At 58.1% G+C, this 40493-nt stretch carries 42 protein-coding genes and 2 pseudogenes; 25 read left to right on the top strand and 19 right to left on the bottom strand.

Features of this window, described 5'->3' with window-relative positions; translation table 11 throughout:
* The first annotated feature begins 29 nt into the window (after positions 1-29).
* Complete coding sequence (locus ABWQ00_RS13320; protein ID WP_353239161.1) at positions 30-293, top strand: hypothetical protein; 264 nt, start codon at positions 30-32, stop codon at positions 291-293.
* Here the strand turns inward: ABWQ00_RS13320 and ABWQ00_RS13325 are convergent.
* The 5 genes from ABWQ00_RS13325 to ABWQ00_RS13345 all read right to left on the bottom strand — a co-directional run bounded on the left by ABWQ00_RS13325 (position 259) and on the right by ABWQ00_RS13345 (position 6307).
* Positions 259-3204 (bottom strand): TrlF family AAA-like ATPase, encoded by a 2946-nt coding sequence (locus ABWQ00_RS13325; protein WP_353239197.1) that lies wholly within the window; start codon positions 3202-3204, stop codon positions 259-261. The two genes, ABWQ00_RS13320 and ABWQ00_RS13325, sit on opposite strands and share 35 nt — an antisense overlap.
* 53 nt (positions 3205-3257) lie before the next feature.
* Positions 3258-4784, bottom strand: coding sequence for a YifB family Mg chelatase-like AAA ATPase (locus ABWQ00_RS13330; RefSeq protein ID WP_353239162.1), 1527 nt, complete (start codon positions 4782-4784; stop codon positions 3258-3260).
* A 10-nt stretch (positions 4785-4794) separates the two neighbouring features.
* Complete coding sequence (locus ABWQ00_RS13335; RefSeq protein ID WP_353239163.1) at positions 4795-5529, bottom strand: hypothetical protein; 735 nt, start codon at positions 5527-5529, stop codon at positions 4795-4797.
* 101 nt (positions 5530-5630) lie between these two features.
* On the bottom strand, positions 5631-5990 hold the full coding sequence (locus tag ABWQ00_RS13340) for a type II toxin-antitoxin system PemK/MazF family toxin (protein WP_353239164.1): 360 nt from the start codon (positions 5988-5990) through the stop codon (positions 5631-5633).
* Positions 5987-6307: a hypothetical protein gene (locus ABWQ00_RS13345; protein WP_353239165.1), complete on the bottom strand. Its 321-nt coding sequence runs from the start codon at positions 6305-6307 to the stop codon at positions 5987-5989. The genes ABWQ00_RS13340 and ABWQ00_RS13345 overlap by 4 nt, the downstream gene beginning before the upstream one ends.
* A 49-nt stretch (positions 6308-6356) precedes the next feature.
* Here ABWQ00_RS13345 and ABWQ00_RS13350 point away from each other — a divergent pair, with 49 nt between their 5' ends.
* On the top strand, positions 6357-7883 hold the full coding sequence (locus ABWQ00_RS13350) for a recombinase family protein (RefSeq protein WP_353239166.1): 1527 nt from the start codon (positions 6357-6359) through the stop codon (positions 7881-7883).
* Here ABWQ00_RS13350 and ABWQ00_RS13355 read toward each other — a convergent pair.
* Positions 7859-8929, bottom strand: a pseudogene (locus ABWQ00_RS13355) (YifB family Mg chelatase-like AAA ATPase); the annotation flags it as partial. The gene ABWQ00_RS13350 and the pseudogene ABWQ00_RS13355 overlap by 25 nt on opposite strands.
* Positions 8930-9125: 196 nt before the next feature.
* Here ABWQ00_RS13355 and ABWQ00_RS13360 point away from each other — a divergent pair.
* The 9 genes from ABWQ00_RS13360 to ABWQ00_RS13400 all read left to right on the top strand — a co-directional run bounded on the left by ABWQ00_RS13360 (position 9126) and on the right by ABWQ00_RS13400 (position 16751).
* The gene (locus ABWQ00_RS13360) at positions 9126-9887 is read left to right on the top strand and encodes a TorF family putative porin (RefSeq protein ID WP_353239167.1); all 762 of its coding nucleotides are present in this window, start codon (positions 9126-9128) and stop codon (positions 9885-9887) included.
* A 28-nt stretch (positions 9888-9915) separates the two neighbouring features.
* On the top strand, positions 9916-10254 hold the full coding sequence (gene glnK / locus ABWQ00_RS13365) for a P-II family nitrogen regulator (RefSeq protein WP_019426247.1): 339 nt from the start codon (positions 9916-9918) through the stop codon (positions 10252-10254).
* Between the two features lie 23 nt (positions 10255-10277).
* Positions 10278-11810: an ammonium transporter gene (locus ABWQ00_RS13370; protein WP_353239168.1), complete on the top strand. Its 1533-nt coding sequence runs from the start codon at positions 10278-10280 to the stop codon at positions 11808-11810.
* Positions 11788-12882, top strand: a complete 1095-nt coding sequence (locus tag ABWQ00_RS13375) for an SMP-30/gluconolactonase/LRE family protein (RefSeq protein ID WP_502908137.1) — start codon at positions 11788-11790, stop codon at positions 12880-12882. The genes ABWQ00_RS13370 and ABWQ00_RS13375 overlap by 23 nt, the downstream gene beginning before the upstream one ends.
* A 178-nt stretch (positions 12883-13060) precedes the next feature.
* A complete protein-coding gene (locus tag ABWQ00_RS13380) occupies positions 13061-13324 on the top strand; it encodes a CopG family transcriptional regulator (RefSeq protein WP_353239169.1) in 264 nt (87 codons plus the stop codon).
* Positions 13324-13752, top strand: a complete 429-nt coding sequence (locus tag ABWQ00_RS13385; protein ID WP_353239170.1) for a TA system VapC family ribonuclease toxin — start codon at positions 13324-13326, stop codon at positions 13750-13752. Before ABWQ00_RS13380 ends, ABWQ00_RS13385 begins: the two co-directional genes overlap by 1 nt.
* Before the next feature lie 77 nt (positions 13753-13829).
* Positions 13830-14975, top strand: a complete 1146-nt coding sequence (gene glcE, locus ABWQ00_RS13390; RefSeq protein ID WP_353239171.1) for a glycolate oxidase subunit GlcE — start codon at positions 13830-13832, stop codon at positions 14973-14975.
* Positions 14976-14991: 16 nt separating this feature from the next.
* Positions 14992-16236 carry a glycolate oxidase subunit GlcF gene (gene glcF / locus ABWQ00_RS13395; RefSeq protein ID WP_353239172.1) on the top strand — a complete coding sequence of 415 codons (1245 nt, stop codon included), beginning with the start codon at positions 14992-14994 and terminating at the stop codon, positions 16234-16236.
* A gap of 128 nt (positions 16237-16364) precedes the next feature.
* Positions 16365-16751, top strand: coding sequence for a hypothetical protein (locus ABWQ00_RS13400; RefSeq protein WP_353239173.1), 387 nt, complete (start codon positions 16365-16367; stop codon positions 16749-16751).
* A 46-nt stretch (positions 16752-16797) separates the two neighbouring features.
* Here the strand turns inward: ABWQ00_RS13400 and ABWQ00_RS13405 are convergent, their stop codons facing one another.
* The 3 genes from ABWQ00_RS13405 to ABWQ00_RS13415 form a co-directional block, all read right to left on the bottom strand.
* Entirely contained in the window at positions 16798-17280 is a 483-nt protein-coding gene (locus ABWQ00_RS13405; RefSeq protein WP_353239174.1) for a glutathione peroxidase, read from the bottom strand.
* A 79-nt stretch (positions 17281-17359) separates the two neighbouring features.
* Positions 17360-18256, bottom strand: coding sequence for an EamA family transporter (locus tag ABWQ00_RS13410; protein WP_353239175.1), 897 nt, complete (start codon positions 18254-18256; stop codon positions 17360-17362).
* 11 nt (positions 18257-18267) lie between these two features.
* Positions 18268-18984, bottom strand: coding sequence for a DedA family protein (locus ABWQ00_RS13415; protein WP_353239176.1), 717 nt, complete (start codon positions 18982-18984; stop codon positions 18268-18270).
* Between the two features lie 139 nt (positions 18985-19123).
* Here ABWQ00_RS13415 and alr point away from each other — a divergent pair, with 139 nt between their 5' ends.
* Together alr and ABWQ00_RS13425 are read left to right on the top strand one after the other, a co-directional pair.
* A complete protein-coding gene (gene alr, locus ABWQ00_RS13420; RefSeq protein WP_353239177.1) occupies positions 19124-20221 on the top strand; it encodes an alanine racemase in 1098 nt (365 codons plus the stop codon).
* A 13-nt stretch (positions 20222-20234) separates the two neighbouring features.
* A complete protein-coding gene (locus ABWQ00_RS13425; RefSeq protein ID WP_353239178.1) occupies positions 20235-21158 on the top strand; it encodes a DMT family transporter in 924 nt (307 codons plus the stop codon).
* Positions 21159-21173: 15 nt separating this feature from the next.
* Here the strand turns inward: ABWQ00_RS13425 and ABWQ00_RS13430 are convergent, their stop codons facing one another.
* From ABWQ00_RS13430 to ABWQ00_RS13440, 3 genes are all read right to left on the bottom strand, one after another.
* Positions 21174-21932, bottom strand: coding sequence for a sulfite exporter TauE/SafE family protein (locus tag ABWQ00_RS13430; protein WP_353239179.1), 759 nt, complete (start codon positions 21930-21932; stop codon positions 21174-21176).
* Between the two features lie 278 nt (positions 21933-22210).
* Positions 22211-23899 (bottom strand): GMC family oxidoreductase, encoded by a 1689-nt coding sequence (locus tag ABWQ00_RS13435; RefSeq protein ID WP_353239180.1) that lies wholly within the window; start codon positions 23897-23899, stop codon positions 22211-22213.
* Between the two features lie 60 nt (positions 23900-23959).
* Positions 23960-25471 carry a CoA-acylating methylmalonate-semialdehyde dehydrogenase gene (locus tag ABWQ00_RS13440; protein ID WP_353239181.1) on the bottom strand — a complete coding sequence of 504 codons (1512 nt, stop codon included), beginning with the start codon at positions 25469-25471 and terminating at the stop codon, positions 23960-23962.
* Positions 25472-25576: 105 nt separating this feature from the next.
* Here ABWQ00_RS13440 and ABWQ00_RS13445 point away from each other — a divergent pair, with 105 nt between their 5' ends.
* The gene (locus ABWQ00_RS13445) at positions 25577-26515 is read left to right on the top strand and encodes a LysR family transcriptional regulator (RefSeq protein WP_353239182.1); all 939 of its coding nucleotides are present in this window, start codon (positions 25577-25579) and stop codon (positions 26513-26515) included.
* 72 nt (positions 26516-26587) lie between these two features.
* Here ABWQ00_RS13445 and ABWQ00_RS13450 read toward each other — a convergent pair whose 3' ends face one another.
* The 5 genes from ABWQ00_RS13450 to ABWQ00_RS13470 form a co-directional block, all read right to left on the bottom strand.
* Positions 26588-26914 (bottom strand): type II toxin-antitoxin system RelE/ParE family toxin, encoded by a 327-nt coding sequence (locus ABWQ00_RS13450; protein ID WP_353239183.1) that lies wholly within the window; start codon positions 26912-26914, stop codon positions 26588-26590.
* Positions 26911-27162, bottom strand: coding sequence for a ribbon-helix-helix domain-containing protein (locus tag ABWQ00_RS13455; protein WP_353239184.1), 252 nt, complete (start codon positions 27160-27162; stop codon positions 26911-26913). Before ABWQ00_RS13455 ends, ABWQ00_RS13450 begins: the two co-directional genes overlap by 4 nt.
* 64 nt (positions 27163-27226) lie before the next feature.
* Positions 27227-27865 (bottom strand): MarC family protein, encoded by a 639-nt coding sequence (locus ABWQ00_RS13460; protein ID WP_353239185.1) that lies wholly within the window; start codon positions 27863-27865, stop codon positions 27227-27229.
* Positions 27866-27884: 19 nt separating this feature from the next.
* Complete coding sequence (locus ABWQ00_RS13465; RefSeq protein WP_353239186.1) at positions 27885-28358, bottom strand: MaoC family dehydratase; 474 nt, start codon at positions 28356-28358, stop codon at positions 27885-27887.
* Positions 28358-29104: an SDR family oxidoreductase gene (locus tag ABWQ00_RS13470; protein ID WP_353239187.1), complete on the bottom strand. Its 747-nt coding sequence runs from the start codon at positions 29102-29104 to the stop codon at positions 28358-28360. The genes ABWQ00_RS13465 and ABWQ00_RS13470 overlap by 1 nt, the downstream gene beginning before the upstream one ends.
* 76 nt (positions 29105-29180) lie before the next feature.
* Between ABWQ00_RS13470 and ABWQ00_RS13475 the strand changes: the two genes are divergently transcribed.
* Positions 29181-29783, top strand: a complete 603-nt coding sequence (locus tag ABWQ00_RS13475; RefSeq protein WP_353239188.1) for a 2-hydroxychromene-2-carboxylate isomerase — start codon at positions 29181-29183, stop codon at positions 29781-29783.
* A gap of 27 nt (positions 29784-29810) precedes the next feature.
* Positions 29811-30500 (top strand): dienelactone hydrolase family protein, encoded by a 690-nt coding sequence (locus ABWQ00_RS13480; RefSeq protein ID WP_353239189.1) that lies wholly within the window; start codon positions 29811-29813, stop codon positions 30498-30500.
* A 43-nt stretch (positions 30501-30543) separates the two neighbouring features.
* Here ABWQ00_RS13480 and ABWQ00_RS13485 read toward each other — a convergent pair whose 3' ends face one another.
* Both ABWQ00_RS13485 and hemB read right to left on the bottom strand, forming a co-directional pair.
* Entirely contained in the window at positions 30544-31725 is a 1182-nt protein-coding gene (locus ABWQ00_RS13485; protein ID WP_502908140.1) for a magnesium transporter CorA family protein, read from the bottom strand.
* Entirely contained in the window at positions 31722-32726 is a 1005-nt protein-coding gene (hemB, locus tag ABWQ00_RS13490) for a porphobilinogen synthase (RefSeq protein ID WP_353239190.1), read from the bottom strand. Before hemB ends, ABWQ00_RS13485 begins: the two co-directional genes overlap by 4 nt.
* Before the next feature lie 324 nt (positions 32727-33050).
* Here hemB and ABWQ00_RS13495 point away from each other — a divergent pair, with 324 nt between their 5' ends.
* From ABWQ00_RS13495 to ABWQ00_RS16335, 9 genes and pseudogenes are all read left to right on the top strand, one after another.
* Positions 33051-33479, top strand: a complete 429-nt coding sequence (locus ABWQ00_RS13495; protein ID WP_353239191.1) for a CopD family protein — start codon at positions 33051-33053, stop codon at positions 33477-33479.
* 23 nt (positions 33480-33502) lie between these two features.
* Positions 33503-34609, top strand: a complete 1107-nt coding sequence (locus ABWQ00_RS13500) for a VanZ family protein (RefSeq protein WP_353239192.1) — start codon at positions 33503-33505, stop codon at positions 34607-34609.
* A 36-nt stretch (positions 34610-34645) separates the two neighbouring features.
* Positions 34646-34990: a (2Fe-2S) ferredoxin domain-containing protein gene (locus ABWQ00_RS13505; protein ID WP_353239193.1), complete on the top strand. Its 345-nt coding sequence runs from the start codon at positions 34646-34648 to the stop codon at positions 34988-34990.
* Positions 34990-35625, top strand: a complete 636-nt coding sequence (locus ABWQ00_RS13510) for an alpha/beta hydrolase (RefSeq protein ID WP_353239194.1) — start codon at positions 34990-34992, stop codon at positions 35623-35625. The genes ABWQ00_RS13505 and ABWQ00_RS13510 overlap by 1 nt, the downstream gene beginning before the upstream one ends.
* Before the next feature lie 165 nt (positions 35626-35790).
* Complete coding sequence (locus ABWQ00_RS13515) at positions 35791-36879, top strand: D-alanyl-D-alanine carboxypeptidase family protein (protein WP_353239195.1); 1089 nt, start codon at positions 35791-35793, stop codon at positions 36877-36879.
* A 137-nt stretch (positions 36880-37016) separates the two neighbouring features.
* A complete protein-coding gene (gene rpsL, locus ABWQ00_RS13520) occupies positions 37017-37394 on the top strand; it encodes a 30S ribosomal protein S12 (RefSeq protein ID WP_011466063.1) in 378 nt (125 codons plus the stop codon).
* Between the two features lie 166 nt (positions 37395-37560).
* Positions 37561-38031 (top strand): 30S ribosomal protein S7, encoded by a 471-nt coding sequence (gene rpsG / locus ABWQ00_RS13525; RefSeq protein ID WP_019426275.1) that lies wholly within the window; start codon positions 37561-37563, stop codon positions 38029-38031.
* A gap of 98 nt (positions 38032-38129) precedes the next feature.
* On the top strand, positions 38130-40232 hold the full coding sequence (gene fusA, locus ABWQ00_RS13530) for an elongation factor G (protein WP_353239196.1): 2103 nt from the start codon (positions 38130-38132) through the stop codon (positions 40230-40232).
* Positions 40233-40426: 194 nt separating this feature from the next.
* Positions 40427-40493 (top strand): annotated as a pseudogene (locus tag ABWQ00_RS16335) (GTP-binding protein); the annotation flags it as partial.

A 40493-nucleotide genomic window follows, 5' to 3' on the forward strand; every position in this document is an offset into this window, starting at 1 on the left:
ATAGACCCCGACCCTCGAAAACAGCCTAAATGGGGGTCAAAGTGTCGAACTCGGGGGCGCAGCTTCCCGAATCACTGCGCAGTGCGGTGCTGGGGAATGTCGGCACGATCATTTCTTTTCGGGTGGGTGCCGAAGACGCGCCGCTTTTGGCTCGTGAGTTCGCCCCTGTTTTCACTGCCACTGACTTCATGCACCTCCCGAACTATGAGATGTTCGTGAAGCTGCTGATCAAGGGGGAAGTGAGCCGGGGGTTTTCCGTTAACTCAACGAATATCTGCCCTCTCGTTCCTTGAAGGCTTCATTTCCACCTTCTAGCAAAACACAAACAGCTTCCCGTGTGCCCAATTTATCTGATTCATCATTAATATGCTCAAGCGAGCCAGATGAATAGGTGATTCTTGGATATTGTTGGTTTGATAGTCTCTCGGCGGTGGCGATAATAATTTGTTCTGCATCGGTTGCAACAACTAAATTGGGATTATGAGTTACAAGAATGATCTGACGTTTTTCTTTGGCACTTCGAATGTATGGAACCAGTTGTTGGTATATGGAGGAATTATCCAAGTTTCCTTCTGGTTGATCTATAATTAATGGACGGCGGTCATCTTCATCCATCAACAGATATAAGACCAATAGGGCAATGCCACGAGTTCCGGGTGACAAGTGCTCTAAGGATGTTCCACCATATTGAATTTTATATGTGGTTGTAATATGATCTAATGAATACATCCAATCAAAAAGATCAATCATCTTCAAGCTTGGCGAAGCTGTTTGATTCATGAAGTCAACAGGATTAATAATGTCGGTGAAATCTTCGAAGGCGGATTTTACTAATTTCAAATCGCCACTTTTCCATGCTGGAGCTAAATTTTCGGCAACAAATTTCTCAATTTCATCGCGTTTTGTAGAGGCTTGGCCTTTCCTTCCATCGTAGAACCTGGCGGACTTATCTAGCCACATTTTCACATCAACGTGATATCCTGCAAGAAGCTCGAAATTCATTTCAGCACCTGATATATTTAACTGTTCCTTCATTGGTGCATAAAGTTCTTTTAAGCCCGTCTCATCCTTTGATAGAACTTCAAAATATTTCAGATAGAGATTATTGCGCTCTTTGAGTTTGGTTTTGAGTAGTTTGGAAGTCTTTTCGTCCAAATCTACTATTTCGTTCGCTATTCTCTGTAGGGTTGCTTCTTGTGAGGCGATTTGCTTTTGCAGATCAATTAAACGTTTTTTATTTAGCTCGTCTTTTGTCAATGCATCCTGGTGCTCTTTGATTGTTGCGGAAATCTGTGCAAGCGTGGGTGATGTTTCATCTGTATTCGAACCATCAATGCCTTGCCGCGTCCGGATGGTATTGGAAATGGTTGAAATAATATTATTTAATTCATTTTCGACGGTTGCATTCCAAGTGGGTTGGAATAGATTCAACAGGTATTCGCTAATTTGAGATGGCGAATCATCTATGAGTTTCTTGATATCGTCAGTCGTTCGGGTTTTTACTGTTTGGTAACTTGTCAGTATCTCCTCAATTGCTCTTTTGTCTCTCGATAATTTGGCAATATCCTTTTCGATGAGGACTTTCTGAGTTTGAGCGTCTTCAAGCTTTTTAAGTACAGCTTGATCGGCGGCATTCGTGGCTTCAGGAAGCAGTTTTTTCAAATCTTGGATGTTTCCCTCGGTCTGCTTTTTGGTTGCTTCCTTTTGAGGGCGCAAACTTAGCATTGCATATAGTCTGTCAATCTCTCGATTTATGGAGGCTAATTCCCCGCGGATAGTATCCTTTTCTGTCTGCGATGCGCTTTCGCGCGCTTTTCTTAACTCATCAAAAGTTGAAAATCCTTCTTTATGAACCTCATCGAGCCGTGCAAAAACAACCTCTTCGATTGCTTGCTGTAGTTCGTTGCCTTCATGATCATCAGAGCAGAGTCGCTCTACAAAATCTTGTGATAAATATCTAACAAGTGGTCTTTGCACACTATGTGGTTTATCCAGCAATGTGCCAGAGCTTATTGAGCTGCCACCCCACGAAAGAGATACATTCATTCCTCTGAGATGCAATCTTCCTTTGGTAATGAATGATGAAGTTGAATTTACTTCATTTTGAACCCCTGAGGCAAAACCTAGCAAATCAGCAATAGCAGTTTTTCCGGCACCTTTTTCGCCAATAATTGCGACAAGATTGCTATTGAGAGAAATCTTCGTTTGATTGAACCATCCATTCGAGTTTGAAATGTTGATGGATTCAATTACCTTGCTCATATCCAAGGGCTGTGGCTTTGTCGGCCCAATATGGACTCTCGCATCTGGCTCCCACAATATTTGGCGGAGTCCTTCAAAGGTCGGGTCTGATTTAATCCAGCAATACCTGCTTTCATCCGGATTGAATAATTTATCGAGGTCATGCGCATCGGAGCCGTGAACACATGGCTTTAACGAGCCATACATTTCAATTATTTTTGATGATGAAATTCCTTCTTTTTTGCCTAGATAATATTCTCTATCATTTGGGTTTCCTGAGAATATAAAATGTGCGAATTTTAGTAATTCATCCCGGGTTGCAGAAAAACCATCTGTAGGCAATCCGCTGATGCCATCTTTGCCATTGGCAATTCCTATTAAAGAATTTTCTCTCAGCCAGCGATCACTCGAATGCCATCTCTTGATAACTTCGTATGACGGCTTGAATTGTTCGATTCCCAATTTATACGCAGCGTCATCATTTAGTGTGCTGTCCAAGACTTTGCCGAATTTAATTAATTCGTGGCGAACACAGCCGTAGGTTTGTTCTTTGTATTCAAATCGAAGTTGCTGTAATGAAGACTTAATTTTTTCAATATGATCCGGGTCTGTAGGATTTACGATAATATGTATATTTAATGCCTTGCCATCTTTTGTGGGTGGCAAAGATCGAAGTTCAATATTGGGTAAAATTAAGTCAATACTTCTCAAGCGTGGCTTAACTCGATCCTTCCATGTACAATATACTTTTTCATATCCATCAATTGTTAAATAATCAGTCACTCCGATGACTGAAATATTTTGTTGCTCTGCAACTTTTTCCAGTTCAGATATGTATGCTTCCCAAGCAATTCCGGGAAATGAACTGCCTAGTTTGCTTTCTGGGGTATGAACATGCAAGTCCCAACGTCTCCATTCGGAACCGTTTGGATATTTTGAATTTGCGAGATCATGTAATTTCATCATATTTATAGCTTACCAAATGAAAACTCAAAATGCCAATTAGAGCAATTGGCTTATTGTGAAATTTGAATACCACGCCGATACTGAATCGCTTCCGCCACATGCGCGGTTTCAATCACTTCAGTACCTGCAAGGTCTGCAATGGTGCGGGCCACTTTGAGCACCCGGTGATAGCTGCGCCCTGACCAACCCAGTTTGTCCATGGCGTTTCGCAGCAGTTTGTGAGCCGCATCGCTGGGCATGGCCAACTGATCGAGGTCACCCACCGACAGGGCTTGATTGGGTTTGCCTTGCCTGGCCATCTGCAAGGCGCGGGCGGTGGCCACACGGGCACGGATGGTGTCGCTGTTTTCTCCTGTGGGGCTGCTGGACAGCTCTGTGCTGGTGAGAGCGGGCACGGTGATCTGCATGTCAATGCGATCCAAAAGCGGTCCGGAAATCTTGCCCTGGTAACGGGCGATCTGGTCCGGGGTGCAGCGGCACAGTTTGGTCGGATGCCCCAGGTGTCCACACATGCAGGGATTCATGGCAGCCACCAGCTGAAAGGCACTTTCATAGCGCACCTGACGCGCTGCGCGTGAGATGGTGATGTGCCCGGACTCCAACGGTTCGCGCAAAGTCTCCAGCACCTTGCGGTCAAACTCAGGCAGTTCGTCTAAAAACAAAACACCTTCATGGGCGAGGCTGATTTCTCCGGGGCGTGGATTGCCTCCACCCCCCACCAGTGCCACCGCGCTGGCACTGTGATGCGGTGCCCGAAAAGGTCGGCACTTCCAGTCTGACAGCGCAAAGCCATTGCTGGAGAGCGAAAGCAAGGCCGCACTCGCCAAAGCCTCGGAGGTGGTCATGGGCGGGAGCAAGCCTGGCAGTCGCTGCGCCAGCATGGACTTGCCTGCACCGGGAGGCCCGACCATCAGCAGCGAGTGTTTACCTGCCGCGCAGATTTCAAGTGCCCGACGTGCCTCGCCTTGCCCGCGCACATCGCGCATGTCGGGGAAAGTGACTTCTTGCGCAGTGGGCGCAGCTTGGATGCATGAGAGTTTTTCTTCGGCACTGTCCGGCAAAAGGTGTGCACAAACCCTCAGCAAGTGCGTGGCCTCATACACCGCAAGACCATCCACTAGGGCGGCTTCGGTGGCACTGCCAGCAGGGAGAATCAAAGGGCGCTGTTCGTGTGCGCCCTCTTTGCTGATGGCATAGGCCATGGCCAGGGCACCCCGGATGGGACGCAAGTCGCCCGACAAAGACAGCTCGCCTGCATACTCATATTTCTCGGCTTCGGCCAAAGGCACTTGCCCACTGGCGGCCAAGATGCCGATGGCAATGGGAAGATCAAAACGACCTGATTCTTTGGGGAGGTCAGCTGGAGCCAGGTTCACCGTGATCCGCTTGTTGTGCGGAAACTCCAAATTACTATTCTGGAGTGCGGCCCGAACTCGGTCTTTGCTTTCGCGCACTTCAGTGTCAGGTAGGCCCACGATGGTGAAGCTGGGCAGGCCATTGGCCAGATGCACCTCCACCAGAACGGCAGGCGCAGACATGCCAGCGAGGGCACGGCTGCGGATGGTGGCGAGTGTCATGCCGCGTGACTCAGAGCATGCTCATTTGAAATGACTTGATGAAGTCGAATGCTCGGCCAGTCATTACGGCCCATGCAACTACAGTCAAAATGATGAGAAAAAAGCTGGCCGCCCTAGGTCTGAACGCTCGAAGCCTGTAGAGCACAGCACTGTTGCGAACATCTCCATTTGTTGCGGCGCTCCAGGCCACAAAAAAGCCCATCAAAAAATTAAGAAGGCAACTGATTGCCAGCAGGAGAGCAGCCACAAAATTTTGAATGAGGAGCTGCTTTCCAAAGTCGGTGAGAGCGAGCCAAAAATCTTTCCACCCCAACTGATGGCTCAGTTGAACAATTCTTGGGTCAAGGTAGTTATTGCTTTGCACAGCCAGAACGAATATTGCACAACCGAGGGATGCTCCAACGATGGTGCTTAAAACCCCGGCTTTACGGTCTGCATCGCCAAACAAAAAAACGAAAAGGGCGGCTACGAAGGGCGCGGCAGAGAGAAGCGCGGCAAACTTGATGTACAGGTAAATCTCAAAAGAATGTTTTGCAAACAGCCAAACGGAAATGGCAACTGCACTTCCTAGGGCAATGAGAAATCCAAGACCCTCTTCACCATTTGAATTTTTATTCTTGTCACCACTTCCACCGCTGCCACTGTTTTGGTTGTGGTTGTGAATTTCATTGCGAGTGATGGTGTTCCCATGCCCGACGACATTGTTGTCGCCATAGACACGAGCATCTTGATTGTTGTAGCTCACATGACTCTCCGACTAGACATGTGATAAATATAGCTATATATCGCTGCCAATGTAGAGGGGAACGTAAATTTTTCAGACGCTGTTCCCGCTGGTGCAGATATTCACTGCTTGGAAGATGTGCCCCTTGTTTTGATTCCCAGCACCTTGCACAGCGCCCGCTCAATCTCGGCCAAGTCATCAGCGCCCATGTCCGTGATGTAACCGGACAGCCGTGACTTGTCGATGGCGCGGATGTGTTCGGTGCGCACTTTGGAGCTGGCGCTCACAGACGGTGTAGCAATCAGGAGGGGAAACACGGCGGGTGTCTCGGTGGTGGTGAGCGGCAAGACCACCACGGTGCGGCGATGGTCGTTGATTTCTCGCACAGAGAGCACCACACACGGGCGGCGCTTTGCCATCTCAGACCCACGGGCTGGATCAAGCTGTGCCCAGTGAACTTGGCCACGCAAGATGGAATTCATGCGGCCACCGCCCGCGAGGCTTTGGGGGCCTTATCTTTGCGGACGGTCAGCTCTTTCAAGAAGCGCTTTTCATCGAACTCGTCACCACTCACGGCCTCATCTTCAAAAGCCAGCCAGTCAGTGTCTTCACTCTCATGCGTAGCTTCGAGCGAGGACAGACGCAGCGCTGCTTCTTCGAGTTCACGGCTTTCACGATCAAGCTCCCGGCGCACCAAGTCCACAACAAACTGATTGCGCTTGCGTGAAGGTGTGCAGGCGGCAAGACGCTGTGCGAGGTCTTCCGGTAGGCGAAGGGTGATTTGCAGTATTGATTTCATAGTGCCGCAAAGATATCATGTTTACCTTAATGGGGTCAAGAACATGGCTATGGAACACAAACGAGTCGGAATCTGGTTGCGGGTCTCCACCGAAGATCAGGTGAAAGGGGAGTCTTTGGAGGTGCACGAGCGCCGTGCCCGCTCCTATGCAGAAGCCAAAGGCTGGGAGGTGATGGAGGTGTACCGTCTGGAGGCGGTCTCCGGCAAAAGTGTCAGCGGCCACGAAGAAGCGAAGCGGATGCTGGTCGATGTACGCCGGGGTCACATCACGGGCCTCATCTTTTCCAAGCTTGCCCGCCTGTCCCGCAACAACCGCGAACTGCTGGAGTTCGCGGACATCTTCAAGACGTGCGGCGCTGACCTCATCTCTCTCGCTGAAGCGATCGATACCTCCACCCCCGCAGGGCGGCTTTTCTTTGGACTGCTTGCCAGCATGGCAACCTGGGAGCGCGAAGAGATCGCCTCACGGGTGGCGGCATCGGTGCCCATTCGCGCCAAGATGGGCAAGCCCTTGGGCGGACAAGCCCCCTATGGTTACCTTTATGAAAACAAAGTCTTGGTGATTGACGAGACAGAAGGGCCGATTCGGGCGCTCCTGTACACGCTCTACCGTGAGCATGGCCGCAAGAAGAAGGTGGCAAGTGTGCTCAATGAGCGCGGCTATCGGACACGAAACGGCAGCCCGTGGAGTGACACCACGGTCGAGCGCTTGCTGCGCGACCCAACCGCCAAAGGAAAAAAGCGCACCAACTACACCAAACAAACCACAAGCGGCGGTGCGTGGCAGCTCAAGCCGGAAAGCGAATGGGTGTATCAGGATGTTCCGGCTTTGGTGGACGAAGCGCTGTTTGATGAAGTTGTGGCAAGCTTGGATGCCAAAAAGCTATCCGGGAAACGCCAGCCGAAAACCCCCAAGCATCTCTTTGGGGGCTATACCTTTTGCGCCTGTGGTGACGGACGGCAAAAAATGTATGTGCTTTCAGGCACTGCCAAATACTGCTGCACGGCCTGCAAAAATAAGATTGGTACGGACACACTGGAGGCCATCTTTGCCGCTGAACTGCAAGGCTTTGTGTTCAGCAGCGAAGAAATCCGCCAGCATGAAAAAGCAGGGGAAGCGGAACTCACAGCCCTCTCCCAGCAGATCGAAACCCATGCCGACCTGCACAAGAAGGTGGAAGGCAAGCTCTCCGCACTCCTTGAACTCTATGAAGCCAAAGCCATCGACACAAGGGGCTTCAAAACCCGCTATGAGCCATTAGGGGCACAGCTAGAGCTTCTCTCCAAAGAGATCCCCCGCCTTGAAGGACGGCGGGATGCCTTGGTGCAGTCACTGCGCTCCCATGCGGCAGTGATTGCCGAAGCCGAAGGACTCTCTGACCGTTGGAGTAGTCTCGCCCATGACGAAAAGCGGGCCATTGTCGAAACCATTCTCGAACGCATCACGGTGGGAAAGTCAGATGTGGAAATCATCTTCGCTTTGTCCCCAGGAGGGAGCCTCCCTCCTACAACCTCCCTCGGAACTGATAACAAAAAGGCAACGCCGCCTCAGGGGTTCATGGCCGCGATCAATTGAAAGCGCGCCGGGAATTCGGCCCGCCGTGCGGCCCGGGCGATGGTGATGCTCCCGGTTTCCAGCGGCTCGCGCAGGGCTTCGAGGGCGGCGCGTGGGAATTCTGGCAACTCATCCAAAAACAGAACGCCGTGGTGGGCCAGCGAGATTTCTCCGGGGCGCGGTGGCGAACCGCCGCCCACCAAAGCCACGGCGCTGGCCGAGTGGTGCGGCTGACCTGTGGGGCGCTGGGCCCAGCGCGTCAAATCAAAGCGCCCCGTCAGACTGGCAATGGCGGCCGATTCCAGCGCTTGTTCGGTGGACATGGGCGGCAGCAAGCCTGCAAAACGTTGCGCCAACATGGACTTGCCCGAACCCGGTGGCCCCAGCATGAGCAGCGAATGGCCGCCGGCGGCGGCGATTTCCAGCACGCGCTTGATACCCGCTTGGCCTTTGACATCCGCCAGGTCGGCATAGCGCGGTGGTGCTGTGGGCGTGGTCGCGGCCATGCGTGCCCAGCCGTCGCTGGGCTCGGGCGGCGCTTCGTTCGACGGCGGTAAAAACTGCTGCACCACATCGAGTAAGTGGCGCGCCCTGAAGACTTCGGCATCAGGCACCAGCGCGGCTTCTTCGGCGCTGCCCGGTGGCAGCACCAGCCGGGTGCGCACTTTTTGTTGGCGCAGCACCAGGCTCATGGCCAAAGCGCCGCGCACCGGGCGCAGTTCGCCCGACAGCGACAACTCACCTGCAAATTCATAGCCCACCAGCTTGCTGGCATCGATCTGCCCACTGGCCGCCAAGATGCCCAGCGCGATGGGCAAGTCCAGACGGCCCGAGTCTTTGGGCAAGTCGGCTGGGGCCAGGTTGACGGTGATGCGCTGGTTGTGCGGAAAGTCGAGACCGCTGTTTTGCAAGGCCGATCGCACCCGCTCGCGGGCTTCTTTGACTTCCACGTCGGCCAAGCCGACCAACGTGAAGCTGGGCAGACCGTTGGCCATGTGCACCTCGACGGTGACCGCGGGCGCTTGCAGGCCGACCAAGGCGCGGCTGTGCACCAAACTGAGACTCATATGCCCTCCCTGCCCCGTATTGGTGCGCTTTATGTGCCCTGTCGCGCAGTCCGAACGCGCAGAACTTATTGAAATGTCATTCAAGCATGCACAGGCGCAGCGCGCACGGGGATAAGCCCGAATAGAGTGCCCACCCCAAGTTGGCACGCTCCCTGCTTTAACGGTTTGTCCTTTTTTTCACTTTTTGGAGTTCCACATGAAAAACATCCTCGTTCCTTCTTTGTTGGCTTTGTCTTTGTTGGGCGTGACCGGTGTGGCCCAAGCCCAAGCGGCCGAGAGCACCTTGTCCTTCAATGCGGGTGTTGTGTCTGACTACCGCTACCGCGGTATTTCCCAGTCGCGTCTGGAGCCAGCGGTGCAAGGCGGTTTTGATTACGCCGACATGAGTGGTTTCTATGTGGGCGCTTGGGGTTCGAGCATCAAGTGGATTCAAGACACAGGTACACAAAACAGCACAGCGGGTGTCAAAGGCTCCATGGAGTTGGACGTCTATGGCGGTTACAAGTGGGCTGTTGGCAGCGTGGCCTATGACGTGGGTGTCCTGCGTTATGAATACCTGCGCAACAACTTGCAAACTGTGCCTACTTTTGTAAACGCCAACACCACAGAAGTTTATGGCGCAGCCACCTATGGTGTCTTCACTGCGAAGTACTCGCACTCGTTGACCAACGTGTTCGGCAACGCCAACAGCAAAAACAGCTATTACCTTGATTTGAGTGCAGCCTTCGACATGGGCAATGGCTTCACCCTGACACCCCACATCGGGCGCCAAGTCATCAACAACAGCCCAGCGTTCTCTTACCACGATTACTCACTGACTTTGGCGAAGGATCTGGGTAATGGTCTGACTGCGTCTTTGATGGCCGTGGGTACCAATGCAGGCAAAGACCAATACACCCTGGTCAACAAATACAACGGTAAAGACGCATTGGTCGTCGGCCTGAAGTACACCTTCTGATTTCACCCATTCAGATCAAGGAACCATCATGAAACTGGTGACCGCCATCATCAAACCCTTCAAGCTGGACGAAGTGCGTGAAGCACTTTCGGGCATCGGCGTGCAGGGCATCACCGTGACCGAAGTCAAAGGCTTTGGTCGTCAAAAGGGCCACACCGAGCTGTACCGTGGCGCGGAATACGTGGTCGACTTTTTGCCCAAAGTGAAGATCGAAGCCGCTGTGTCTGACGAACTCGTCGAGCGCGTCATCGAAGCCGTCGAAGCCGGTGCCCGCACCGGCAAGATCGGCGACGGCAAGATCTTTGTGTACGACCTCGAGCAAGTGGTTCGCATCCGCACCGGTGAAACCGGCGCAGAAGCCCTTTGATGCATCAGAAAGAGAGTCGACAAATGAAAAAACTACTCGCCACCCTGGCCTTGGGCCTGAGTTTGGGTCTCGGTGTGTTCGGCACGGCGTCTGTCGCCACCGCACAAACTGCCCCCGCAGCCGTCACGGCCCCTGCCGCTGAAGCCAAACCGGCCGATGCAGCACCCGCACCTGCAGCACCTGCTGCTGCAACGGCTGCGGCCGAAGCCGCGCCAGCACTCGTGCCCAACAAGGGCGATATCGCTTGGATGATGGTCGCAACCATCTTGGTCATCTTGATGGTCATTCCGGGCCTGGCCCTTTTCTATGGCGGCTTGGTGCGCAGCAAAAACATGCTGTCGGTGCTGATGCAGGTCGTGGTCACCTTCTCCATGATCACCGTGCTGTGGTTCATCTATGGCTACAGCCTGGCGTTCACCGAGGGCAATGCTTTCATCGGTGGCTTTGACCGCCTGTTCATGATGGGCATCTGGGACAACGCCGCGGGCACTTTTGCCAACGCCGCCACGTTCAGCAAGGGCGTTGTGATTCCTGAAATCACCTTCGCAGCCTTCCAGGCCACGTTCGCAGGCATCACTTGCGCACTGATCGTGGGTGCCTTCGCTGAGCGCATCAAGTTCTCTGCTGTGCTCGCCTTCATGGTGCTGTGGTTCACTTTCAGCTACCTGCCTGTCGCGCACATGGTTTGGTTCTGGATGGGCCCTGATGCCTACACCGCCAAAGAAGTGGCCGATGAAATGACCTCCAAAGCTGGCCTGATCTGGCAGTGGGGTGCCCTGGACTTCGCGGGCGGCACGGTGGTGCACATCAACGCCGCTGTGGCGGGTCTGGTCGGTGCCTTCATGGTCGGCAAGCGCGTGGGTTATGGCCGTGAAGCCATGGCCCCCCACAGCCTGACTTTGACCATGGTGGGCGCGTCCTTGCTGTGGGTGGGCTGGTTCGGTTTCAACGCCGGCTCGGCGCTGGAAGCCAACGGTTTCGCGGCTCTCGCCTTCATCAACACTTTGGTCGCAACAGCTGGTGCTGTGCTGGCCTGGTGCGTGGGTGAAGCGTTGATGCGCGGCAAAGCCTCTATGTTGGGTGCAGCTTCGGGTGCGGTGGCCGGTCTGGTCGCCATCACGCCAGCCGCAGGCAACGTGGGCATCGGCGGCGGTCTGGTGATCGGCATCGTGGCAGGCTTTGCTTGCCTGTGGGGTGTGAACGGCCTCAAGAAGATGCTGGGTGCTGACGACTCTTTGGATGTGTTCGGCGTGCACGGCGTGGGCGGTATCGTCGGCGCTTTGTTGACCGGCGTGTTCAACTCGCCCGCTTTGGGTGGTCCGAGCGCTGTGGGTGATTGGGTCACCGTGGCCATGATCGCCCCAGACGCTTACTCCATCGCTGGACAAGTGTGGACCCAGGCCAAGGCCGTGTTGCTGACCATCGTCTGGTCGGGTGTGGTCTCGGTGGTCGCCTTCAAGATCGTTGACCTGACCATCGGTCTGCGTGTCACCGAAGAGGAAGAGCGCGAAGGTCTGGACATTGCCTCGCACGGTGAGTCGGCCTACCACGGCTAAATTCCGGACACTGCAAGTTTCATTGCAAACGGTGGCGCAAGCCACCCCCTCATCAGCCCGCAAAGCCTCGGCCTTGCGGGCTGTTTCTTTGGGGGGTGGCTCGGGCACAATGGATTTCATGCACGCACCTGCCTTGTTGACACCCACCTGGACCGCCATCACCACCGAGCCCGATGGCCTGGGCGAATCGCCCTTTTGGCACCCGCAAGAGCAGCGCCTGTACTGGGTAGACATCCCCGGCAGGCGCATCGCACGCGTGGCGGTGCAGGGCTTGCGGGTGCAAGGCCCTGTCGAGTACTGGCCTTTGACGCAAGAGCCGGGTTGCATTTCGCCCGTGCATGGCGGTGGCTTGGTCATGGCCTTGCGCGATGGCATTTACCGGGCGCGGGAATGGGGCGGCCTCTTGCATTTGTTGGCGGCAGCGCCCTACGACACGAGCAAGCAACGCTTCAACGACGGCAAGTGCGATGCCCAAGGCCGCTTTTGGGCGGGCAGCCTGTACGAGCCCAAAGACCAGGCGCTGGGCGCGCTGTACATGCTGGACGGCCAAGGACTGCACGCCATGGTGGGTGGTGAGAAAAATGGTGTGGTGACCGCCAACGGCCTGGCCTGGTCACTCGATGGCTGCACCGCCTACTGGGCCGACACCGCCGCGCACCAAGTGCGCGCTTTTGACTTTGACGCCGCCAGCGGCCAACTCTCCAACCCCCGCGTGTTCTACCAAGCCAGCCCTAAACCCGCAGGCTGGGCCTGGGGCAGCGCTGCGCCCTATGGCGGCAGACCCGACGGCGCGGCGGTAGACGCCGAGGGCTGTTACTGGTCCGCCCAATACGAAGGCGGACGCCTGCTGCGCATCGCACCCAACGGTCAAGTGCTGGCCGAAGTGCCCACTCCAGCCCTGTGCCCGACCATGCCCTGCTTTGGCGGCGCGGACCTGAAAACCTTGTTCATCACCACCGCCCGCCAAGGCCGCAGTGAGCAAGAGCTGGCGCAGTACCCCGGTTCGGGCTGCGTGTGGGCGATGCGGGTGGAGGTGGCGGGGGTGGCGTTGAATCGGTTTGGGTGGGGGTGAGGTGGCACTTTCGATACCTACCTGCTGAGACAAACTTACTGCTTTTTAAGAAGTGCGGGATAAGGGACTTGTGGTCTGAGCCTGCAAGACAGAACTCAGAAGCAGGAGCGATGCCGGGGATCAGACCAGAGAGATGTTTGATGTGTTAGCATCAAGCATCAAAATATCTGGAGATGAGATGAGAACCACCCTCGACATTGCGGACGACGTGCTTTTTGCAGCCAAAGAAATTGCCCAAAGAGAGAAAAAATCAATTGGGCAAGTCATGAGCGAGTTGGCGCGTAAAGCATTTGCAGTGGGGGCCTATCCACCGCAAATGGCTCAAGCCGTGCCCCACGTTTCAGAGCGTTTGGCCCGATACGGCATTAAGCCCTTGCCTTCTCGGGGCGCGGTCATCAGCAATGAGCTGATTGAACGCTTGCGCGATGCAGAGGGTGTTTGATGCGCGCGCTGTTTGACGTCAACGTGCTGATCGCATTGCATGACCGTGATCATGTTCACCATGTGCGTGCGGCCCAATGGTTTGAAGCACACATTCAACAAGGTTGGGCCACCTGTGCATTGACCCAAAACGGATTCCTTCGCATCATGGGCCAATCCGGGTACAGCAGCCCTCAACCCCTGTCGATGCTGGTCGGCATGTTGCAAAACTCCACGCGGACAGCACACCATGCCTTCTGGTCCGATGAGGTCAGCCTCTTGGACCCCCAGCAGTTTGAACATGGGCACATTCACAGCGCGAGGCAACTGACGGATTTGTACCTGTTGGCTTTGGCCGTCAAAAACCAAGGACGACTGGTGACGCTGGACCAGCGGATTCCGATCAGTGCCGTGCGCGGTGCCACCCCTGCACACCTTGTGGTGCTTTGAGTCGAGCAATTTCCCACAACCTGCCCGTTCAAAAAATTCACGCACGCGCCAGAGCGTGGGCGTTACCATCCTTGCCCATGGAAGCCCAACTCAATTCTCTCATCGATGCCGTGCGCCAAGCGGGTGCGGATGGCCGCGTGCTGCGTTTGCGCGGCGGCGGCAGCAAAGACTTTTGGGGCCAGAGCCTCACGGGCGAGGTGCTGGACACCCGGGCTTACCGGGGCATCGTGAGCTACGAGCCCAGTGAGTTGGTGGTCACTGCCCGGTGCGGCACGCCGCTGGCTGAGCTGGAAGCCGCCGTGGCCGAAAAAGGCCAGTGCTTGGCGTTTGAGCCACCGCATTTTGGTGAGGATGCCACCGTGGGCGGCATGGTGGCCGCAGGCCTGAGCGGCCCGGCCCGCGCCACCGCTGGCGCTGTGCGCGACTTTGTTTTGGGTGCGCGTTTCATCAACGGTTTAGGCGAGCACCTGACCTTTGGCGGCCAGGTCATGAAAAACGTGGCCGGTTACGACGTGAGCCGCCTGATGGCCGGCAGCTGGGGCACGCTGGGCTTGATCACTGAGGTCAGCCTCAAGGTCTTGCCTGTGGCACCGGCAGAAGCCACGCTGATGATCGCGGGTTTGGCCCAAGGCACGTCGCTCGATTTGTTGCACCGCTGGGGCGGTCAGCCTTTGCCCCTGAACGCCAGCGCTTGGGTGCGCGATTCCACCGCCCAGCCGGTGGCTGATTATTTGTTTGTGCGCCTGCGCGGTGCGATGGCGGCGGTGCAGTCGGCCACCGGCAAGATGGCTGCCGATGCCGTGGCTTTGGGCGCCCAAGTGCAAGCCATGGACAATGCCGAAGCCGCGCAAGACTGGCGTGCCAGCGCCGAGCAGTCGCTGGCGTTCTTTGATGCCCCCAATCCTGACGACTGCCTGTGGCGTCTGTCCGTGCCGCAAACTGCACCGGTTTTGGACTTGCCCTATGCCACCTACATTGAATGGCAAGGTGCCCAGCGCTGGCTGTGGGCACCGGCCACGGCGGCTGTGCCGCTGCGCGAGTTGGCGCATTCGGTGGGTGGCCACGCCACCCTGTTTCGTGCCAGCGCCGCACATGCCGAGCTGGACAAAGTCGTCGGTGTGAACACCCCGCTGGAGCCGGTGCAAGAACGCATCCAGCAGCAATTGCAAAAGCAGTTCGACCCCCAAGGCGTGTTCGCCACCGGTCGACTGCACCCCCTCTGAGCTCGGGACGAAAAACATGCAAACCAATCTCGCCCCCGAATACCAAAACACCCCCGACGGCCTAGAAGCCGAAGCCATTCTGCGCAAGTGTGTGCACTGCGGCTTTTGCACGGCCACTTGCCCCACCTACCAACTGCTGGGTGACGAGTTGGACGGCCCGCGTGGTCGCATTTATTTGATGAAGCAGGTGTTGGAGGGCGAAACACCCACCCGCAAAACCCAGCTGCACCTGGACCGGTGCCTGACCTGCCGCAACTGCGAAAGCACTTGCCCGAGCGGCGTGCAATACGGCCACCTGGTCGACATTGGCCGCAAGCTGGTGGACGCCAAAGTCGAGCGCCCCGTAGGCGAAAAAATGCTGCGCTGGGCGCTCAAAGAAGGCCTGCCTTCGCCCTTGTTTGCCCCGGCCATGAAGATGGGCCAGATGGTGCGCGGCCTGCTGCCCGAAAGCCTGAAAGCCAAAGTGCCTGCACCGCAAAATGCCAGTGCCTGGCCCACCGCGCAACATGCCCGCAAAGTGTTGATGTTGGCCGGCTGCGTGCAACCGAGCATGAGCCCCAACATCAACAGCGCCACCGCCCGCGTGCTGGACGCCGCAGGCATTCAAGCGGTGACTGCGCCCAAGGCCGGTTGCTGTGGCGCGCTCAAGTTCCACCTGAACGACCACGACGGCGGCAAGGACCACATGCGCGCCAACATCGACGCTTGGTGGCCGCTCGTCGAATCGGGCGATGTCGAGGCGATTGTGATGAACGCTTCGGGCTGCGGTGTGATGGTCAAAGACTACGGCCATGTGCTGAAAGACGACCCGCAGTACGCCGACAAAGCCGCCCGCATCGGCGCGCTGACCCGCGACTTGAGCGAGCTGCTGCCCGAGTTGGTGCCGCTGCTCCAAGCCAAGATCAAGCCCCAAGCCCTGCAAGCCGCAGGCCTGCAGGCCTACCACCCACCTTGCACCCTGCAACATGGCCAGCAACTTAAAGGCGGCGTGGAAAAGCACTTGGGCGATCTGGGTTTCAAAATCAAGGTCACGGCCAACGAGTCGCACCTTTGCTGCGGCTCGGCGGGCACCTACAGCGTGCTCAACCCCGATCTGTCCAAGCAATTGCGCGACCGCAAGCTGGGCCACCTGAACGCCCTGCAACCCCATGGCGTCATCAGCGCCAACATCGGCTGCATCACCCACCTGCAAAGCGGTAGCGGCTTGCCTGTGCGGCATTGGGTGGAGTTGTTGGATGAGGCGTTGAGTAGCGCTTTCTGATCGCGTCGATAAAGTCCTTTTTTCCATCCACCAAGACCAGCGCCCGAGCACGCCAAAATGCCCTCCCGGGTAGTATTCAGCAATGGATGGCAGACTGCGCGTGCAAAGCGTAAACAAAGGACTAGACGATGGCGATACCTTGGTTGATGGCGCTCAAAGTGATTCCCTGGGGCGATGTGATCGAACACGCGCCTTCGGTCCTCAAAGCCGCGCGCAAGCTGATGGACCGCCAACCCGCTCAGCCCTCTGGCGCAGCGGGCAACCCCGCCACCACCACGCCCGTCAGTGCTGTGCCCAGCTTGGGAGAACTCAAAAACGCCTTGATCGCCGCGCAAGGCCAGATCGAGCGCCAAGCCCAGACCCAGCGCGAACTCACCGAAACCTTGGCCGAGTTGGCCGAACAAAATGCGCGCCTGGTCAGTACCGTGGAAGTGCTTCGCTTGCGCACGCGGGTGTTGGTGTGGGCTGGTGCAGCGGTGCTGCTGTGGTTGGCCGTGCTGACTTGGTGGGCCTGAACGGGCTCAGATCCGCCTAGAGGCAGGCGCCACTGGCCTGCGTCGGTCAAGCCGCCAGTGCCGCCTCAATGTCTTTGGCGATTTTTTCTGGTGCGTCCTGCGGCGCGTAGCGCTTGATCACTCGCCCATCGCGCCCCACCAGAAATTTGGTGAAATTCCATTTGATGGCCTTGCTGCCCAAAATGCCGGGGGCTTCGGCCGAGAGCCATTGGTACAGGGGGTGGGCCCCGTCGCCGTTGACCTTGATCTTGCTCATCATCTGAAAGCTCACGCCGTAGTTCTTTTGGCAGAAGTTGGCAATTTGCGTGTCGTCACCCGGGTCTTGGCTGGCGAACTGGTTGCAAGGAAAGCCGAGCACGGTCAAGCCTTGGTCGGCGTAGGTTTTGTGCAACTTTTCCAGCCCTGTGAACTGGGGCGTGAAGCCGCAGGCGCTGGCGGTGTTGACAATCAGCATCACCTGACCCTTGTAGCGCGACAGGTGCACGGTTTGGTGGTCGATGCTTTGGGCTTCGAGGTCGTACAGGCTCATGGGGTGCTCTCCGGTGAGTGTGGGCAAAGATGACAAATAAACATCATGCCAGCGACAGCCCCTGACTGTGCAAGCTTGTTCAGTTGGCCTTGTGGCCCGGCCCGACGATGGACAGCAAAGCCGCCAGCAAGATCAAGGCCCCGCCGACAAGGGTGCGGCTGTCCCAGCTGGAGGCACTCAGCAGCACCGACGACACGCTGGCAAACAGCACCTCGGACAACATGACCAGCGCGGTGGTGTGGGCGGCCAGACCGGCGGCGCCGTATTGCAGCGCCAGGTTGCCCAGCAAAAACGAGAGGCTCAGCAGGGCCACCAAGGGCAACCAGCTCCAGCTGGGGGCCGTACCGGTTGCCACTACCCCTGTGGCCAATCCGACAATCGCCGCCAGCGTGGCCATGACCGCGCCACCGCCAAACATGGCCAGCGTGCGCGAGGAGCTGGGGCTGTCTTTGAGCTTGAGCAGCAAGGCGTTGGTGATGGCAAATGTCAGGCCGCCCATCAGGGCCAGCCCATCGGCCAGGCTTTCGGGCACGGGCCAAGGCGTTTCGGGGGTTTTGAGCACGATGAACAATCCGGCCAGCGCCAGCACCAGGCGCAGCAAGGCCATGGGGGTGGGTTTTTCACCCAGCAACCACCAGGCCACCAGTACCGACCATGCGGGCATCAAATAAAAAAGCAGCACCACGCGCACCACGTCGCCCACAGTCACGGCCCAGTTGAACCCCACATTGGTCAAGCCCGAGGCCAGCAGCAAGAGCCACAACCCGGGGTGGTTGCGCCAACTCAGAAGTTGCCCGCTGCGCCACAGCCACAAGGCGATGGACAAAAACACAAAGGCATAGACCAGCGCTGTGGCCCAAAGCGGGTGCAGGCCAAGGGCTTCGAGTTGTTTGAAGGGCCACCAGCACACGCCCCAAACAAAAGCGTTGAAGAGGAGCCCGGCAACTGCCAGACTTTTGGGGGAGATGTTGCCCATGGAAGGGCAGATCAGGAGGCGTCGCCTGAGGCTTTGGTGGCCGCCAGCGTGGCTTGGCGCTTGCGCCACCAGCGCAAGACCAGCCAGACGAGGCCGATGCCCAGCAGGGCAAAAATGCCATGCTGGAATTGGCGCAGCACGCCAAACATCCAGTCCCAGTTTTGCGCGCCAAAGTAACCCAGGTACACCCAGATCGGCACACTGATCAGTGCAGCAAAGCCGTCCATGAAGAACCAGGTAGAAAAGCTCACGCGTCGGCTCATGCCGGCCGAGAAAAACACAGGGGTGCGCAAACCGGGCAGAAAGCGGGCCACGAACATGACCCATTTGCCGTATTTTTCAAAAGCCTCTTGTGCGCTGGCAAAACGCGCGGGAGTGAGAACTTTGCGAAAACCAGGCAGTTTGGCAATGCGCTCGCCATACAGGCGGCCCAAAGTGAACATCAGGCCGTCACCGACCATCACGCCCGCCATGCCCACGGCAAACATGGTGTGCACATCGGCATGCCCCAGCCCTGCGATCACGCCGCCTGTGACCAAGGTCACATCCTCAGGAATGGGGACGCCAAAACCGCAAATGAGCAACATCACAAATACAGCCAAATAGCCGTATTGGGTGAAGATGGGCATCAAAAACTCAAAAACTTCCATGGATTTCAAGGTTTGGCCGCTTGAAAAACCCCTGGCGAAATGCAGGGGCACAGCAGCTTGCGCGCCAGTGTAAAGCATTTGTAAGCCCCTTCCAGACACGGGTCAGGCCGTTGTGGCCTCACGCCTTTCAGCCGAAATGACAGTGCGGATCGGGCCGCATATGGGGCCTGACTTTGCTGGCACACTTGCGTGTGTTCGTCAGTTTTGTTGCACAACCATGCCCCGTCCGATTCAAGCCACCATTCACCCTCAAGCCTTGCGCCACAACCTGAACCGGGTGCGCCTTGCGGCCTCCGATGCGCAAGTCTGGGCCGTGACCAAGGCCAATGCCTATGGGCATGGCATCGAGCGGGTGTTTGATGGCTTGCGTGGCGCCGACGGGTTTGCCCTGCTGGACTTGTCCGAGGCCCAGCGTGTACGTGCTTTGGGTTGGCGTGGCCCGATCTTGCTTTTGGAGGGGGTCTTTGAGGCGCGCGATCTTGAGTTGTGCTCGCGTCTGGACTTGTGGCATACAGTGCATTGCGACGAGCAAATCGACATGCTGGCGCTGCACAAGACGCATGAGCCGCACCGTGTTTTCTTGAAAATGAACTCCGGCATGAACCGACTGGGCTTTGCACCCCAGCGTTTTCGGTCGGCTTGGACGCGCTTGAATGCTTTGCCCCAGGTGGATGAGATCTCCCTCATGACCCATTTCAGCGATGCCGATGGCCCCAAGGGCATTGCCGAGCAAATGGCCCGATTTGCAGAGGCCACTCGCGACCTGCCCGGGGAGCGCAGTTTGAGCAACAGCGCAGCGACCTTGCGTCATGCGCAAGACGCCGCAGTGAAAGCCGATTGGATTCGCCCAGGCATTGCGGTGTACGGCAGTTCCCCCGACTTTCCCGCGCACAGCGCCGCCGATTGGGATTTGCAACCGGCCATGAGTTTGAATGCCCAAGTCATCGCGGTGCAGTCGCTCCAAGCGGGCGACACGGTGGGCTACGGCTCCAGTTTTGTGGCCGATCGGGCCATGCGCATCGGCGTGGTGGCCTGTGGTTATGCCGATGGTTACCCGCGCATCTGCCCCACGGGGACACCGGTGCTGGTCAATGGTCAGCGCGGGCGCACCGTGGGTCGGGTCAGCATGGACATGCTGACCGTGGATTTGAGTCCCTTTCCAGACGCAGGCATGGGCAGCGCTGTGACGCTGTGGGGCCAGTCAGCCCAAGGTGCGGTGCTGGCCATCGACGAGGTGGCTCAGGCCGCAGGCACGGTGGGTTATGAGTTGATGTGCGCCTTGGCGCTGCGTGTGCCAGTGGTGCTGGCCGACTGAAGGCTTGCTGTTCATGCCCCACCGCACACCGCTGCACCCCCATGACCAGCGTGCCTTGGTGGTGGCGCTGGTCTTGATCGTGATTTGGGGCGGCAACTTCACCCTCCAAAAGTACCTGTTTGACCTGATCACACCCGGCGGTTTCTTGTGGGCGCGTTACCTCATCATGCCCGTGTGTGCCTTGCTGCTGATGCGTTGGCGCATGGGCGCTTGGTTGCCCCCCTTGCCGCGCAAGGACTGGATGCACATGGCTTGGCTGGGGTTCATTGGTCACTCCCTGCATGTGGGCTTGGTGACTTATGGCATCCATTGGTCCACGGCGTTTTCCAGCTCGGTCATTTTGGCTTGCGGCCCGATTTTTACCTTGTTGATCTTGCGCATTCAGGGTTTGGAGCGTTTGACCGGCGCACAAATAGCGGGCGTGACGCTGGCTTTTGGCGGGGTCTTGATGTTTTTGTCTGACAAATTGCTGGGCGGCAACTGGCGGGCTGGCGGTGGGGACTTGGTGTTGCTCGTGGCGGCCTCTCTTTTTTCTTATTACACGGTGGCCGTGAAGCCTGTGATGCAAAGGCACGGCCCGGTCTTGACCATGGGCTATGCGACCTTGTTGGGCGGTTTGCCGGTCATGCTGTTGTCGCTGCCTGCGGGACTGGAGGCCAATTGGGCATTGCTCGATGTTTGGGCATGGGTGGGTTTGTTTTGGTCGGTGCTGGTTTCCGCCTTTTTGGGCTGGCTGGCTTGGGGCTGGATCAACACCGTGAGGGGGGTGGCCCGGTCTGCGCCCCTCATGTACCTGATGCCGCCCATGGCGGGCCTTTTCGCCTGGGCGCTGTCGGGCGAGGACTACACCTGGATCAAGATTGCCGGGGCGGGTGTGACCTTGCTGGGCGTGGCCTTGGCGCAATATGCCGGGCAAATCAAATGGCGGCTGCGCTGAGCGGGGCTGTTGCCATCACTTGAGCCAGGTGTCATAAGCGGTTTTGCAGATCAAGGCCAAGACCACGAAGATGAAGACTTGGCGCACAAAACCCGAGCCGTGCTTGAGCGCCAAACGCGTACCGATCAAGCTGCCAACGATGTTGGCCACTGCCATGGCCAATGCCAAGTGCCACCACACATGGCCTTGGTAAGCGAACAGCATGAGGGCTGAAAAATTGGTCGCTACGTTGATGAACTTTGCCGAGGCAGAGGCGTTCAAAAAGTCATAACCCAGCCAGCGCACATAGGCGAACACCAAAAAGCTGCCTGTGCCCGGGCCAAAAAACCCATCGTAAAACCCGATCGTCAAGCCGATGCTGGCGGCGATCCAGATCTCTTTTCGGCCGGTAAACCGTGGCGCGTGTTCGCGGCCCATGTCTTTTTTAGCCAGCGTGTAGACCAGCAAGATCACCAACATCACGGGCAGTGCTTTGCGAAACAAGGTGGGGTCCACCTGCGTGACCGCCCATGCCCCGAGCACCGAGCCCACCAGGCCCGCACCTGCTGCAGGGAGCAAGGAGCGCCAAGGCATCACCACCTTGCGGCTGTATTGGAGGGTGGCAAAAGCCGTGCCCCAAATGGATGCACTTTTGTTGGTGCCAAACAAAGTGGCGGGCGGTGCGCCTGGAAAGGTTGCAAACAATGCTGGAATCAAAATCAACCCGCCGCCGCCCACAATAGAGTCCACCAGCCCGGCCAAGAGCGAGGCCAAGGAAACAATCAATAATTCCATGTGGGGATTGTGTCATCGCAAGGGTGCAAAGCCTGTCGCACAGAGGCTGGGAAGCAGGCAAAAAAAAGCGCCGCTTGCGCGACGCTTAGAAAGTACACCTCGTTCGGATGTTGGTTGATGTTCGAGTTCTTCGGGGTTCGAGTTGTCTCCTCGGCCCTCAGGATGCAGATACTGCTGTGCACCGAGTTGTTGCAATGTAAGGGATGACGGGGGAGGTTTTTCTCAGGGATTTCCCGATACGGGGGTAAATCCCTGTTTTGACCGCTGGGCGCTTGGCGTCAGGCCGTCAGGGCGGTATCGGCCACGATCCATCTGGCCGCTTTTTCTGCCACCATCAGGGTGGGGCTGTTGGTGTTGCCGCTGGTGATGGTGGGCATGACACCGGCGTCGACCACGCGAAGACCCGCCACGCCCCGCACCTGCAGCCGCGCATTGACCACCGCCATTGGGTCGTCATCGCGCCCCATGCGGGTGGTGCCCACCGGGTGAAAGATGGTGCTGGCAATGTCGCCTGCCAGCTTGGCCAGATCTTCGTCGGTTTGGTACTGCACGCCGGGCTTGAACTCTTCGGGTGAGAAAGGCGCCATGGCCGTTTGCGCCATGATGCGGCGCGTGACGCGCAGGCTGTCGGCCGCCACTTGGCGGTCCTCTGGGGTGGCCAAGTAGTTGGGCGCGATGGCAGGGGCGTCTTCAAAATGGGGGGTTTTGATCTGGACGGTGCCCCGGCTGGTGGGGTTCAAATTGCACACACTGGCCGTGATGGCCGGAAAGCTGTGCAGGGGCTCGCCAAAGGCGTCTAGGCTCAGGGGCTGAACGTGGTACTGGATGTTGGGCCAGGTGCGGCCCGGATCGCTGCGGGTGAAGGCCCCCAACTGACTGGGCGCCATGCTCATGGGGCCTGTGCGCTGGAGGGCGTATTCGACCCCGATCTTTGCCTTTCCCCACAGGCTGTTGGCCAGGGTGTTGAGGGTGGTGGTGTTGCGCACTTTGTACACGGTTCGGATTTGCAAATGGTCTTGCAAGTTGGCGCCCACGCCCGGCAGATCGACCAACACGGGCACCCCTTTAGCCCGCAACAGTTCTGCTGGGCCAATGCCTGAGAGCTGCAAAATCTGCACCGAACCGATGCTGCCCGCGCTCAGGATCACCTCGGCTTCGGCGGTGACGTTGACGGTCTGAGCTTGGCGCAGCAATTTGGCGCCCACGCAGCGCATCCGGCCATCGGCTTGGGGTGCCAGTTGCAGGGCTTGCACCCGGGTTTCGGTCCACACGGTCAGGTTGGGGCGCTGCTGAGCGGGGCGCAGAAACGCCTTGGACGCATTCCAACGCCAACCGTCTTTTTGGTTTACCTCGAAATAACCCACGCCTTCGTTGTTGCCGCTGTTGAAGTCGGCCGTGGCCGGAATACCGGCCTGCACCGCCGCTTGGGCAAAGGCGTCCAACACATCCCAGCGCAAGCGCTGCTTTTCGATGCGCCACTCGCCACCATGGCCGTGCAATTGCGCATAGTCATCGCGCGAGCCGCCATGCTGGCGGGCAAATTCATGCGGCATCATGGCGTCAAGCTTGTGGTGGTTTTCGTGCGCTTTGAAATCTGACAAGCACTGTTGCCAGCGCCAAGCGTCGTCGCCTGTGACCTCGGCCCAATGTTCGTAGTCACGCGACTGGCCGCGCATGTAAATCATGCCGTTGATGCTGCTGCACCCGCCCAAAGCTTTGCCACGCGGGTAGCGCAGACTGCGACCGTTCAAGCCCTCGGCCGGTTCGGTCTGATACAGCCAGTCGGTGCGCGGGTTGCCAATGCAATACAAGTAACCCACCGGGATATGGATCCAGTGGTAATTGTCCTTTTTGCCCGCCTCCACCAGCAAGACCCGCTTGCTGGGGTCGGCACTCAGGCGATTGGCCAACAAGCATCCCGCCGTGCCCGCGCCGATGATGATGTAGTCGAAGCTGTTGTCGTTCATGGTTCTGACCTTGACTCCTCTGTTCACGATTGTGCACGCCAAGCAGCGCTCACAAGTTCATCACTTGGCGGTGGGCATCACAAATTCCGCACCTTTGCCGATGCTCTCGGGCCAGCGCTGCATGATGGACTTTTGCTTGGTGTAGAAACGCACACCTTCTTCGCCATACGCATGCATGTCACCAAACAGCGAGCGCTTCCAGCCGCCAAAGCCGTGCCATGCCATGGGCACCGGGATCGGCACGTTGATGCCAACCATGCCCACTTGGATGCGGCGCGAGAACTCGCGCGCCACGTTGCCGTCGCGGGTGAAGCAGCTCACGCCGTTGCCGAACTCGTGGTCGTTGATGATCTGCACCGCGGTGGCGAAGTCGGGCACGCGCACGCAACTCAAGACCGGGCCAAAGATTTCTTCTTTGTAGATCTTCATGTCGGTGGTGACGTGGTCGAACAGCGTGCCGCCGAGCCAAAAACCTTGTTCGCAACCGGCACCGGCTCGTGAGCCGTCAAACTCGCGGCCGTCGACCAAGAGCTTGGCGCCCTCGGCCACGCCTGCGTCGATGTAACCCTTGATCCGCTGACGCGCCGCGTCGGTCACGATGGGGCCCATCTCGGCGGCCAGGTTTTCACCGTTCAGCACTTGCAACGCTTTGGTGCGCTCGATCAGCTTGGGCAAGGTCTTGTCGGCCACATCGCCCACCAGCACGGCCACCGAGATCGCCATGCAGCGCTCACCGGCCGAGCCGTAGCCTGCGCCAATCAGCGCGTCCACGGTCTGGTCGATGTCGGCGTCGGGCATGACGACCAGGTGGTTTTTCGCGCCGCCCAAGGCCTGCACCCGCTTGCCGTGGTGCGCACCGGTCTCATAGATGTAGTTGGCAATCGGGGTGGAGCCGACGAAGCTGATGGCTTTCACGTCGGGGTGCTCCAGCAGCGCGTCCACGGCTTCTTTGTCGCCTTGCACCACGTTGAACACGCCGTCGGGCAAGCCGGCTTTTTTCATCAAGTCGGCGATGAACAGCGAAGGCGTTGGGTCGGTGGGGCTGGGCTTCAAGATGAAGGTGTTGCCGGCCGCGATGGCCACCGGGAACATCCACATGGGCACCATGACGGGGAAGTTAAACGGCGTGATGCCGGCCACCACGCCCAAAGGCTGGCGCAGCGTCCAGTTGTCGATGCCGGTGGAGACTTGGTCGGTGAAGTCGCCTTTGAGCAGCTGCGGAATGCCGGTGGCGAATTCGACGATGTCGATGCCGCGCGAGACCTCGCCCTGCGCGTCGGTGAACACCTTGCCGTGCTCGGCGGTGATCATGTGGGCCAGCTCGTCTTTGTGGGTGTTCAGCAGCTCGAGGAACTTGAACATCACGCGGGCGCGGCGCAGCGGCGGTGTGTCGTACCAAGCGGGGAAAGCGGCTTGCGCAGCGGCCACGGCTTGGGCCACTTCGGCGCGGTTGGCCAGCGCCACGTTGCCAGTCACAGCGCCCGTGGCGGGGTTGGTGACGCTCTGGCTGCGGCCCGAGGTGCCGGCGGCGACTTGGCCATTGATGTAGTGGCCGATGGGGGAAATGCTCATGAGGGACTCCGTATGTGAAAGTTTGCGTGCAGTGTAGGCACCGTCGCTCACCCTCGCAATGCCTCAAATCTGAATTGATTGTTCAAAATAGTGAACAATGCCTGCATGGAAGAGCAAAAAATCAACACACTCTGGACGCACCTGCACTGGTTGAGCGTGCTGGCGCAGCAAGGCAGTTACACAGCCGCTGCTGCACGCCTGGGCGTGAGCAAGGCCGCCATGAGCCAGCGCATTGCCGAGCTGGAGCGGGCGGCCAAGGTGACCCTGGTGCAGCGCACCACCCGCAGCTTGCGTTTGACCGAGGCGGGACAAAGGCTGGTCGACGAAACCCGCGCATCCTTTGAACAGATCGAGCAGAGCTTTGCCCAGGTGCGCGATCTGGCCGAGCAGCCCAGCGGCTTGTTGCGCGTCACGGCCCCGGTGGCGCTGGCCCGCCAACAACTGGTGCCGCTGTTCGCCGCTTTTTTGAAAGATTTTCCAGATGTTCGCATCGAGCTGGACCTGTCCGACCGCTTGAGTGCCTTGGCCACAGAAGGTTACGACCTGGCCATTCGCCACACCGCCCGCCCACCTGACACCCATGTGGCCTGGGCGCTGTGCGCCACCGAGTCGGTGTTGGTGGCCACCCGCGCTTACATCGGTCAATTTGGCGAACCGCAAAACCCGACCGAGCTGCAAGCCCACAACTGTCTGCATTACCCCCGCTCGCAAGACACCCCGGCCTGGACCTTCGAGCCGCGCCAGCCCTCAGGCGGGGGCGATCGCATCACGGTGCCCGTGAGTGGCCGCTTTGCCGCCAACAACAGCGAAGCCCTGCGCGAAGCGGCCTTGACCGGTGCAGGTATCGCCCTCCTGCCCGACTTCAGCGCCCAAGCCGAGTTGCGCAAGGGTCGGTTGGTACGCGTGTTGCCCGACTGGAAACCGGTGGGTGCCTTTGCCGAAACCATTTACGCCATCCGCCCCTACGCGCCCCATGTGCCCCGGGCCGTCGCAGCGCTGGTGGGTCATTTGAGGTCTGGGTTGGCACAGGGGTTTGGGGCCTAATGCCTATTTGGCGAGTGGCTTTAAGCAAACTTTGAAACTCTAAGCCGCTGTTCCTGAGCCGCCTAGAGAAACTCAATCGGATTCAGTCTGTAGCCAAGCAGGGATATCGCGTTGGCCGTGCAGCACGCGCCAAACATCGATGTGGTCCTCTTTTTCCATGTAAAAAACACCATGTGGGTAGCGGGTCAGCGGCCAAAACCGAAGACCTGGCAGGTGCAATTCGTGGGCGTACCGCGGAGATCCCGTGGCGGGGTGACGGCTGATGTGGGAATAAGCTTTTTCCAGGGCATCAATCAAACCGAGAGCAGCAGATGGTGCACCTTCGTCTAAATAGTAGGCAACAGCTTGGTCAACATCCCGAAGGGCCAATTCGCGTGGGATGACTGGCTTGGTTTTCACCGTGGTGAATGGGTCCGGATGGCTTGGTGAACCCGGTCACGCAAGCCGTCAAAGTAGGTCGCACTGACCGGTGCCGTGGGTGAGGAACTCGCACCGCTCAGGAGCAATTCACGCAATTGCAGTCGATCTTGGTCCTTGCGGATCAATTCACGGACGTACTCGCTGCTGGTGCCGTAGCCGCGTTGGCTGACTTGCAGATCCACGAAGGTCTTCAAGGCTTCAGGAAGGGAAATGTTCATGGTGCTCATGTGGAAAGCTTAGTGAGTTTGGCAAAAATTGGCAAGAGATACCATGCAGCTTTATCTCGGGCGCTCATATTGACCGCGTCAGCACCGGAAAGAGCTTGTGCAGGCCGTCGGCCATCACTTCGACCGCCAAGGCCGCCAAGATCAAACCCATGAGCCGGGTCATGACATTGATACCGGTTTTGCCCAGAATGCGGGCAATCGGGGTGGCCAACGAAAAGCACAGGGCCGTGGCCAGCGCAATGACCACGCCGTAGCCCACCAGGGTGGCCAGTTGGGCAAAGTCTTTGGCTTTTTCGGCGTAAATCACCACCGTGGACATGGTGGCGGGTCCTGTGAGCAGGGGAATGGTCAGCGGCACCACGGCAATGCTGGCCCCCATGGCGGCTTTGGCTTCGGCGTCGTGCACTTCATCGGCGTTGGCACGGGCTTCGGCAGGCTGGGCGTTGAGCATCGACAAAGCAGCGGTCAGCAGCAGCATGCCCCCGCCAACTTGGAAACTGGCCAAAGAGATACCGAAAAATTCCAGAATTTGCAGGCCCAGCAAGGCGCTGGCGGCGATGACCACGAAGGCGGAAAAGGACGACACCCAAATCGTTCTCTTGCGCTGTGCCGGGCTGAAGCCTTGGGTGTAATGGATGAAAAACGGGACGATGGCCAAGGGGTTGACGATGGCCAGCAGGGTGATGAGCGGTTTGAAGTCCATAGCCCGATTGTGCGCCGCATCATGCTGCCGGCGTACGCCTTCTGAACATCCCCCAGCCTTCCATGTGCAGCACTTTGTCGCCGTGTTGGTTGAACATTTCCCACAGGTTGCGCGTCATGCCCACATCGGCGCGTTTGCCCATGGGTTTGGTTTCCAGAACGGTGCTTTGCAGGCGCAGGGTGTCGCCCGGAAAAACGGGTTTCATCCATTTGATGTTCTCCAGACCTGGCGAGCCCAGGCTGGAGGTTTCGTGCAAAAAGTTGGTCACCATCAGCCGCATGGCCATGGCGCAGGTGTGCCAGCCGCTGGCCGACAAGGCACCAAACACCGAGGCTTTGGCCGCTGCGTCGTCCAGGTGAAAGGGCTGCGGGTCAAACTGGGTGGCAAAAGCGATGATCTCTTCGCGGGTTGGCGTGATGCTGCCCAGGTCGCGCACTTGGCCTGTGGCCATGTCTTCCCAAAAGTATTTGATGTGTGCGGGTGACTGGGCCATCAACGGCCTCCCGAGATGTCCAAAAAGCTCATGGTGGTGTAGCTGGCCTTGTCCGACAACAGCCACACAATACCCTCTGCCACTTCTTCGGCCGTGCCGCCGCGTTGGGCAGGCACCAAGTGCTGCAGCTCTTTGACCCGGTTGGGCAAGCCGCCCGAGGCGTGGATCTCGGTTTCGATCAGGCCCGGGCGCACGGCGTTCACGCGGACGCCCTCCGCAGCGACTTCTTTGGCGAGGCCGATGGTGAAAGCGTCAATTGCCCCTTTCGCGGCGGCGTAGTCCACGTATTGACCGGGGGCGCCTAAACGGGACGCAGCGCTGGACACGTTGACGATGCTGCCGCCTTCACCACCATGCAGTGTGCTCATGCGGCGCACGGCTTCGCGGGCGCAGATCAGGCTGCCAATCACGTTGATGTCGAACATGCGCTTCCAGCGGGTCACGCTCATCTCGTCCACACGGGCCTTGACATCGACCACACCCGCGTTGTTCACCAAACCCGACAGGCGGCCCAGCTTGGCGTCAATGTGCTCAAACATGCGCAGCACCTGGTCTTCTTCGGCCACATCGGCTTGCACCGACATGGCTTGACCGCCCGAGGCGCGGATTTGGCGCACCACCTCGTCAGCGGCCAGAGAGTTGGCGGTGTAGTTCACCGCCACCGACCAACCGTTTTGGGCCGCCAAAAGTGCGGTGGCCGCGCCAATGCCTCGGCTGCCACCCGTCACCAACAAGACCTTGTTCATCGCGTGTCTCCTGCAAAAATGTTTTGTTGCGGTTACAACCGCCAAGTACAGATTACACAACGCACAAGGAAACATCATGGGTCGCACAGTGGACTATTACCTCGCCCCGCAAAGCCCCTGGGCTTATTTGGGCCACCAGCGCTTGGCCGACATCGTGCAGCGCACCGGGGCCACAGTGCGCGTGAGGCCCATCGACTTGGGTGGCAAGGTATTTCCGATATCGGGTGGTTTGCCCTTGGGCCAGCGTGCGCCACAGCGCCAGGCCTACCGTTTGGTGGAGTTGCAGCGGTTTAGCCAGCATCTGAATGTGCCTTTGAACCTCAAGCCCAAGTATTTTCCTGTGGGGGGAGACGATTCGGCCCGCCTCATCATTGCGGCCGATCTGGCCCAAGGCCCGCTGGCGGCCATGAAAATTGCGGGCGCGATTTTGACCGCCTGTTGGGCCCAAGAGCGCAACATGGCCGATGACAAAGTGCTGGCCGAGTTGTTGCAAGAGCAAGATTTACCAGCCAGCTTGATGACCCAGTCGCAAAGCCAGGCTGTGCAAGAGCGCTATGAAAGCTACACCCAGGCGGCCATCGATGCGGGCGTTTTTGGCGCCCCCAGCTATGTGGTCGAGGGTGAGATTTTTTGGGGCCAAGACCGACTCGAATTTGTCGAACGCGCATTGGCCCGTTGAAGAGTTTTGACCAACCAGGAGATGTGCATGGGAAAGATGATCGAACTCCAAGCCGCAGATGGCACCGTGGTACCTGCTTACGAGGCCCGTCCTGTCGGTGTACCCAAGGGGGCAGTGGTGGTGATTCAGGAAATTTTTGGGGTGAACAGACACATCCGCGCTGTGGCCGACGGCTATGCCGCCGAGGGTTATCTGGCTGTGGCCCCAGCAGCCTTTCACCGCGTCAAGCCCGGGGTGGAGCTGGGTTATACCGACGCCGACATGGGCGAGGGCTTTGGCTACAAAACCGCGGCGGAGGCTTTGCCCGCGTCGGGTGTGATGCAGGACATTCAGGCGGCCATTGACCATGCGGCCCAAGTGTCTGGTGGCAAGGTGGGCATCGTGGGGTATTGCTGGGGCGGTTTGCTGACTTGGCGTGCGGCTTGCACTTTGTCGGGCTTGAGTGCCGCAGTGCCTTATTACGGTGGGGGCGTGACCACCGAGGCTGAAACGGCCCGCGAGCCTCGTGTGCCGGTGCTGGCGCATTTTGCCGAGGAGGACAGCTGGATACCGATGGATACGGTGCAGGCCTTTCAGAAAGCGCACCCTGAAGTGATGGTTCACACATATGCCGCCCACCATGGTTTCAACTGTGATCAGCGTGGTTCTTGGCATGCGCCTTCGGCCCAACTGGCGCGCCAGCGTACCTTGGCTTTTTTCAAAGAACATCTGGCTTGAGCTGCCTGGCCATAGGGCGCCCGTTCAAGGGGCTTGATGGCGATCAGTTCCCCGTTCGGGCCAGGTAGCGTTTGCGCCAAAACACCAGGCCCATGACCAGGGCAATCGCGCCCATGCTGCCCAGCGTCCACCAGAATGCGCTGGCGGTGTGCAACCAGGGCATGAATTCGAAGTTCATGCCAAAGATGCCGGCAATCAGGTTCAGAGGCAAAAAGATGGCCGTCAGCGCGGTCAGGGTGCGCATGATGTCGTTGGTGCGGTTGCCTTGTGCATTGAAGTGCATTTGCACGGCAGTTTCGGTGTTGTGCTCTAAGCGGCGTACATGGTTCACCATGCGGTCAATGTGTTCCAGCACATCTCGGCAGCGCACTTTCAGCAACTCGTGTTCGCGCAGCGCGTTCGGGTCATTGCTCACCACCCAGTCTTCCAGGGTGGCGTTCCAGTTGAGCATGGCGGTGCGCTGGTCATCGCACAGGTCTTCGAGTTGGTGCAAGGCTAAGCGGGCTTGCAACAAGGCGTCCCAGCGCTGAAACCGAGTTTTGGGCTGAATCAACTCGGTTTGCCAATGGTCCAATTGGCGGCTCAGTTCCCGTCGCAAGTCGAGGTAGGCGTCCACCATTTGGCTCACGATGCGCAGCATCATGTCGGCTGGACTCAAGGGAATGCCCCGTGCCCCGGCAGATCGCGGGTCGTTGCTTGGGGTTTTGTCGCCCGTCGCGTTCAAAAGGCGGCTGGCGTAGGCTTCGCGCACGGCGCAGTCGTCGGGGTGCACGCTCAGCAGTACCCGATCAAACACCGCAAAACCCACTGGGCTGGTGTCGATGCGCTGCAAGATGGGTGGACCGGGGCGTTTGCCCATGGCGTGTGGAGGCTTGGTTTCGCTGTGTCGGGGTGCGGTGCCCGTTTGCTGGGCCAATCGGCGAAACACCAGCAGGTCATAGTGCGAGGTGAAGTCGTAGCGCGAGGGCAATTGGCCGTTGAGCAAGTCCGAGACGTGCAGGTCCACCAGGCTTTGGCCTGTCAGTTGCTGCAGGCAGGTCTGGATGGCGGGCAAATGGCCCTCAAAATGCGAGCGGGAAAAAGCCAGCCAGAGGAAGCCTTGATCGGGCAAGGCCTCTGGCAAGGCGGTGTCTGAGCCGTGTGAAGGCCAAGCCTGGACCTGGTTGCCCTGGATGGCAAATACCCGCAAACCGGGGACGCCCGCAGGGCTTTGAGTGTCTTTCAATGGGCGGCGATCCAGCGTGCGGCGTCGCGGGCAAAGTAAGTCAGCACGCCATCTGCACCTGCCCGCTTGAAGGCCAGCAGGCTTTCCATCATGACGAGGTCATGGTCCAGCCAGCCGTTCTGTGCGGCAGCCTTGAGCATGGCGTATTCACCCGATACTTGGTAAGCGAAGGTCGGCACCTTGAACTCGTTTTTGACGCGGCGCACGATGTCCAGGTACGGCATACCGGGTTTGACCATGACCATGTCCGCGCCCTCAGCCAGATCCATGGCGACTTCGCGCAGTGCTTCGTCGGTGTTGCCGGGGTCCATCTGGTAGACCTTTTTGTTGCTCTTGCCCAGGTTGCCCGCCGAGCCGACCGCGTCGCGGAAGGGGCCATAAAAGGCGCTGGCGTACTTGGCACTGTAGGCCATGATTCGGGTGTGGATCAGGCCACGGGCTTCGAGCGCCTGACGGATCGCACCAATGCGCCCGTCCATCATGTCGCTGGGCGCGACCATGTCCACGCCAGCTTCGGCCTGGGTCAAGGCTTGTTGCACCAGCACGGCGGTGGTTTCGTCGTTCAGGATGTAGCCGGTCTCGTCGAGCAGGCCGTCTTGACCGTGGCTGGTGAAGGGGTCGAGCGCCACATCGGTCATCACACCCAGTTCGGGAAAGCGTTTTTTCAGCTCCCGCACCACACGCGGCACCAGGCCGTTCGGGTTCATGGCTTCGCTGCCTGTCGGGTCCTTCAGGTTGGCGTCGATCACCGGGAACAGCGCCATGACGGGGATGCCCAGCTTGACGCAGTCTTCGGCCACCGGCAGCAGCAGGTCGAGCGACAGGCGCTCCACGCCGGGCATCGAGCTTACTTGCTGGCGCTGGTTTTGGCCGTCCAGCACAAACACCGGATAGATCAGGTCATGTGGCGTGACCCGGTGTTCGCGCACCAAGTTGCGGGTGAATTCATCACGGCGCAAGCGGCGTGGGCGGTTGGCAGGGAAAGGGGCAACGGGGTTCATGTTGAAAATTGTGCCTGAACTCCCCGCCAATGCCAAAGTTCAGCGGGCATGTTCAGTCGCTCAGGCTACAAGTTGGCCGCCAGCCAGGCGGGGGTGTGTCATAAACATCAAAAATTTCATTAAAGACAAAATCAACCTTGTTATCGGTTTTGATATTTGATAAATTGCGCTTGGGCAGCTTGCTGCCCCCCGCTTTACCTCCCTGAGCGGGGCCTGGACGCGGTAACGCCGACGGGTTTCCCACCCTCGGCCCCTGGCCGGGGGTTTTTTTTGCCTGCTCGCCCTGAGTCCCCGGCGCCGGCGATCTCTGACTACACTTGAGCCATGCTCTGGATCAAAGCCCTTCACATCGTGTTCATCGCCAGCTGGTTTGCGGGCTTGTTTTACCTGCCCCGAATTTTTGTGAATTTGGCTATGGTGGAGCCGGGTTCGGTCGCAGAGCGGGCGCGTTTGCTTTTGATGTCTCGCAAGCTCTACCGCTTTATGACCATTTTGGCCATACCGGCCTTGGCACTGGGCTTGTGGCTGTGGCTTTATTACGGCATTGGGCTGGGCGGTGGGCAGGGCTGGATGCATGCCAAATTGCTGATCGTGGTGGCGCTCGTGGCCTACCACCACAGTTGCGGCGTTTTGCTGCGCCAGTTTGAAGGCGGCCATAACCAGCGCAGCCATGTTTGGTACCGCTGGTACAACGAAGCCCCTGTGCTTCTGATGGTGGCGGCGGTCATTTTGGTGGTGGTCAAACCCTTTTGAGGGGGCTGTCCGATGGGGGCAACATGACACGGCGCACATCAGCCGCTTGGCCCTTGTTCTGCATTTACGCAGTCCTGATCGTCTACGCCAGCCTTTACCCATTTGATAACTGGCGTTTTCAGGGCGTCATGTCGTGGTCATTCCTGACCGCTTCATGGCCGCGCTATTGGACGGGTTTTGATGTGCTGTCCAATGTGCTCGGTTATGCCCCATTGGGGTTTTTGTTGGCGCTGAGTTTGCGCCGCATGCGTCCCCAGTGGCCAGCGGTGGTGGTGACCACTTTGTTGGCCGCATCCTTGTCCCTGGCACTCGAATCGCTGCAGATGTTTTTGCCCGTGCGAGTACCTTCCAACGTGGACATGGCTTTGAACACGGTCGGGGCTTGGGTGGGTGCTGTCGTGGCGCGTGGCTTGGTTTGGGTCGGCCTGATGGAGCACTGGAACCGTTTTCGTGATCGCTGGTTTGAAACCGAAGCCAGTGGTGCTTTGGCGCTCTTGGCGGTTTGGCCCTTGGCCTTGCTGTTTCCGGCGGCGGTACCTTTTGGCTTGGGTCAAGTGCTGGAGCGTCTGGAGGCCACTTGGATCCAGGTCCTTCAGGACACGCCTTGGCTGGAGTCCTGGCCTGTGCGCGAGGTGGAGTTCCAGCCCATGCTGCCCATCACCGAATCTTTGTGCGTGGCGCTGGGTTTGCTGCTGCCGTGTTTGTTGGCGTATGGCGTGGTGCAACGCAGGCCGCAACGCTGGGTGTTGGCGGGGCTTTGCTTGACGGTGGGCTTGCTGGCCAGCGCTTTGTCGGCAGCGTTGACTTATGGGCCTGTGCACGCCTGGGGCTGGGTCAGTCCTGAGGTCATCCAAGGCGTTGTTGCTGCCTTGGTATTGGCTGTGGTTTTGTCTTGGGCCTCGCCGCGCTTGTGTTGGGTGTTGGCCTTGGCCGCATTGGTGCTGCAGTTGAGCTGGCTCAACACGGCTTCGGCGGATGCTTACTTTCCATTGACTTTGCAGACCTGGGAGCAGGGGAGGTTCATCCGCTTTCATGGCCTGATCCAGTGGTTGGGCTGGTCATGGCCTTTTGCCCTGCTGATTTACTTGGTGCGCAGACTGTCCATGTCACCTTCTGCTGGGCGGGCTTGAATGAGAGGCCCACTCCAGCAAGCCTAAAATTGCCGGATGAGCACTCCCCAGACCCCACCCTATTTCAAGCGGCACATCTTTTTTTGCCTCAATGAACGTAAAAACAACGAGGCATGTTGTGCCCAGCACAACGCCCAGGCCGCTTTTGACCACTGCAAATCTCAAGTCAAAGCCCATGGCTTGGCCGGACCCGGTGCGGTACGGGTGAACAAGGCCGGGTGCCTTGACCGCTGCGCGGGTGGTCCTGTGGCGGTGGTCTATCCGGAGGGCGTCTGGTATTCGTATGTGGATCAGGCAGACATTGACGAGATCGTCGAATCGCACCTGAAAAATGGCCAGGTGGTCGAGCGGCTTGTGACCCCCGAGCACTTGGGGCGCTGATGAACCAGGCCACCCAAAACCTGAACTTGCAAGGTGAAGCGGGCGTCTTGGAGGCGCTTTTGGATGTGCCTGCAGATGGCGTTGTGCAGGGTACGGCGTTCATCGCCCACCCCCACCCCTTGTTTGGCGGCACCATGCACAACAAAGTCGTGCAAACCTTGGCGCGCGCTTTTGTGCAGTGCGGTTGGCGTGCAGTGCGTTTTAACTTCAGGGGTGTGGGCGCGAGTGCGGGCGCCTACGACGAAGGCCGGGGTGAGGCCCAAGACATGCTTCGGGTCATGGAGCAGATGGACCCTGATGGGCCGGTGGCTTTGGCTGGGTTTTCTTTCGGCGCCTTTGTCACCAGCCATGTGGTGCAAGCGCTGGGCGAGGCGCGTTTGCCGCAGGCCTTGGTGCTGGTGGGCACAGCGGCTTCGCGTTTTGAGGTGGCACCAGTGCCCCAAGTGCTGCACGAGCGCTGCCTGGTGGTCCATGGTGAGCAAGACGATACGGTGCCACTGGCCAGCGTGATGGATTGGGCCAGGCCGCAATCCCTGCCGATCACCGTGATTCCGGGCGTTGAGCACTTCTTTCACGGACAATTGCCTTTACTCAAATCCTTGGTGATCCGTCACCTGAAGGCCTCAGGAGCCTGATCCACTGGACGCCCTCGCCCTTTCCGCGCTTGTCCGCCAATGTGGGCGCGTTATTTGGGCCCACATGGCTTAAAGACTTTTCATGATTTACCCGCGATGAACAACTTCCTCAAAATTCTGGTCAGCTGTTTTTGCCTTGTTTGTTCAGGTGTGGTCCAAGCCCAAATGCCCCAGCCACCCGAGTTGGCTGCCAAGGCCTATCTTTTGATGGACGTGACAGCCAATCAGGTGCTGGCCGCCAAAGATCCCGACATGACGGTGGAGCCCGCCTCGCTGACCAAACTGATGACCGCTTATTTGGTCTTCGATGCCCTCAAGTCCCGCAAGCTGAACCTTCAGCAAACTTTGCCCGTCTCAGAGCGGGCTTGGAAGATGCCCGGTTCGCGCATGTTCATCGACCCCAAGATGCAAGTGCCTGTTGAGGATTTGATCAAAGGCATGATCGTGCAGTCGGGCAATGACGCCACCGTGGCTTTGGCCGAAGGGGTGGCGGGCAGCGTGGAGCGCTTTGTTCAGCTGATGAACGATCAGGCCCGAATTTTGGGCATGAACAACACGGCCTACAAAAACCCGGAGGGCCTGACAGCACCCGGTCACACCACGACCGCCAGGGACTTGGCGCTGCTGGCCACCCGCTTGATGCGGGACTTTCCTGACTATGTTCCTTATTACGCCATCAAGAAATACCGTTACTCAGGCACCCCTGCTGCCAACGATACCAATCGGAATTTGCTGTTGTTCAGGGACGCCACGGTCGATGGACTCAAGACGGGCCACACCCAAGCGGCGGGTTATTGCTTGGTGGCTTCGGCCAAGCGCGAGTTCCCGAATGTGGGTACGCGTCGCCTGCTCAGCGTGGTTTTGGGCGCTGAAAGCGAAAACGCCCGTGCCAACGAAAGCCAAAAGCTGCTGAACTGGGGCTATACGGCCTTTGATGCGGTCAAATTGTTCGATGCGAGCCAAGCCGTTGTGACGCCCCCGGTCTGGAAAGGCAAGCAGGCGGTGGTCAAGCTGGGCGCGGACAGGCCCTTGGTGGTGGCCGTGCCCTCGGGCACGGCGGCCCAATTGAAAACCCAGGTGGTTCGGCCCGACCCCCTGATTGCGCCATTTGTCAAAGGGCAATCTGTGGGCAGTCTCAAGGTGTTGCAGGGCGATAGGCCTTTGTTCGAGGTGCCTTTGACGGTGCTCGAGCCGGTCGAGCAAGCTGGTTTTTTGGGGCGCGCGTGGGGCTCGGTGCGTCTGTGGATCAAATAGGTTTTGCAGCTGATGAGGCATCAAGTTGTGGATAACTTGCCCAACTTACGCCAAGCGGTTATACTGGCAGGCTTTTCCGCTTTTGGGGCGGGGAAGTTTCTTTTGTCAAAATTCAACGTTTAGGGACGTTACAAACAATGCCAACCATCAATCAATTGGTGCGTCAGGGGCGCGAGGTCGAAACGATCAAGTCCAAAAGCCCCGCGATGCAAAACTCTCCACAGCGTCGTGGTGTTTGCACCCGTGTGTACACCACAACGCCTAAAAAGCCCAACTCCGCTCTGCGTAAAGTCGCCAAAGTGCGCTTGACCAACGGTTTTGAGGTGATCTCTTACATCGGCGGTGAAGGCCACAACCTGCAAGAGCACTCTGTTGTTCTGGTGCGCGGTGGTCGTGTCAAAGACTTGCCCGGTGTGCGTTACCACATCGTCCGCGGTTCTTTGGACCTGCAAGGCGTGAAAGACCGCAAGCAGTCTCGCTCCAAGTACGGCGCGAAGAAACCAAAGGCCAAGTAAGCCCTCACGGGTTGAAATTTTTCGGTGCTGTTTCCCGCGTGGCGCGGTGATCCAGCGAAGTGACCCGAAGCCCGGAATTGTCCAGGTGGGTCGAGTAAGTGAGAGGTTTTGAATAACCCTCGCGGCGTCTGAAAAGATGCCAACTGAAGCAATTAAGAGGTGAAATATGCCACGTCGTCGCGAAGTCCCTAAACGTGAAATCCTGCCGGATCCCAAGTTCGGTAATGTCGAGTTGTCCAAGTTCATGAACGTGATCATGGAAGGCGGCAAAAAAGCTGTCGCCGAGCGCATCATTTACGGTGCCCTCGAAAACATGGAAAAGAAAACAGGCAAAGACCCTGTCGAGCTGTTCTCCATCGCCATCAATAACGTCAAGCCCATGGTGGAAGTCAAATCCCGCCGCGTGGGTGGTGCGAACTACCAGGTGCCTGTTGAAGTGCGCCCTGTTCGTCGCTTGGCCCTGTCGATGCGCTGGATCAAAGAAGCCGCACGCAAGCGCGGCGAGAAGTCGATGGCCCTGCGTTTGGCCAACGAACTGCTCGAGGCCAATGAAGGCCGTGGCGGCGCCATGAAAAAGCGTGACGAAGTTCACCGCATGGCCGAAGCCAACAAGGCGTTCTCGCACTTCCGCTTCTGATTCACGCGGGTTTCACACAGAACCCTACACGGTCAGAAGCTGGCCCGCTGGCCCCATTTGGGGTGGCGGGCTTTGGTACTTAATCATTGGAGAAATTTATGGCTCGCACTACCCCTATCGAGCGCTATCGCAACATTGGCATTTCGGCGCACATTGACGCCGGCAAGACCACAACGACAGAGCGTATTCTTTTTTATACCGGCGTGAACCACAAGATTGGTGAAGTACATGACGGCGCTGCCACCATGGACTGGATGGAGCAAGAGCAAGAACGTGGCATCACGATCACCTCTGCCGCCACCACCTGCTTCTGGAAAGGCATGGACGGCTCTTTCGAAGACCACCGCATCAACATCATCGACACCCCCGGCCACGTGGACTTCACGATTGAAGTCGAGCGCTCCATGCGCGTGCTGGACGGCGCTTGCATGGTGTACTGCGCTGTGGGTGGTGTGCAGCCCCAGTCCGAAACCGTGTGGCGTCAGGCCAACAAGTACAAAGTGCCTCGTCTGGCCTTCGTGAACAAGATGGACCGCACCGGTGCCAACTTCTTCAAAGTCGTCGAGCAAATGAAGTTGCGCCTGAAGGCCAACCCCGTGCCGATCGTGATCCCGATTGGTGCTGAAGAAAACTTCACTGGCGTGGTCGATCTGCGCAAGATGAAAGCCATCATCTGGGACGAAGCTTCCCAGGGCATGAAGTTCACCTTCGAAGAAATCCCGGCTCACTTGGTCGAAGTGGCCAAGGAGTGGCGCGAGAAGATGGTGGAAGCAGCTGCTGAAGCCTCCGAAGAACTGATGAACAAGTACCTGGAAGAAGGCGACTTGACTGAAGACGAAATCACACAGGGCTTGCGCGTTCGCACCATCAACAGCGAAATCCAACCCATGCTGTGCGGTACCGCCTTCAAGAACAAAGGCGTTCAGCGCATGCTGGATGCAGTGCTTGAGTTGATGCCTTCGCCTTTGGACGTGAAAGCCATCAAGGGCTACGACGAAGAAGAAAAAGAAATTGTCCGCAAGGCCGACGACAACGAAAAGTTCTCCGCCTTGGCCTTCAAATTGATGACCGACCCGTTCGTGGGTCAGTTGACATTTGTGCGCGTCTATTCGGGCGTCCTGAAAAAGGGCGACACCGTGTTCAACTCGGTGCGCGGCAAGAAAGAGCGTATCGGACGTATCGTTCAGATGCACGCCAACAACCGTGAAGAAGTCGACGAAATCCGTGCCGGCGACATCGCCGCTTGCGTGGGCTTGAAAGACGTGACCACCGGTGAAACCCTGTGCGATCCCAATGCGGTGATCACGCTCGAGCGTATGGTGTTCCCTGACTCGGTGATCCGTCAGGCGGTGGAGCCCAAGTCCAAAGCCGACCAAGAAAAAATGGGCATGGCCCTGTCCCGTCTGGCTGCAGAAGATCCGTCTTTCCGCGTGCAAACCGACGAAGAATCCGGCCAGACCATCATCGGCGGCCAGGGCGAATTGCACCTGGAAATCATCGTGGACCGCATGAAGCGCGAATTCGGTGTGGAAGCCAACGTGGGCAAACCTCAAGTGGCTTACCGCGAAACCATCCGCAAGACCGTCGAAGAAGCTGAAGGCAAGTTCGTGCGTCAGTCCGGTGGTAAGGGTCAATACGGCCACGTGATTCTGAAGGTCGAGCCACAAGAGCCAGGCAAGGGTTTTGAATTCGTCGACGCCATCAAGGGCGGTGTGGTTCCTCGTGAATACATCCCAGCGGTGGAAAAAGGCGTGATCGAAGCTCTGGGTCAAGGCGTGTTGGCGGGCTACCCTGTCGTTGACGTCAAAGTGACTCTGCACTTCGGTTCGTACCACGATGTGGACTCGAATGAAATGGCTTTCAAAATGGCCGCCATCTTTGGTTTCAAAGAAGGTTGCCGCAAAGCCCAGCCTGTGATTCTGGAGCCCATGATGGCTGTTGAAGTCGAGACCCCAGAAGACTACGCCGGTAACGTGATGGGTGACTTGTCCTCACGCCGTGGCATGGTCCAGGGCATGGACGACATGGTCGGTGGCGGCAAGGCCATCAAGGCCGAAGTGCCACTGTCCGAGATGTTCGGTTACTCCACCACCCTGCGCTCCATGTCGCAAGGTCGTGCCACCTACACGATGGAATTCAAGCACTACTCGGAAGCCCCGCGTAACGTCGCTGAAGCCATTGTGGCTGCACGCGCAAAATAAAAGCATGTGTGCCAGATCAAATTCGCCTTCGAATTTGCTCGGGCACCACTGACTAAAAGCAAGCGATAGTCAGATCTGAAAGTTCAGAAACTGTCTGCGATCAAGTGCCACTCTGTGCCCGTGCGGAGTGATCAACCAACCTGATGCAAACATTAAACCAACACACGGGCATTGCTCTTTTTAAGGATTGAAAAATGGCTAAGGAAAAATTCGAACGGACCAAACCCCACGTGAACGTGGGCACCATCGGTCACGTTGACC

This window comes from Limnohabitans sp. (assembly GCF_040400975.1).
Taxonomy (GTDB): domain Bacteria; phylum Pseudomonadota; class Gammaproteobacteria; order Burkholderiales; family Burkholderiaceae_C; genus Limnohabitans_A.

What these genes read in the sequence shown, in the direction of transcription:
- ABWQ00_RS13320 (WP_353239161.1), top strand. Translation starts at nt 30, where the DNA reads ATGGGGGTCAAAGTGTCGAACTCGGGGGCGCAGCTTCCCGAATCACTG.
- ABWQ00_RS13325 (WP_353239197.1), bottom strand. Translation starts at nt 3,204, where the DNA reads ATGAAATTACATGATCTCGCAAATTCAAAATATCCAAACGGTTCCGAA.
- ABWQ00_RS13330 (WP_353239162.1), bottom strand. Translation starts at nt 4,784, where the DNA reads ATGACACTCGCCACCATCCGCAGCCGTGCCCTCGCTGGCATGTCTGCG.
- ABWQ00_RS13340 (WP_353239164.1), bottom strand. Translation starts at nt 5,990, where the DNA reads ATGAATTCCATCTTGCGTGGCCAAGTTCACTGGGCACAGCTTGATCCA.
- ABWQ00_RS13345 (WP_353239165.1), bottom strand. Translation starts at nt 6,307, where the DNA reads ATGAAATCAATACTGCAAATCACCCTTCGCCTACCGGAAGACCTCGCA.
- ABWQ00_RS13350 (WP_353239166.1), top strand. Translation starts at nt 6,357, where the DNA reads ATGGAACACAAACGAGTCGGAATCTGGTTGCGGGTCTCCACCGAAGAT.
- ABWQ00_RS13360 (WP_353239167.1), top strand. Translation starts at nt 9,126, where the DNA reads ATGAAAAACATCCTCGTTCCTTCTTTGTTGGCTTTGTCTTTGTTGGGC.
- glnK (WP_019426247.1), top strand. Translation starts at nt 9,916, where the DNA reads ATGAAACTGGTGACCGCCATCATCAAACCCTTCAAGCTGGACGAAGTG.
- ABWQ00_RS13370 (WP_353239168.1), top strand. Translation starts at nt 10,278, where the DNA reads ATGAAAAAACTACTCGCCACCCTGGCCTTGGGCCTGAGTTTGGGTCTC.
- ABWQ00_RS13380 (WP_353239169.1), top strand. Translation starts at nt 13,061, where the DNA reads ATGAGAACCACCCTCGACATTGCGGACGACGTGCTTTTTGCAGCCAAA.
- ABWQ00_RS13385 (WP_353239170.1), top strand. Translation starts at nt 13,324, where the DNA reads ATGCGCGCGCTGTTTGACGTCAACGTGCTGATCGCATTGCATGACCGT.
- glcE (WP_353239171.1), top strand. Translation starts at nt 13,830, where the DNA reads ATGGAAGCCCAACTCAATTCTCTCATCGATGCCGTGCGCCAAGCGGGT.
- glcF (WP_353239172.1), top strand. Translation starts at nt 14,992, where the DNA reads ATGCAAACCAATCTCGCCCCCGAATACCAAAACACCCCCGACGGCCTA.
- ABWQ00_RS13400 (WP_353239173.1), top strand. Translation starts at nt 16,365, where the DNA reads ATGGCGATACCTTGGTTGATGGCGCTCAAAGTGATTCCCTGGGGCGAT.
- ABWQ00_RS13405 (WP_353239174.1), bottom strand. Translation starts at nt 17,280, where the DNA reads ATGAGCCTGTACGACCTCGAAGCCCAAAGCATCGACCACCAAACCGTG.
- ABWQ00_RS13410 (WP_353239175.1), bottom strand. Translation starts at nt 18,256, where the DNA reads ATGGGCAACATCTCCCCCAAAAGTCTGGCAGTTGCCGGGCTCCTCTTC.
- ABWQ00_RS13415 (WP_353239176.1), bottom strand. Translation starts at nt 18,984, where the DNA reads ATGCTTTACACTGGCGCGCAAGCTGCTGTGCCCCTGCATTTCGCCAGG.
- alr (WP_353239177.1), top strand. Translation starts at nt 19,124, where the DNA reads ATGCCCCGTCCGATTCAAGCCACCATTCACCCTCAAGCCTTGCGCCAC.
- ABWQ00_RS13425 (WP_353239178.1), top strand. Translation starts at nt 20,235, where the DNA reads ATGCCCCACCGCACACCGCTGCACCCCCATGACCAGCGTGCCTTGGTG.
- ABWQ00_RS13430 (WP_353239179.1), bottom strand. Translation starts at nt 21,932, where the DNA reads ATGGAATTATTGATTGTTTCCTTGGCCTCGCTCTTGGCCGGGCTGGTG.
- ABWQ00_RS13435 (WP_353239180.1), bottom strand. Translation starts at nt 23,899, where the DNA reads ATGAACGACAACAGCTTCGACTACATCATCATCGGCGCGGGCACGGCG.
- ABWQ00_RS13440 (WP_353239181.1), bottom strand. Translation starts at nt 25,471, where the DNA reads ATGAGCATTTCCCCCATCGGCCACTACATCAATGGCCAAGTCGCCGCC.
- ABWQ00_RS13445 (WP_353239182.1), top strand. Translation starts at nt 25,577, where the DNA reads ATGGAAGAGCAAAAAATCAACACACTCTGGACGCACCTGCACTGGTTG.
- ABWQ00_RS13455 (WP_353239184.1), bottom strand. Translation starts at nt 27,162, where the DNA reads ATGAGCACCATGAACATTTCCCTTCCTGAAGCCTTGAAGACCTTCGTG.
- ABWQ00_RS13460 (WP_353239185.1), bottom strand. Translation starts at nt 27,865, where the DNA reads ATGGACTTCAAACCGCTCATCACCCTGCTGGCCATCGTCAACCCCTTG.
- ABWQ00_RS13465 (WP_353239186.1), bottom strand. Translation starts at nt 28,358, where the DNA reads ATGGCCCAGTCACCCGCACACATCAAATACTTTTGGGAAGACATGGCC.
- ABWQ00_RS13470 (WP_353239187.1), bottom strand. Translation starts at nt 29,104, where the DNA reads ATGAACAAGGTCTTGTTGGTGACGGGTGGCAGCCGAGGCATTGGCGCG.
- ABWQ00_RS13475 (WP_353239188.1), top strand. Translation starts at nt 29,181, where the DNA reads ATGGGTCGCACAGTGGACTATTACCTCGCCCCGCAAAGCCCCTGGGCT.
- ABWQ00_RS13480 (WP_353239189.1), top strand. Translation starts at nt 29,811, where the DNA reads ATGGGAAAGATGATCGAACTCCAAGCCGCAGATGGCACCGTGGTACCT.
- hemB (WP_353239190.1), bottom strand. Translation starts at nt 32,726, where the DNA reads ATGAACCCCGTTGCCCCTTTCCCTGCCAACCGCCCACGCCGCTTGCGC.
- ABWQ00_RS13495 (WP_353239191.1), top strand. Translation starts at nt 33,051, where the DNA reads ATGCTCTGGATCAAAGCCCTTCACATCGTGTTCATCGCCAGCTGGTTT.
- ABWQ00_RS13500 (WP_353239192.1), top strand. Translation starts at nt 33,503, where the DNA reads ATGACACGGCGCACATCAGCCGCTTGGCCCTTGTTCTGCATTTACGCA.
- ABWQ00_RS13505 (WP_353239193.1), top strand. Translation starts at nt 34,646, where the DNA reads ATGAGCACTCCCCAGACCCCACCCTATTTCAAGCGGCACATCTTTTTT.
- ABWQ00_RS13510 (WP_353239194.1), top strand. Translation starts at nt 34,990, where the DNA reads ATGAACCAGGCCACCCAAAACCTGAACTTGCAAGGTGAAGCGGGCGTC.
- ABWQ00_RS13515 (WP_353239195.1), top strand. Translation starts at nt 35,791, where the DNA reads ATGCCCCAGCCACCCGAGTTGGCTGCCAAGGCCTATCTTTTGATGGAC.
- rpsL (WP_011466063.1), top strand. Translation starts at nt 37,017, where the DNA reads ATGCCAACCATCAATCAATTGGTGCGTCAGGGGCGCGAGGTCGAAACG.
- rpsG (WP_019426275.1), top strand. Translation starts at nt 37,561, where the DNA reads ATGCCACGTCGTCGCGAAGTCCCTAAACGTGAAATCCTGCCGGATCCC.
- fusA (WP_353239196.1), top strand. Translation starts at nt 38,130, where the DNA reads ATGGCTCGCACTACCCCTATCGAGCGCTATCGCAACATTGGCATTTCG.